This window comes from Colwellia sp. C2M11, assembly GCF_018860915.1.
In the GTDB taxonomy this organism is placed as follows: domain Bacteria; phylum Pseudomonadota; class Gammaproteobacteria; order Enterobacterales; family Alteromonadaceae; genus Colwellia.
Window position 1 is genome coordinate 1 of sequence record NZ_JAHKQD010000010.1, and the last position, 57,671, is coordinate 57,671.

46 protein-coding genes (1 of these 46 running past the window's edge) are annotated in these 57,671 nt (G+C 35.3%); 20 read left to right on the top strand and 26 right to left on the bottom strand.

What is annotated here, in order from left to right; translation table 11 throughout:
- Positions 1-163: 163 nt before the first annotated feature.
- Entirely contained in the window at positions 164-1,324 is a 1,161-nt protein-coding gene (locus KO509_RS03500; RefSeq protein WP_215971906.1) for a sulfatase-like hydrolase/transferase, read from the bottom strand.
- Between the two features lie 91 nt (positions 1,325-1,415).
- Positions 1,416-3,701 carry a TonB-dependent receptor gene (locus KO509_RS03505; RefSeq protein WP_215971907.1) on the bottom strand — a complete coding sequence of 762 codons (2,286 nt, stop codon included), beginning with the start codon at positions 3,699-3,701 and terminating at the stop codon, positions 1,416-1,418.
- A gap of 479 nt (positions 3,702-4,180) precedes the next feature.
- Between KO509_RS03505 and KO509_RS03510 the strand changes: the two genes are divergently transcribed.
- Positions 4,181-5,407, top strand: a complete 1,227-nt coding sequence (locus KO509_RS03510; RefSeq protein ID WP_215971908.1) for a DEAD/DEAH box helicase — start codon at positions 4,181-4,183, stop codon at positions 5,405-5,407.
- An 81-nt stretch (positions 5,408-5,488) separates the two neighbouring features.
- Here KO509_RS03510 and KO509_RS03515 read toward each other — a convergent pair whose 3' ends face one another.
- The 5 genes from KO509_RS03515 to fldB form a co-directional block, all read right to left on the bottom strand.
- Positions 5,489-8,308, bottom strand: coding sequence for a TonB-dependent receptor (locus KO509_RS03515; protein WP_215971960.1), 2,820 nt, complete (start codon positions 8,306-8,308; stop codon positions 5,489-5,491).
- A gap of 281 nt (positions 8,309-8,589) precedes the next feature.
- Positions 8,590-9,660 (bottom strand): FecR domain-containing protein, encoded by a 1,071-nt coding sequence (locus KO509_RS03520; protein ID WP_215971909.1) that lies wholly within the window; start codon positions 9,658-9,660, stop codon positions 8,590-8,592.
- A gap of 53 nt (positions 9,661-9,713) precedes the next feature.
- On the bottom strand, positions 9,714-10,283 hold the full coding sequence (locus tag KO509_RS03525; protein WP_215971910.1) for an RNA polymerase sigma factor: 570 nt from the start codon (positions 10,281-10,283) through the stop codon (positions 9,714-9,716).
- Between the two features lie 139 nt (positions 10,284-10,422).
- On the bottom strand, positions 10,423-11,676 hold the full coding sequence (gene srmB / locus KO509_RS03530) for an ATP-dependent RNA helicase SrmB (protein WP_215971911.1): 1,254 nt from the start codon (positions 11,674-11,676) through the stop codon (positions 10,423-10,425).
- 109 nt (positions 11,677-11,785) lie between these two features.
- Complete coding sequence (gene fldB / locus KO509_RS03535; RefSeq protein ID WP_215971912.1) at positions 11,786-12,301, bottom strand: flavodoxin FldB; 516 nt, start codon at positions 12,299-12,301, stop codon at positions 11,786-11,788.
- A 252-nt stretch (positions 12,302-12,553) separates the two neighbouring features.
- On the opposite strand from fldB, the gene dsbC reads away from it, so the two are divergent.
- The 4 genes from dsbC (at position 12,554) to lysS (ending at position 18,078) form a co-directional block, all read left to right on the top strand.
- Positions 12,554-13,357, top strand: a complete 804-nt coding sequence (dsbC, locus tag KO509_RS03540; protein ID WP_215971913.1) for a bifunctional protein-disulfide isomerase/oxidoreductase DsbC — start codon at positions 12,554-12,556, stop codon at positions 13,355-13,357.
- A gap of 36 nt (positions 13,358-13,393) precedes the next feature.
- Positions 13,394-15,163: a single-stranded-DNA-specific exonuclease RecJ gene (gene recJ, locus KO509_RS03545; protein ID WP_215971914.1), complete on the top strand. Its 1,770-nt coding sequence runs from the start codon at positions 13,394-13,396 to the stop codon at positions 15,161-15,163.
- 161 nt (positions 15,164-15,324) lie between these two features.
- Positions 15,325-16,423 (top strand): peptide chain release factor 2 gene (gene prfB, locus KO509_RS03550; protein ID WP_215971915.1). Its coding sequence is split into 2 segments (ribosomal slippage): positions 15,325-15,399 and positions 15,401-16,423, totalling 1,098 coding nucleotides; the frame shifts between segments, so codons are not numbered across the junction.
- 62 nt (positions 16,424-16,485) lie between these two features.
- Complete coding sequence (gene lysS, locus KO509_RS03555) at positions 16,486-18,078, top strand: lysine--tRNA ligase (protein ID WP_215971916.1); 1,593 nt, start codon at positions 16,486-16,488, stop codon at positions 18,076-18,078.
- Positions 18,079-18,137: 59 nt separating this feature from the next.
- On the opposite strand, the gene KO509_RS03560 is transcribed toward lysS, so the two are convergent.
- Complete coding sequence (locus tag KO509_RS03560) at positions 18,138-21,125, bottom strand: ligand-binding sensor domain-containing diguanylate cyclase (protein WP_215971917.1); 2,988 nt, start codon at positions 21,123-21,125, stop codon at positions 18,138-18,140.
- A gap of 307 nt (positions 21,126-21,432) precedes the next feature.
- Between KO509_RS03560 and KO509_RS03565 the strand changes: the two genes are divergently transcribed.
- Positions 21,433-22,779 (top strand): sodium-dependent transporter, encoded by a 1,347-nt coding sequence (locus tag KO509_RS03565; protein WP_215971918.1) that lies wholly within the window; start codon positions 21,433-21,435, stop codon positions 22,777-22,779.
- Positions 22,780-22,869: 90 nt separating this feature from the next.
- Here the strand turns inward: KO509_RS03565 and KO509_RS03570 are convergent, their stop codons facing one another.
- Positions 22,870-23,580: a TIGR01621 family pseudouridine synthase gene (locus tag KO509_RS03570; protein WP_215971919.1), complete on the bottom strand. Its 711-nt coding sequence runs from the start codon at positions 23,578-23,580 to the stop codon at positions 22,870-22,872.
- Between the two features lie 78 nt (positions 23,581-23,658).
- Here KO509_RS03570 and KO509_RS03575 point away from each other — a divergent pair, with 78 nt between their 5' ends.
- The 4 genes from KO509_RS03575 to KO509_RS03590 all read left to right on the top strand — a co-directional run bounded on the left by KO509_RS03575 (position 23,659) and on the right by KO509_RS03590 (position 31,322).
- Complete coding sequence (locus KO509_RS03575) at positions 23,659-26,547, top strand: pitrilysin family protein (protein WP_252727363.1); 2,889 nt, start codon at positions 23,659-23,661, stop codon at positions 26,545-26,547.
- A gap of 121 nt (positions 26,548-26,668) precedes the next feature.
- The gene (gene gshA, locus KO509_RS03580; RefSeq protein ID WP_215971920.1) at positions 26,669-28,258 is read left to right on the top strand and encodes a glutamate--cysteine ligase; all 1,590 of its coding nucleotides are present in this window, start codon (positions 26,669-26,671) and stop codon (positions 28,256-28,258) included.
- A 1,160-nt stretch (positions 28,259-29,418) separates the two neighbouring features.
- Positions 29,419-30,432: a 3',5'-cyclic-nucleotide phosphodiesterase gene (locus KO509_RS03585; protein ID WP_215971921.1), complete on the top strand. Its 1,014-nt coding sequence runs from the start codon at positions 29,419-29,421 to the stop codon at positions 30,430-30,432.
- A gap of 560 nt (positions 30,433-30,992) precedes the next feature.
- The gene (locus KO509_RS03590; protein ID WP_215971962.1) at positions 30,993-31,322 is read left to right on the top strand and encodes a multidrug efflux SMR transporter; all 330 of its coding nucleotides are present in this window, start codon (positions 30,993-30,995) and stop codon (positions 31,320-31,322) included.
- 81 nt (positions 31,323-31,403) lie between these two features.
- Here the strand turns inward: KO509_RS03590 and KO509_RS03595 are convergent, their stop codons facing one another.
- On the bottom strand, positions 31,404-32,147 hold the full coding sequence (locus tag KO509_RS03595; RefSeq protein WP_215971922.1) for a DNA/RNA non-specific endonuclease: 744 nt from the start codon (positions 32,145-32,147) through the stop codon (positions 31,404-31,406).
- A gap of 172 nt (positions 32,148-32,319) precedes the next feature.
- A complete protein-coding gene (locus tag KO509_RS03600) occupies positions 32,320-33,222 on the bottom strand; it encodes a LysR family transcriptional regulator (RefSeq protein ID WP_215971923.1) in 903 nt (300 codons plus the stop codon).
- A gap of 160 nt (positions 33,223-33,382) precedes the next feature.
- On the opposite strand from KO509_RS03600, the gene KO509_RS03605 reads away from it, so the two are divergent.
- Complete coding sequence (locus KO509_RS03605) at positions 33,383-33,904, top strand: NAD(P)H-dependent oxidoreductase (RefSeq protein WP_215971924.1); 522 nt, start codon at positions 33,383-33,385, stop codon at positions 33,902-33,904.
- Between the two features lie 602 nt (positions 33,905-34,506).
- On the top strand, positions 34,507-35,127 hold the full coding sequence (locus tag KO509_RS03610; RefSeq protein ID WP_215971925.1) for a hypothetical protein: 621 nt from the start codon (positions 34,507-34,509) through the stop codon (positions 35,125-35,127).
- Between the two features lie 372 nt (positions 35,128-35,499).
- Here the strand turns inward: KO509_RS03610 and KO509_RS03615 are convergent, their stop codons facing one another.
- The 3 genes from KO509_RS03615 to KO509_RS03625 form a co-directional block, all read right to left on the bottom strand.
- The gene (locus tag KO509_RS03615; RefSeq protein ID WP_215971926.1) at positions 35,500-36,804 is read right to left on the bottom strand and encodes a CNNM domain-containing protein; all 1,305 of its coding nucleotides are present in this window, start codon (positions 36,802-36,804) and stop codon (positions 35,500-35,502) included.
- 44 nt (positions 36,805-36,848) lie between these two features.
- On the bottom strand, positions 36,849-37,649 hold the full coding sequence (gene ccsA, locus KO509_RS03620; protein WP_215971927.1) for a cytochrome c biogenesis protein CcsA: 801 nt from the start codon (positions 37,647-37,649) through the stop codon (positions 36,849-36,851).
- Between the two features lie 101 nt (positions 37,650-37,750).
- Complete coding sequence (locus KO509_RS03625) at positions 37,751-38,929, bottom strand: SO_0444 family Cu/Zn efflux transporter (protein WP_215971928.1); 1,179 nt, start codon at positions 38,927-38,929, stop codon at positions 37,751-37,753.
- A 197-nt stretch (positions 38,930-39,126) separates the two neighbouring features.
- Between KO509_RS03625 and ffh the strand changes: the two genes are divergently transcribed.
- Complete coding sequence (gene ffh / locus KO509_RS03630) at positions 39,127-40,512, top strand: signal recognition particle protein (RefSeq protein WP_215971929.1); 1,386 nt, start codon at positions 39,127-39,129, stop codon at positions 40,510-40,512.
- Positions 40,513-40,962: 450 nt separating this feature from the next.
- Positions 40,963-41,727, top strand: coding sequence for a mechanosensitive ion channel family protein (locus tag KO509_RS03635; RefSeq protein WP_252727364.1), 765 nt, complete (start codon positions 40,963-40,965; stop codon positions 41,725-41,727).
- A gap of 67 nt (positions 41,728-41,794) precedes the next feature.
- On the opposite strand, the gene KO509_RS03640 is transcribed toward KO509_RS03635, so the two are convergent.
- From KO509_RS03640 to rimK, 4 genes are read right to left on the bottom strand one after another with little or no spacing between them, the layout of a single operon-like run.
- Complete coding sequence (locus KO509_RS03640; RefSeq protein WP_215971931.1) at positions 41,795-42,676, bottom strand: mechanosensitive ion channel domain-containing protein; 882 nt, start codon at positions 42,674-42,676, stop codon at positions 41,795-41,797.
- Between the two features lie 49 nt (positions 42,677-42,725).
- Positions 42,726-43,154 (bottom strand): ATP-dependent zinc protease, encoded by a 429-nt coding sequence (locus KO509_RS03645; protein ID WP_215971932.1) that lies wholly within the window; start codon positions 43,152-43,154, stop codon positions 42,726-42,728.
- Between the two features lie 8 nt (positions 43,155-43,162).
- Positions 43,163-44,188 (bottom strand): succinylglutamate desuccinylase/aspartoacylase family protein, encoded by a 1,026-nt coding sequence (locus KO509_RS03650; protein ID WP_215971933.1) that lies wholly within the window; start codon positions 44,186-44,188, stop codon positions 43,163-43,165.
- An 11-nt stretch (positions 44,189-44,199) separates the two neighbouring features.
- Entirely contained in the window at positions 44,200-45,105 is a 906-nt protein-coding gene (gene rimK, locus KO509_RS03655) for a 30S ribosomal protein S6--L-glutamate ligase (RefSeq protein WP_215971934.1), read from the bottom strand.
- Between the two features lie 147 nt (positions 45,106-45,252).
- On the opposite strand from rimK, the gene KO509_RS03660 reads away from it, so the two are divergent.
- Positions 45,253-46,101: a LysR family transcriptional regulator gene (locus KO509_RS03660; protein WP_215971935.1), complete on the top strand. Its 849-nt coding sequence runs from the start codon at positions 45,253-45,255 to the stop codon at positions 46,099-46,101.
- Positions 46,102-46,178: 77 nt separating this feature from the next.
- Here the strand turns inward: KO509_RS03660 and KO509_RS03665 are convergent, their stop codons facing one another.
- The 3 genes from KO509_RS03665 to KO509_RS03675 all read right to left on the bottom strand — a co-directional run bounded on the left by KO509_RS03665 (position 46,179) and on the right by KO509_RS03675 (position 48,106).
- Complete coding sequence (locus KO509_RS03665) at positions 46,179-46,427, bottom strand: hypothetical protein (RefSeq protein ID WP_215971936.1); 249 nt, start codon at positions 46,425-46,427, stop codon at positions 46,179-46,181.
- A 25-nt stretch (positions 46,428-46,452) separates the two neighbouring features.
- Positions 46,453-46,731: a hypothetical protein gene (locus tag KO509_RS03670; RefSeq protein WP_215971937.1), complete on the bottom strand. Its 279-nt coding sequence runs from the start codon at positions 46,729-46,731 to the stop codon at positions 46,453-46,455.
- Positions 46,732-47,308: 577 nt separating this feature from the next.
- Complete coding sequence (locus KO509_RS03675) at positions 47,309-48,106, bottom strand: AraC family transcriptional regulator (RefSeq protein ID WP_215971938.1); 798 nt, start codon at positions 48,104-48,106, stop codon at positions 47,309-47,311.
- Between the two features lie 16 nt (positions 48,107-48,122).
- On the opposite strand from KO509_RS03675, the gene KO509_RS03680 reads away from it, so the two are divergent.
- On the top strand, positions 48,123-48,581 hold the full coding sequence (locus KO509_RS03680; protein ID WP_215971939.1) for a DUF3224 domain-containing protein: 459 nt from the start codon (positions 48,123-48,125) through the stop codon (positions 48,579-48,581).
- A gap of 193 nt (positions 48,582-48,774) precedes the next feature.
- Here KO509_RS03680 and KO509_RS03685 read toward each other — a convergent pair whose 3' ends face one another.
- Positions 48,775-49,743, bottom strand: a complete 969-nt coding sequence (locus tag KO509_RS03685; protein WP_215971940.1) for an integron integrase — start codon at positions 49,741-49,743, stop codon at positions 48,775-48,777.
- Between the two features lie 352 nt (positions 49,744-50,095).
- Here KO509_RS03685 and KO509_RS03690 point away from each other — a divergent pair, with 352 nt between their 5' ends.
- From KO509_RS03690 to KO509_RS03700, 3 genes are all read left to right on the top strand, one after another.
- Entirely contained in the window at positions 50,096-50,884 is a 789-nt protein-coding gene (locus KO509_RS03690) for a hypothetical protein (RefSeq protein WP_215971941.1), read from the top strand.
- 232 nt (positions 50,885-51,116) lie between these two features.
- The gene (locus KO509_RS03695; RefSeq protein WP_215971942.1) at positions 51,117-51,278 is read left to right on the top strand and encodes a hypothetical protein; all 162 of its coding nucleotides are present in this window, start codon (positions 51,117-51,119) and stop codon (positions 51,276-51,278) included.
- A gap of 459 nt (positions 51,279-51,737) precedes the next feature.
- A complete protein-coding gene (locus KO509_RS03700) occupies positions 51,738-52,652 on the top strand; it encodes a hypothetical protein (protein WP_215971943.1) in 915 nt (304 codons plus the stop codon).
- 709 nt (positions 52,653-53,361) lie between these two features.
- On the opposite strand, the gene KO509_RS03705 is transcribed toward KO509_RS03700, so the two are convergent.
- Positions 53,362-54,324, bottom strand: a complete 963-nt coding sequence (locus KO509_RS03705) for a zinc transporter ZntB (protein ID WP_215971944.1) — start codon at positions 54,322-54,324, stop codon at positions 53,362-53,364.
- Positions 54,325-54,376: 52 nt separating this feature from the next.
- Entirely contained in the window at positions 54,377-55,723 is a 1,347-nt protein-coding gene (locus KO509_RS03710) for a magnesium transporter (RefSeq protein WP_215971945.1), read from the bottom strand.
- A gap of 127 nt (positions 55,724-55,850) precedes the next feature.
- Here KO509_RS03710 and KO509_RS03715 point away from each other — a divergent pair, with 127 nt between their 5' ends.
- Complete coding sequence (locus KO509_RS03715) at positions 55,851-56,345, top strand: DUF1353 domain-containing protein (protein WP_215971946.1); 495 nt, start codon at positions 55,851-55,853, stop codon at positions 56,343-56,345.
- Positions 56,346-56,473: 128 nt separating this feature from the next.
- Here the strand turns inward: KO509_RS03715 and KO509_RS03720 are convergent, their stop codons facing one another.
- Together KO509_RS03720 and KO509_RS03725 are read right to left on the bottom strand one after the other, a co-directional pair.
- Entirely contained in the window at positions 56,474-56,773 is a 300-nt protein-coding gene (locus KO509_RS03720) for a hypothetical protein (RefSeq protein WP_215971947.1), read from the bottom strand.
- Between the two features lie 166 nt (positions 56,774-56,939).
- Positions 56,940-57,671, bottom strand: the 3' end of a protein-coding gene (locus KO509_RS03725) for a TonB-dependent receptor (RefSeq protein ID WP_215971948.1). It continues 2,010 nt past the right edge of the window; the window shows 732 of its 2,742 coding nt (coding positions 2,011-2,742); the start codon falls outside the window, past its right edge; it ends in the stop codon at positions 56,940-56,942.

Consider the following 57,671-nt stretch of genomic DNA (forward strand, 5'->3'; position numbering starts at 1 on the left):
CTTCAGTATTTCCATTGGTATCACTCCCAAGGTAGTGTGACCCATGCTTGTTAAGCCCATGTGAGCGAAGGCTATTGCTAAACTTCGATACCTATTATATAAACGGAAGCCCGTTACTAAAGTGACGGGCTTTTTGCTGTCTGGCAGTAAATTAAATTTATCATTAGAATATTTCTTTAATTATAGGGCCAATTTTAGGATTGAATTTTTGAGGATCTTCACCTAATAATGTTAAGGCAGTTGCGGCTATTTGATTTTGCTTAATTTCGTTTTGTGTCACGAGCTGTCCTTTGGCTTTTATACCGGAACCTATTGCCGCAAACCAAATGTTTTCAGAGCCTATAATTCCTTCTGGGAAAGCAGCTAAATTTTTCATATAGCTTTTAATAGCATCTTTTGATGCATGATGTTGCCAGTTATTGGCATTACTTCCTCGACCATGGTCTGTGGTAATTAACAACACAGTATTATTTTTATATTCAGGTGTTGTTTGAATGGTGTGCCATAAGTCTTCAATAAATTTATCTGTTTGGTGAGCTGAACTTAAATAACTGTCGTAATGGCCATCATGAGCGAAGTCATCTGTTTCACCGAATGAAATAGCCATAACTCTCGGTTTTTGAGTTAATAAGTAATCTTTAGCAATACGGTAGGTAAAACTGTCTAATCTTACGTTGTGCCAAGGGCTAGGGATTTCTTTTTGCATGGCATTGATTAGCGTCATTTCAGCAGATAGCGGCTTCCCTTGTGCAGACATAAAACCTGCATTGACGTACATTTTACTACGTTCAACATTGAAAATAGCAGGGAATACGTCCCAGCTGCCAAATACAGCAAGTTTATTACCAAAGGATGGTTGGTTATTGAGCCATTCAATAAATGATATATGCGGGTTGGGTACTTTCTTGTTGCTGTTAATCTTGGGGTCGGCAATGCCTGTAAATATTTCACTGTAGCCAGGATAAGAAAAATGCCAGTTATTTGAAACCGACATTTTTGAATCGAGTTTTCTATTACCTATAACAGCGCCTTTTTTGGCAATTGTATTCCAAAAAAAGGGCATAAGCAGTTGACGACGTTGCTCTTCATTATCATGCCAAAACGTCTGTTTTGTGTGACTCGACTCGCGCACAAACTTATCATTATGTAATAAGTTATTGTCAGCACCACCGAATACTTCTTGCCAACGTAAGCCATCTATAGTCACTAGTATTAAGTTTTTTGGGGTAGTGACTTTTGAATTAGCTGTATGAGCTGAAGTCTTTTCATTAGCTATGGAAGCTATGTGTACAAAAAGTAATATGATAAATAGATATTTAGACATTAGTGTCGCCAATTTAAGTAGATTGAAAAAAGAGAACCAAACAAATATGATTTGTTTGGTTCTTATTAGATATGACTTCTATTCGTTACAATTAGAAACTGACGGTAAATGTCATTGATGCAGTACGTGGCGCACCAATAAAGAAAGTCGTACCATTGCCTGTACCGGTAGATAAATAGCTTTCATCGGTTAAGTTGTTTACAACAAAAGCTAAATCAAATGATTTAAAAACATTACTATCAATACTTGCTGTGTAGCCAGCATTGAAGTCGACAACGGTGTAGGCGTCGGCATCACCGCGTTCACCGGTATATTTAGCTGAAAGACCTGCGCGAAAGCTTTCTAGAGTGTAGTTAGTCGAGAAAACGAACATATCATCGACAGAATCAATCACCTTGGTGCCTGATTCAAATCCTGGAGCATTACCTACGTAAGTTGAGTCATTGTTAGTGTATGATGAATATATATCCCAATTTTCGTTAAAACGATAACTAGCACTTAATTCAAAACCAGTAGAGTCTATGCCACCTACATTCAAATAAGTGCCATTAGTTCCTATGCTGTAATCAATACCAGACGTATCACTTCCAGGTGCAATAAACGTTATGCGGTTATCGAAGGATATTGAATAGTAAGTTGCAGAAAAATCTAAGTTGTCATTATTATATCGAATACCCACATCAATATTTTCTGCTGTTTCTGGCTCTATTTCATCAAGTGTTGAAGCATCGCGCTCTAAAACACCATCTTTAATTGCAGAGAAGTTTTCGCTAAATCCGGCAAAGACTTCCATGTTATTATTGATTTGATAAACAACACCAGTACTAAATAAAACATCTGAATCACTGTTTACTTTTCCGGTGATACCATTAGCAAAATTGTCGTATTTTTCAACGTCTACAAAGTATTTTTGAACGCCTAAGTTAACTGTTAGATCGCCAAAGTTTAAGGTATCTTGAAGGTACAGTTTTAAGGTGTCTGTTTGGAAGTTATTACTATATTGTGTCCAATAAGGCGTTTCATCAAAATGATGATAAATACGAGCATCGATGACTTTATGCCAATCACGAGATTCATCACGGTCAGCTGATTCAGTCCACAACCCCATTGAAATATCGTTAATGCCAATAGACCAATCAAAGTTTGCGGTCATACCGATACGAGTTTTTTCATAGTGTGTATGGCGATATGACATAACAGGAATGGCGTTTGTATCGTAACAAGATGGTGCTAAGCCAGCACCTGAGTCCCAAGGCCATGATAAATTATCAGTGCAGCCATCTGCCGGTGCTAGTGGATTACCTAACTGATCAGTAAACCCATATTGCCCAGCAATGGTACCACCTTCTGAAGTAGGGTTACCATCAACATCAACTGCAGCCACTAAGTAAGGAGGAATCCAGTCTCCGCGCCCTTCATTTTTGTGTAAATAAGGTGTTATTTTAAAATGCATACTGGGTGATATGCTATATTCAAACTTGACATAACCTAATGTATTTTCTCTTAGGGTTGACCATCCTTCAGCAAACATTTGGTCAAAGTGAGGGACGCCTGTCCAGTTCCAGGTTAATTGATCCCAATCAGGTGTTTGTTCAAATTGCGCTTTACTGACTGAGTTATAGTTATCTTCATTTGCATCATCATAAGATAAACGGCCAGTAATACTTAATTTATTTAATTCAGTAATAAATTTGAATTCAGCATGCTCTCTTGTCATTCCGCCGTTTGAGCCTTCACCTACCCAACGACTAGTGGATGTTGATGAATAGCTTGCGTAGGCATACGTATTATCAAATAATAACCCTGTATCGTGGCGAGCAAAGTACCTTTTAGCATCATGATCACCCGTGGTAAATGCAAATTTACTGGTTTTTTCAAATGCAGGCATAGCACTAATAAAATTAAATGTTCCACCTAATGCATCTAATGATGCTGAAGAAATATCTGAAGTACCTTGTGAAACTTGAATGGTTTCCATATTCTCTGAATCAAGATAACGGTTTGCTTTTGCACCACCACCATAATTAGATCCACCATTAGGTATACCGTCAATAGTCATACCTAATTGTTGTTGATTACCATCAATACTAAAACCTCGCATAGTAATAGAAGTAGACCAATCGTCACCACCAAAAGCATCACCTTCATTGATACTGATACCAGGCAAGTTGTCCATTAGTGCTAATACGCTTGTTATGCTCGATTGTTGTTGTGTCATTTTTACATCGACTTCATGGTTAGCATGCGATAATTTTTTAGCAACGACAGTGACTTCTTCTATTGTTGTGTCATTTTCTGCTTCCTCAGCAACTACATTGAGTGTCAACGCTGATGATATAGCTAAAGCAATAAGACTTTTTTTATTTGAGTTGAACATAGCTTTCCCTTAATAACATTTTTAGTATTTATAATGCGGGTAAGCATGCGGTTGAAGTGTGACAAAATAGGTGCATAATAATGATCTTTATATTAAATAAATATGTCAATTTTATTAATGTGTTACACAGGTAAATTAAATACTACAAAAAATTTTAATTCGAATGAGCATGCATAAAGGTTACGAGCTTAACTTTGTAGTTGTATGTAATGTGTTGTTATTGCTTACGGTTTAATGATTTGTTATGCGAACTAATATCGAGGAAACCATCGCATCAGGTTAAGGAGATTAAAGTTTTATATGAACATTAATAAACTTATTTTTTTATGCTGTACCTTGATAGATGTAAGCTATAAAAAAGGTAGCTATCTATAAAGTGGGTAATAATTTTAAAAGCCGCAATTTTCTTTTTTGAGTTTTACCTATATCAGGAGAAAAATCTGATAAACTGACCTTCTTATTTTGTTATGTAAATTGATATGAAATTCTCTAGTATTCCACTCATAAATTCCTTACAAGAAAACCTTAAAGCACTTGAGTATACACAGGCAACTGATATTCAAGTAAAAGCAATACCTCTTATTTTAGCGGGTAATGATGTTATGGCTAGGGCAAAAACAGGTACAGGTAAAACTGCTGCTTTTGCGTTACCAATACTCAATAATCTTCTTGTTACTCCCAACAGAACTAGAGCATTATCTGTTCTGGTGCTTGCGCCAACTCGGGAACTAGTTCAACAGATTTATACGAACTTTAATCAGTATAGTGTTAATACTGATATTAAAGTGGTAGCGGTCTTTGGTGGGGTAAGTATCAAGCCGCAAGTGAGTAAGCTTGCTGAAGGTGTTGATGTTTTGGTTGCAACACCTGGACGATTACTGGATTTATTATTTAATAAGCATATAAGCTTGGAAGCGTTGTCTGTTTTAGTTTTTGATGAAGCTGATAGAATATTAGATCTTGGTTTTAAAGCCGAAATTGATCGCATCATGCAGCAAGTACCAGAAAAAAGACAGACGTTGTTATTTTCTGCCACGTTTGATGATTCTTTATATAAATTTAGTAAATTATTATTAAAAGATCCTCAAGTGATCACTATTGATGAAAAAACGGAAGTGGCCGATAGTGTTGAGCAGTTAGTCTATACTGTTGATGCAGATCGAAAGCGTGAATTACTTTCTTATTTAATTGGCTCTAGGAATTGGAAACAAGTTCTTATTTTTACACGAACTAAGCAAACAGCAGATGAGCTTGCAAAAGAGCTTTGTAAAGATGGTATTAAAGCTAAATCACTCCATGGTGATAAATCACAAGGTGCGCGAGATAAAGCACTATTAGAGTTTAAAGAAGGAAAAACACGCGCTCTGGTTGCTACTGATGTTGCTGCTCGTGGTATTGATATAGCTGATTTGGGCTATGTAGTAAATTATGAGTTACCTTATGTTGCTGAAGATTACGTACATCGTATTGGTCGTACAGGTAGAGCTGGTAAAAGTGGTTTAGCACTTTCGTTAGTTTCACCAAGTGAAGAATGGTTATTAACCGCGATTGAAAAAGTAATTGATGATAGATTATTACAGCAATGGTTACCAGGATATGAGCCTGATTTAACTAAGGTTAGTACTCCTAAAAGACCTGAAAGCAAGAAAAAAGCGCGAGATAAAGCATTAAGAGGTCGCAATAGTAATAATAGACGTAGAAAATAATTATAACTACTATTAATGTTATAAATAAAAAAACCTGAATTAATTCAGGTTTTTTTTATTTTTATACTTTAGCATACTGTCTTAAAATTTATATTCAACACCAGCATAATAGAATGCGCCATTAAATCCAAATGGTGCAGAACGTCTAGAATATGTAAATACGCCAGGGCTATTAACGATCACATTACCACTTGCATCAACAATAGTACCTGTACGTGAGTTACCAATTTCATTTTTATCAGGGTAAACATCAAATAAATTATTGCCGCCAATATTGAAAGAAATATTCTCATTCATTTGGTAACTTACACGTAAATCAGTTAACACTTCAGCACCATAAGTTTGTTGGCCACCATCCGTTACTGTGTATTCACCATAACGATTAAAAGCTAAGTTTACAGTAAAGTCTCCCACTCTATATAAACCACTTAAACTGATACGATCTTGTGGCTGCCACTCTTCGATAATTGATATATCTTGCTCTGAAAATATTTTATCAGGTGAAACATCGCCTAAACCACTATTGGCAGGTGCAAATATTTTAACAACATCAGTTTCTGTAAAGTTAGCTGCGAAAGTTAAATCTAAATCACCGCCTAACATTTCACCATTCCAAGTGGCTATTATATCAATACCTGATGTTTCGGTATCAGCACCATTAAGAAAGAATTGACCTCCACCAGCACCAGCAGCTAATAAGGCTGAATCTAATGCTGAAGATAAACCTTGGCCTAGTGAGTTGCTTAGGACAATACGATCATCAATATCAATTGAATACCAATCGATAGTTAAATTAATGCTATCAGCAAGTCGAATAACAGTACCAAGACTTAGGTTTGTTGATTCTTCTTCTTTTAACTCAGGAATGCCAATTGCTTGTGCTAACGTTGAATCATTACGGAATGTACCAACCTGGACGGCAATTTGATCACCCGTAGGATCATCTGGATTAGTTTTAAATTGTGTACTGATGTTATTAAAATATAACTGTTGCATTGATGGGGCACGGAAGCCTGTGCTCATAGCACCACGGATGGCAACATCTTCAGTTAAAGACCAATTAGCAGCAAGTTTGAAGTTGCTGCTATCTCCAAAACCATCGTAGTCATCGTAACGTACAGCACCACTTACGATTAAATTTTCAGTGACTTCCATTTCAGTATCTACATAAAATGAAACAACATTACGTGTTTCATCCACTGCAGATATTGCTCCAATACCTCCAAACCCTTGAATACCTGCGCCAGTATCTGTTGCAAATAAACTTTGGCCTAATACCGTATCGTAGTCTCGATATGAATATTCATCACCAGGTGTTATTTTATAAGTATCAGTACGAATCTCAGCGCCCATTGCTAATGAAAACAAATCGAAGTCTTGAGTATAATCAATATTTATTGTTGATAACGCAAGCTCTAAACCATAAGCAAATGCTTCTCTAGGTACTGAATTACGTATTTCATCAGGTGTGATATCAGCGTATGAACCGTCAGCATTATATTGTAAAGCATTAGCAAAAGATGAATTGATAGAATCACTTGTTGTATAGTCAATATTGTTTTGGCCATAGGTATAAGACAAATCTAATGAAGCACCATTATCAAATTCAGTTTGGTAGCCAAAGTTATAAGAAATATCTTTAATATCTGAATTTATTTTAGGTAAAAAGCCCATTGGTACAGTGGCATCGCCATCTAGCAATGGTGCATTACCATCAGTATTTGCATTATGGCGAAAGAAAGCGGCTGATTCATTGTCACGTTTTGAGTAAGTAATAAAACCATATAATTCGCCATTACCTAGCTCATAACCAGTGTTAACGGTTAAACCAAATTGATTTGAGTCTGCATCGCCAATTCTAAAAGTATTACGTGTCGCTGTTGCCTCACGAGGATCTCCTAGTAGCATGGTGCCATCGCCTATGTCAGTACAGCCAGTAAATTGGCATGAACCATGTAAACCAGCTCTGTTCGTATAGCCGCGATCTCGAAAATTCAAGGTAGTATTTAAATACCCATTATCTCCCAAAGCAAATCCCTTTGAAATATCCACATTTGTGGTTTCACCATCACCTTCTGAATATTCACCATAAGAAACAGCTGCTTTACCACCATCACTCGCATCATTTAGAACAATATTAATAACACCTGCTATTGCATCAGAGCCATATTGTGCAGCAGCACCATCTCTAAGTACTTCTATCCGTTTAATTGATGAAGCTGGAATCGCATTCATATCTGTACCGGCTGTGCCACGACCAACAGAAGTATTTATATGTATTAAACTTGCTTGATGGCGTCGTTTTCCGTTGACAAGAACTAGGGTTTGATCAGGTCCTAAGCCACGTAAAGTTGCCGGACGAAGTGCATCTGTGCCATCACTGATAGCAGAGCTTGAAAAGTTAAAAGAAGGTGCAATCGCTTGTAGCATTCTACCTACTTCTGTTTGTCCTGTATTAGCAAGAGCTTCTGCTGAAAGAATGTCAACAGGTACAGGTAAATCATCAGCTGATCGTCCTGCAACACGACTACCAATAATAGATATTTTCTCTACACTAGTCTCATCTATTTGAGCTGTTTCTTGGGCTAGAGCAGTTTGGCTAGCAGCACCCAATATCATAGGGATTAGTGCTAATTTTACTTTGTTATTTTTCATTGTTGTAATTCCTCTATAGTGTTTATCAACTTGAATGCTAAGTTGACCAGAGTTATTAACAACAGCAATTAAGCCAGAGTCTTGTAATAATTTTTTGAGACCAGAGCTTACTGAGAAATAGCCTTTTAACTCATTTGCTTGATACTGCTTGGCTAAATCAAACGAGAATATAATGGTTTGATTTGATTTTTGGGCAAATGCAATTAGGGCTTTATCAGCTCGTTGTTTGTTAATATCATAGCGCATCAAACTAGCAGCATTTGCACTGAGCGTTACTAGAACTATATTCACGCTAATGAAATATTTTAATAACGGTTTTAGCTTAGCTGAAAGTTGGAACAGACGAAATTTATCTCGCCAACAGTGCAGTATTAATAAACAAGTGAGCAGAAGAAATCCTCTATGGTTTTATAAATTAATTTTAATTATTTAAATTAAGCTAAATGGTGAGAAATAGCTAGTAAACAATGAAAGCATATTTTTATAAAATGGCAGGGAGATTAGAATCTATATTTTACGTAGGTAGATCATTCATTAAGCGCAAGTAAAATTGTACTATTAGCAGCCTTTGAATAACTAATATTAAAATTACTTTTCAGTGATGCTAATAAGCCTTCTACATCATTAGCTTTAAAATACCCAGAGACTTTAATATCAGCAATTGTCGGATCAGATATTTTAAAATGAGTTTCTGTGTATCGGCTTACTTCAGCGAGTGCATTAGATAATGATTCACCATTAAAAATGAGCATACCTTGCTGCCAAGCTAAATCACGTTGTATCTGATCAAGTGATACTTGTTCAATAGGCATATCAGGCTGTTTGGTTATTGTGGCTTTTTCGCCTGAACTTACCAATATCCCAGGGAGTTCTGTTTGGTTTGTGTTTTCATCTGTTGTCAACAGAGTATGCCTTATTACTTCAAGTGTTTCTGTTGCTTTAGTAATTAAAACTCTACCTTCAGTTACCATCAATTCAATATCACTATGACTATTTTTTTGTACATTAAATATAGTCCCTAATGCGGTGAATGATTTATCCCCCGAGGTTACAGTGAAGGGACGTGATTTATCTTTAGCTATATCAAACCTTGCTTCCCCTTGCATTAATGTTAACTGGCGTGATGATGGGGTGTAAGATACATGAACAATCGTATTGGTATTTAATTGAATGTGAGTACCATCATTCATAGTGAAGCTGTTCTGTTCACCTATATTGGTTTTTAATATTTGTATTTGTGTTAATGATTGCTCGTTTAGTGAAGGAATGAAAGGTATAAATGATTTATCAACAAAGGCATTAACTGAAAGTATAGAAACAATAGCAACACTGGCAGCTAACACGATAGCAGAGAAATGATGACGAATTTTTTTAAGCTTATCTAGTGGAAATAAATCACTTAATTCATTAAGAACAGAAACATCATCCCAATAAGAAGCCATTTCCAATAACGCATTGAGATGTGCAGTATTTTGCTCGCACCAAAAAACTAATTCTTTTTGTTCAGATAGTGATAAGCCACGATCCATACGACTAATCCAAAGGCACGCCTGTGCCTGGATGTCTTCTTTAGTGTGAAACTGGCTTACATTACTCATTGCGTTACTCGATTATTCTTCGATATTTTTAGTTTATTGGCTAGTATTAGTTGCTACATTTGTACTTTTGCTTTTTTAATATTTTTAATTACTGAAGTTTGACCTTCTTTATGATGCCTTTGTTCCATATATTGAAAACTTTTTAATAAACCTTTAGCGACGTGCTTTTCAACGGTACTTTCACTTAACTGTAAGTACTGGGCTATTTCTTTTTGGCTAAGCCCATACACTTTCTTTAAAATAAAGCATTTACGTACAGTGCCTGATAATTGCTCTGTAGCTCGACAAAAAGATAAAAATCGTTCTTTAGATTCGTAGTCGTCTTCAAAGTGATTACTACTCAACTCTAGAGGAAGTTCAACAAAGCTCTCTATTGAATCATTATATTTATTGTCCCATTTCGCATTATGGTTATAGGCAATGTTTTTAGCTGTTTTAAGCATATAACTACGAGCATACTTTATTTCTTGCTTCATATTTGCTTCGTAGCTACGTACAAAGGTTTCTTGTACTATGTCATCAATATCATCAGGTTTAACAATACGACTAATAAGGGCTTTGATCGTCCTACGATAACTGATAAAAGTGTCGGTAAGCTTATTTTTATTATCTTTTTGGGTCATTTTCAATCCCGATAAAGGCAACTACTTTTAGTCTGCTCGCAATGTGTGTTGTGTGATTCATTTAGGTCATTATTCATCGTTAAAGAAATCACACATGCGTTACGTTACAAAAGGCTAAACAATTATTAACGCATAATTTTTAATTTTTAGATTTGCTTTTTTTGGCTTTTTTCTTGCTCTGTTTTTTAGCTTTAGCTTTTTTCTGTGAAGTTGTACGTTTTACTTTAGCTTTTTTGCTAGCAACTTTAGCCTCTTTATTTTTTGGACGAAGCTCATTAATAATTCTTCGTTGAAGACGTTCATTTTGATAACGCTCAATTTTGCCGACAACTCCCATATCATGAGCTTCTATTAATGAAATAGCCGTACCTTTTGAGCCGGCTCTTCCTGTACGGCCAATACGATGGACATAAATATCGACTTGGCGTGGCATATCAAAGTTAATAACATGGGTGATATCATCAATATCTAACCCTCGAGCGGCAACGTCTGTTGCTACCAGTACTTTTACCTCACCATTTTTAAAACGTTCAATTGCTTGATTGCGCTTGTCTTGTGGCATTTTTCCTTCAAGCCATACACAAGGTAATTCTTCCGCATATAATTTGCCTGATAAATACTGAACTGTTTCTCTTTTATTAGCAAAAACAACCGTTCGGTTAACACCTTCCTGTTTTAATGTATTTACTAACAAATCTAGTTTATGCGATGCATTGTCTGCAAGATGTATCCATTGATGTATTTTAGCTTTTTCTTTACGCGAAGGCGTTGCTTCTAAAAACTCAGGCTCTGTTAATACTTCTTTTGCAAAACGAATAACACCTGTACTTTCTAATGTTGCTGAAAAAAGCATGGTTTGTTTACGCCAACGAGCTTCACCTACTATGCGATTTATGGCTTCGCTAAAACCTAAATCTAACATGCGATCGGCTTCATCAAGGACTAATATTTCAATTTCTCGCGCATCAAACTGCTCATTCTCTATGTATTCTAACAATCGTCCAGGTGTTGCAACTAAAATATCGGTTGTGCTGTTTAAAATATCATTATGGCTACCATAATTTACTCCACCAGTGATAACGCCTGTTTTTATTTTAGATAATTTAGTCAGGTTTTCACTATCTTCACCTATTTGAATGGCTAATTCGCGTGTAGGCGTTAAAATTAATACTCGAGGAAAACCAGGTTTAGTACGAGGGTAATCAAGTAGGTGCTGAGCAATAGGAAGCAAAAATGCAGCTGTTTTACCTGTTCCTGTCGGTGCAGAAGCAAGTATATCTTTACCTGTCATTGCTTGTGGTATGACTAAGTCTTGAATAGAGGTAGGTTTTTTGTAACCTAATGCTTTCACATTGGCTAATAATTCTGAGTCGAGATCAAATTGCTCAAACATAAATGATTTTTCACTAATTTTAGATGGATATTACTATTGCGTTATTATAGAGGTTTTCATGATGTCTGTAACTACTTTATCTCATAAGCAATAACCATCTATATTAAAACTAGCTTTCACTATATTCTTCTAAAATTTGCTCACACCATTGTTGAATTCGATGTTCACTGAGATCGTACTGATTATCTTCATCAAGTGCTAAACCAACAAAATGTTGACTATCTTCAGTGAGTGCTTTTGATGCTGAAAATTCGTAGCCTTGGTTAGGCCAATAACCGATTAATGTTGCTCCTTGAGCAATTACTTGTTCATGTAACATGCCTAACGCATCTTGAAACCACTCGGTATAACCTATTTGGTCTCCCATGCCATATAACGCAACAACTTTGCCACTCAAATCAATAGCATTAATATCTAGCCAAATAGATTCCCAATCTTCTTGAAGTTCGCCATAATCCCATGTGGAAATGCCCAATATAATAAAGTTGTAATCAAGACAATGTGCTAACGGTACATCTTTAATATTATGTAATTCAACTAAATCAGCGCCTATGGTTTCTTGAATTTTTTCAGCTGCTATTTCGGTATAACATGTACTTGAGCCATAGAATAAGCCAATTTTCATATTAGTTTGCCTAAAGTGTAAGAATAGATGTAATACTAAATGAAGTAGTTTATTAATTATTTCATTTGGTATAAATTGCCATGATCTTAACAAAAGCATTTAGTACAATTCAATTTATTGTTTGCAAAGTTACACTATCGGCTGTAATTTCATTGGCAACAAAGCGGTCTGCTTATCTGCGTAGTATTAAGTGAGTAAAAAATTACTGCACTTAGTTTCATTATTAATCGAAATAAATTTAGGAAATAAAGTATGTTTAACAAGTTGTTTATTATTGGTGGTGTAGTTACTGCAGTCGCAGTTGGCTTTTTCTCAGTGAATCAAATGGCCGAAGCACATGACGCATCTGAATCAAATCATGTTGTAAAAAATGTTGAACCAGCGTCAGCAAAATTAAATGTTAATGTGCTAAAGGCAAAAATCAAAGCAAAGTTAGGTTTAACTATTAATAAAGTTGAAAAAACACCTGTACCAGGTATCGCTTTGCTTATGAGTGATCAAGGTGTCTTTTATTCTAGTTACGATGGTGATTACTTTATTCAAGGTAAAGTTTACAGTTTAGTTTCTAAAGTAACAGACTTATCTGAAGCGAGTTTAGCTAAAGTTCGCCTTGATGGCGTTGACAAATTTAAAGATGATATGATTGTTTTTAAAGCAAAAGATGAAAAATATGTTGTATCAGCTTTTACTGATATTAGCTGTGGTTATTGCCGTAAAATGCACAAACAGATGGCTGAATATAACGATCTTGGTATTACTTTTCGTTATTTAGCTTTTCCTCGTGCAGGTATTAAAGATCAAGCAGGAAACTATTCTCAAGGATTTAAAGATTTACGTTCGGTTTGGTGTAATGAAGATCCAAAAGCAGCCATGACTCGTGGAAAAAATACCGGTAGTGTTGCTTATCGTGTTTGTGATAAACCTATTGAAGAACAGTTAAATTTTGGTCGTCAAATTGGCGTTAATGGTACACCAGCATTAGTTTTATCAAATGGCATGTTAGTACCAGGTTACCAAGAGCCAAAACAATTATTAAAATTATTAGAAAGCATATAATTTAAATTTTAAATAAACAATTAAGACCTATAAAGTATGAAAAAAATAATTCGCCGCGAGCATTTTAGTGACGATCACCTCCCTAATAGCTTGCCGCCTATTATTAAACAAATTTATGCTTGTCGAGGTGTTCAAACAGCAAAACAATTAGACTTAAAAGTAGCAAATTTAGAAGGATTGAGTGCTGTTGAAGGGACTAGCTATGCCTTAAAGGGGTTAGACGATGCTAGTGCATTGCTCTATCAGGCTCTACTCGATAACACTAATATTATTATTGTTGGTGATTTTGATGCTGATGGAGCAACGAGTACGGCCTTAATGATGGTTGCTTTATCTTCTATGGGGAGCAGCAATCATTCATTTTTAGTGCCTAATCGATTTGAATATGGTTATGGGTTAACGCCTGAAATAGTCGATATTGCGGCAAGCCAGGGGGCAGAAATGCTAGTGACCGTTGATAATGGCATTAGCTGTGTTGCCGGTGTTAATCGTGCAAAAGAGCTTGGCTTACAAGTGATTGTTACGGATCATCATTTACCTGGCCATGAGTTACCAAAAGCCGATGCCATTGTTAATCCTAATCAACCTAATTGCCCATTTCCAAGTAAATCGCTCGCTGGCGTAGGGGTCGCTTTCTATGTAATGCTAGCTTTACGCAGTTATCTTCGCGAAAAAAACTATTTTGCAAAGCAAAATATTAATGAACCCAATATTGCTCAATTACTTGATTTAGTTGCTTTGGGTACAGTCGCTGACGTTGTTTCACTTGATGGCAATAATCGAATCTTAGTCGAGCAAGGCCTAAAACGCATACGTGCAGGACAAACTCGCCCTGGTATTCAAGCATTAATTGAAATAGCCAATAAAAACCAACAGCGTTTAGTTGCGTCAGATTTTGGTTTTGCGCTAGGGCCAAGAATAAATGCAGCCGGTCGCTTAGATGATATGTCTTATGGGATTAATTGCTTACTTGCTCCTGATTTAATTAGTGCTAGAGCGATGGCCGTAGAGTTAGATGACTTGAATAAAGCACGAAGAGAAATAGAACAAGGCATGCAGATAGAAGCTGAAAGCGTTTTTAAATCATTAAGCTTTGATGAACATAACTTACCCAGTGCGATAGCACTGTATCAACAAGACTGGCATCAAGGTGTTATTGGTATTGTTGCTGGGCGTTTAAAGGAAAAATACCATCGTCCTTGTATCGTCTTTGCAAAAGGCAAAGACGATGAACAACGTCAATCAGAAGGCCAAGAAATTAAGGGATCGGCTCGTTCTATCCCTGGCTTACATATACGCGATTTGTTAGAACATATCGATAGTCAAAATCCAGGCTTAATTTTGAAATTTGGTGGTCATGCTATGGCTGCCGGCTTATCAATTAACTTGAAAAACTTTGAAAAATTTCAAAAGGTGTTTAACGAGTTAGCAAGCCAATGGCTCAAAGCAGAAGACTTACAAAGTATCATTTTATCTGATGGCGAATTAGACACTAATCACATCACCTTAAGCTTTGCTGAGCAATTAAGAGACGCAGGACCATGGGGCCAAAACTTTCCAGAGCCATTATTCGATGGCGTATTTTCCTTAATACAACAGCGTATTGTTGGGGAAAAACACCTTAAACTAGTGCTTGAAAAAGCAGGTGTGGTGATTGATGGAATCGCCTTTAATGTTGATCTTAAAGCTTGGCCAAATCCTAAGGCAAAACAAGTACATTTAGCTTATCGATTAGATGTTAATGAGTTTCGTGGTAAACGAACAGTACAGTTGATGGTTGAACACCTTACCGTTGCTGAATCCTAGACATTAATTACTTTAACGCGAAGTCAAAAATCACTGATTCTTAGTCGTTTATTTACTCATATTTTTGCGCTATAATGCGCCACTATTTTTTGCTGTTTAGCTCGTTATTATCAGCTGTATATTAATGCTTATTTAGCTTGAAGGATTCTATTCGAAGACTTATGTTTGAAGTTAACCCAATAATAAATAAATTAAAAGAAATCCGTGAACGTGCTGACTTACTTCGGGGGTACCTTTGACTACGATGTTAAAGCTGAGCGCCTAGTTGAAGTTTCACGAGAATTAGAATTACCTGATGTTTGGAATGAGCCTGAACGGGCACAAGCATTAGGTAAAGAGCGCAGCTCACTAGAAGAAGTGGTTAATACCATTGTTGAATTAGAAACGGGTTGTGATGATATAGAAGGTTTACTTGAGCTTGCGATTGAAGAAGAAGATCAAGAAACCTTTGATGATGCTCAAGCCGAAGCTAATACGCTAGATACTATTTTACAAAAGCTAGAATTTCGCCGCATGTTTTGTGGTGAACAAGACGCTAACAATTGTTATTTAGATATTCAATCGGGATCTGGCGGTACAGAAGCGCAAGATTGGGCTGAAATGCTAATGCGCATGTATTTACGTTGGGGTGAAGCGCATGGTTATAAAACCGAAGTTATTGAAGTGACTGGCGGTGATGTTGCGGGTATTAAAGGTTGCACTATTAAATACACGGGTGAATATGCTTTTGGCTGGTTACGAACTGAAACTGGTGTACATCGCTTAGTGCGAAAATCACCATTTGATTCATCAGGTCGACGTCATACTTCATTTGCTTCAGCGTTTATTTATCCTGAAATAGATGACAATATTGAAATTGATATTAACCCTGCAGACCTGCGTATTGATACTTTTCGTGCTTCTGGCGCAGGTGGTCAGCATGTAAACAAAACTGATTCAGCTATTCGTATTACTCATGAACCGACGGGGGCTGTAGTTGCGTGTCAGGCAGACCGTTCTCAGCATAAAAACCGTGCCACGGCGATGAAGCTTCTTAAAGCAAAATTGTATGAAATGGAAATGCAAAAGCAAAATGAAGGTAAACAAGAGTTAGAAGATGGTAAGTCAGATATAGGTTGGGGTAGTCAAATTCGCTCTTACGTACTAGATGATAGCCGGATTAAAGATTTAAGAACGGGTGTTGAGAATAGAAACACCCAGGCCGTATTAGATGGTGATTTAGACAGATTCTTAGAAGCCAGTTTGAAGTCTGGTTTGTAGGATTAATCTTTAAATAATCCATTCAACACATTGAAAAACTAAAGATAACTTTGAGAAACATAATGACAGATAAAGCCACTAAAGCCAGTCAAGCAAATAATGCACCTGCAGCACAAGATGAAAACAAGTTGATTGCTGAACGTCGTGTAAAGCTTGAAAAAATTCGCTCTAATTGTTCAGCAAATGGTTTTCCTAACGATTTTAATCGTGAACATTTAGCTGCAGATATTCAAGCTGAACACGGTGAAAAAACAAAAGAAGAACTTGAAGCGCTACAAGTTACCTATGCTATTGCTGGTAGAGTAATGGCAAAACGCGGACCATTTTTAGTAATCCAAGACTCGTCAGGTCGTATTCAAGGTTATGCTGAAAAAACGGTACAAAAAGAAATTAGAGAAAAATGGGGTTCATTAGATATTGGCGATATCGTTGGTATCAAAGGTATTTTACATAAATCAGGTAAGGGTGACCTTTACGTGAATATGGATGAATACTCATTATTAACTAAGTCTTTACGTCCATTACCAGAGAAATTTCATGGTTTATCTGATCAAGAGACTAAATATCGTCAACGTTACATTGATTTAATTATTAATGAAGATACACGTAATACGTTTAAAGTTCGTTCAAAAATTGTGGCTGGTATTCGCAACTTTTTAACACAACGTGATTTTATGGAAGTTGAAACGCCAATGCTACAAATTATCCCTGGCGGTGCAACAGCTAAACCATTTATGACTCATCATAATACCTTTGATCTGGATATGTACTTACGTATAGCACCAGAGCTTAACTTAAAACGTTTAGTTGTTGGTGGCTTTGATCGTGTATTTGAAATTAACCGTAGTTTCCGTAATGAAGGTATTTCAACGCGTCATAACCCAGAATTTACCATGATTGAATTCTACCAAGCCTACGCTGATTACCATGATCTAATGAATATTACCGAAGAAATGTTACGTACCATTGCACAGGACGTTTTAGGTACTACTACAATTCGTAATACGGTTAAAAATAGTGATGGCGAAGTAGTTGAAGAAAAATTCTATGACTTTGGTAAACCTTTTGCTCGTTTATCTATGGTTGATGCAATTTTAACTTATGGTAAAAATCATCATGGCGCTGATCAATTAGATGAAGCGGCATTACGTGATCCAGAAAACAACTTCGACGCAATAAAAGCAATGGCAAAAGCGGTTGGTGTTAAAGAAAGTAGTGCTTCTAAAGTATGGGGGCCAGGTAAATATATTTGTGAAATCTTTGAAGAAGTAGCAGAGCATTTATTAGACCAACCAACGTTTATCACAGAATACCCATGGGAAGTGTCACCACTTGCACGCCGTAATGATAAAAACCCATTCATTACTGACCGTTTTGAGTTTTTTGTTGGTGGTCGTGAGTTAGCGAATGGTTTCTCAGAGCTTAATGATGCGGAAGACCAAGCTGAACGTTTCCAAAAGCAAGTAGCTGAAAAAGATGCTGGCGATGATGAAGCGATGCATTACGATGCCGATTATATCAATGCGTTAGAGTACGGTTTACCGCCAACAGCAGGTGAAGGTATCGGTATTGATCGATTGGTTATGTTATTTACTGATTCACCAACAATTAAAGATGTTATTTTGTTCCCGCATATGCGCCCAGAAACAGACTAATAATAGCCTCTATCTAAACGACGATATTAATATGTTTAATATCGTCGTCTTATCGCTAACTAGCTATCATCTCCCCTTGATTTTGTCCGTATCACTTGAGTGATACGTTTATCTACTCTTTTGTTATTATCACTGTCTTGGCTTTGGTAAATTCTGGCTTGATTACGCCCATTATGTTTAGCAAAATATAGTGCCTGATCCGCTTGATTAAGCATTTTATCGTACTCACTGACTTCACTATTATCAGTTAATCCTATACTTATTGTAATATTAAGGTTTTCTGCGATACTTGAAAAATCATAATTCTTTATTGATACTCTGAGTAAATCACATAAATCATAAGATTTTTTAACATTGTTGTTAATTAATAATGTGAACTCTTCGCCACCCCAACGTGCTAATTTTATTTGTGCTGAACTAGTTTGAATAACCGTTTGTAGAATGTCAGCAACCTTTTTAATTACTTGGTCACCAATAAAATGTGAGTACTTATCGTTAACATCTTTGAAGTGATCAATATCTATTATCGCTACTGTTAATGGTTGCTGTGCTAATTTTGCTTTCTCAAAATCATTATTACACCATTCATCAAATGCACGACGATTAAACAATCCCGTGAGCTGATCATGATTAGCTTGATAAGAAAATAATTCTGCCTGTTTTTTTATCTCAAGTGTTTGCTGCTCAATAAGTTGTTTTAATTGTTCTTGACTACGTTTGATGGTGATAATTCGGTAGCGATAAAGCATAAATAAGGTGAAGCAAACAATGATGACAATAAATAATCTAAAAGAGGTTGTTTGCCAATAAAGCGGGGTAATGGTGAAATTAATAGTCGCTAAATGCTCTTGCCATTGACCACTAGGATACTTTGCTCGCATTTTAAAAGTATAGTCACCGGGCTCTAAATTTGTAAATTCGGTGAATGTTTTATTATTTTTATTTTGCCATGTTTTATCAAAACCAATCAGCTGGGTTTGATATTCAATATGTTTAGACATTAAATAACCTAAACCTGCATAATGAATTGTGATGCGAGATGCGCCTTTAGGTAATATTATTGTGGGCTGTATAGGGTAAGATTTTCCATCGACTTCGAATTGCTCAATAACTACAGGAATGACTTTTTCTGCCATTCGTTGTAATCTTTCATTATTAATATGGCTAACGCCTTTTGAGGTAGCAACCCAAACACTGCCATCTTTATGAAGCGTGGCGGCAGGTGTTGATCCCCCATTAGCTTGTGAGCTAAGTAGGCCAACACCCTCCGCAAATAATTTAAAATCGACGGACTTACTCTTGCCGTGAATAATACTATCAATTTCTTCTCTGGTAACACTAATAATGCCTCGGTTACTCGTTAACCAAAACGTATTGCTTTCATCGATAACTATTTGAAATATTTTATCTACGGGCAAACCGTTTTCTTTATTGACGGCCTTCATTTCATTGGTTGTTAAATTAATATAAATAAGGCCTCGATCGGTTGCCATCCATAGAGTGTTTTGTTCAACATAAAAACCAAAAGCATATTCCGCATCAAATTTATCATTCAATCTATAAGTTTGTATTGCACCTTTATCGTAAGAAGCTATACCATCACCGGTGCCAATCCATACTTTACCAAACTCATCTTCAGCAAGGGTCATTATAAAGCTGGCCGGTAGGCCACTTTGTTTGTTAAATATCTCTAACGTATTGTCAGGTGATATTTTTGCTAAGCCAGAAGCTGTTCCGACCCAAAGGTTATTAGCTGAATCAACTAAGATACTTCTGATCTCATTGCTTGGTAGGCCTGTTTTGACGGTTAATAATTCTTCAAGTTGATTATTTGAAGTGGTAAATAGCCCTTGATTGTATGTGCCTACTAAAACTTCTTGCTGTGGTGTTTCTGCTAAACTTAAAACGGAAAGGCTTCTGTTTTGGTTGACGTTAATAGAGGTAACTTGCTCGTTAACAATTTTATTTAAGCCTTTGCTGTTACCAACCCATATACTGCCATCTGAATGAGATAAAACGCTGCGTACGTAATTCCCTGATAAGCCTTGCTTCGTCGTTAAGGTAATAAATGGTGCTTCTCGTAAGCGAAACAAACCACTACTTGTACCAATCCATATACTCTGCTCTCTATCTTGGTAAAGTGCGGATATTCTATTATTGGGTAAACCACTTTGATCATTTAATTGTTCCAAGTTATTGTTATGGAGTCTAAATATTCCGTGGTTATCAGTTCCTAACCAAATATTGTGAGCTTTATCTTGCAGTAAGCTGCTAATTCTTTCATTAGCCAGTTGAGGGTGTAATAGTTCAAAAATACCGTTAACTTGTTTATAAGCTCCTTGCTTGGTCGCTACGATAAGTTTGTTGTCATGGGTTAAAAGAATATCGTCGGTGGGAGAGTTAGGTAAACCATATTGTTCATCAAAATGGCGAACAATGCTTTGATTGTTAACTGAAAATATACCTTTATTGGTTGCTACCCAAATAGTACCTTTATTATCTTCAACTATTTTATAGGCGCGTATATTATCAATAATAACTGTATCTTGTTGAGAGCTTATATTACGGTAAATAACGCCTTTTCCTTCTAGGGCTAACCAGATATTGCCATTGTGATCGTAAATGGCGTGGTTAATCATAGTAGTTGCTAAAGAGGCTGCTGCCCATTGGTTATTATAGCGCTCTGATAAGCCACCACGAGCACCTGCAACTAATAATTTACCCTCGGGCGTAGAGGTTAGGCTTTTTATTGATGAATCGGGTAACCCAATGGCAGAGCCACGCGTAAATACTTTGAATTCTCTGCCATTGAATCGAGCTAATCCTTCCCAGGTGGCCACCCAAAGGTAGCCATCAGTCGTTTGAGATATAGCGTTAATTCCATTGTGTGGGAGCCCATCATGGGTACTCCATGTTTGGCTAAAGTAATCGGTTAAAGGAAGTGTTTTTTCAATGGAATGTGTTTCAGCTGCTGATACATGGATGTAAGTGGTTGAGATACAAAATATAAAAAAGGAAAAGTTAATCGCGATTGATAAATATTTCAAAGCAGAATTCCCGTAACAGTAAATAACTTGTTTAATTAATATTCTAGCAATGTTCTACAGTTTTTGGCGATTTATTTAATGATGAGGAAAATAAGTCTACTGTTGAACTATAGATATAACTTCATAGTTACATTGATGAAAAAAACTATATATTATAAGACTACTTTTCTTGATCGCTTTTAAGTAGATTATGTTGTTGCGTGAAATAAGCATCAAACTATAAAGTGAATGACTTTGTAGAAAAATGAATTGTAGAAGAAAATAACCGTGAGTTAATAAATGAAAATAATAAAAATGAGAGTTAGTAATGGATAAATTAAGAGGTGGTTTTAGCTCACGCTTAGGTTTTATTTTAGCTGCAGCTGGGTCAGCTGTCGGACTAGGTAACATCTGGGGGTTCCCAACACAAACAGCAAGTAATGGTGGCGCAGCTTTTGTTTTAGTGTACTTGGTTCTTGCATTTAGTTTAGCATATCCAGCATTTATGGCTGAATTATTAATTGGCCGTTATGGGCAAGCCAATGCGGTTACGTCCATGCAGAAAATGTCTCGCGCACTGTGGCAAAAACGTTTTGCGTTTGTTGTTGGTTTTGGCGGTATTGTTTGTGCTGCACTTATTTTGAGTTTTTATGGCATTCTTGCCGGTTGGATGATGTCGTATGCAATTGAGCCAATCACATCAATGTTAGGGCTTAACGAAACATCAAGTTGGTTAACATCACAATCAATTATGCGTAATTTAGTCTTTACTGGTTTGTTTATGTTACTTACGGTGGCCATTATCAGCCGTGGTGTTGAAGAAGGTATCGAGAAATGGTCAAAAAGATTAATGCCAATGCTTATTGGATTACTAGTTTTATTGATTATCTATGTCTTTACTTTAGAAGGCGCAGAAGAGGGCTTCGCTGCTTATTTACAGCCTGATATTTCGCGAGTTTTCGAGCCTGATTTGTTAATTAGCGCACTTGGCCAAGCTTTCTTTTCTTTATCGCTAGGAACGAGTGTCATGATTATATATGGCTCTTATATTTCTAAAACAGAAAACCTAGTTTCACTTGGAGCGCAAGTAACGTTAATTGATGTTTCTATCGCCTTCCTTGCAGGCTTGTTAATTATCCCTTCTATGTATGTCGCACAATATCAAGGTGTTGCTATTTTTAGTGACGATGGAAGCTTAATTTCGGGTCCTAATTTAGTGTTCGATGTGCTGCCAACATTGTTCAATAGTATGGGCAGTATTGGTTTATTTGTTGCTCTTGGTTTCTTTGTTTTAATGTCTATTGCAGCGTTAACGTCTTCTATTTCAATGTTAGAAGGGCCAGTATCTTTTGCTGTTGAACGTCATAATGTAGAACGCAAGAAAGCAACGGCATTAGTAGGATTAGGGATATTTATACTAAGTACAATTATCATATTAAATTTTGATGAGCTTTTTGGTTTAGTTATTTCTATTTCAACAGTATACGGACAACCATTAATTGCTATGTTGTGTTGTGTTTTTGTTGGTTGGATTTGGCAACGTAATCAAATACTGAAAGAACTAAAGCAAGGGAATGACATGGTTGAACATAGCTTCTTTTGGAAAATTTGGCCGTGGTACACTAAATTTGTTTGCCCAAGTGCTATTGCTATTGTATTTTTTCATTCTTTATAAATGGCTTTATTATAGAGAGTTAGCGCCATACCCGATTACTGCATATTGTTGTTAGATTAGGTATGGCGTAAATGATGGCTTTTTTTTAGGTTACAGCTTAGGCCAATTTAACAACCAAGGTTTATTTAGCTGCTCTAGCATATCAGTTAAACAACCTGCTTGAAAAAAATCGCCTTCATCAGGTGGAAAAATAAACTCATAAGGTTCACCTAAAAACTCAAACCGTAAAGCATAGGCGTGTAGATAACCTCTATCAGCAGGTACTTTTGAGTGAGTTTTCGAATTTGTACTATATAACGGGTCGCCAATAATTGGAGCGCCAATACTACTTAATGCTACCCGTAGTTGGTGTGTTTTACCTGAGTGAGGTTTTAGTAAATATAGACGCTGTTTGTTTTCCATACTATAAGAAAAAAACTGTGTAATCGCAGGGTTTTTCTGCGTTCTCATAAGCTTAAACATGCCTCTACGACTTTTTGCCATATCTCCTTTGATCAGCCCCTGTTTTTTAGTTGGTTTAGTATCGCTAATAGCAAGGTAATACTTTTCTACTTGGTGTTTTTCAAACAACTCACCAAAGATTTTTGCACTGATATTATTCTTTGCAAACACCAGTAAACCCGAAGTCATCTTATCTAACCGATGAATAGGGTAGAGCTCTTGGCTGCTATCTTCGCCAAGTATATATTCTTTTACTTTTGAGAATAGCCCTGAACCTGGTATGCCTTCATCATGAAAATTCACGTCTGCATTTTTTGCTATGACAACAAAATCATTGGTTTGTGAAATAACTTTAAACATTTTATCAGTCTACTTGTTGGTATTATTTGCTATGATAATTCAATCAATCTATTTTTACTCTCAATATCGGATGTTATTTTGAAAAATACGTTTTATTTTATCTCTAAAATTAGTGCTGTTGCCGTTGCTAGTGCTTTACTATTTGCCTGTACGAATCAAGGAAATTCTCAGCAAAATTCCGCTAACATTGGTGCACAAGTCAGCTTGCCTGCAGGTGTTGAACTAGTTGAGAATGTCGTTGCTACCGACGAACGTTTAGTTATACCGTTTAAAAAATATAAATTAGACAATGGTTTAACCGTTATTTTACACCAAGACGACTCTGATCCTTTGGTTCACGTTGATGTTACATATCATGTCGGTTCAGCAAGAGAACAGCTTGGAAAATCAGGTTTTGCTCACTTTTTTGAACATATGATGTTTCAAGGTTCAAAAAATGTAGCTGATGAACAGCATTTTAAAATTGTTACGCAAAGTGGTGGTAGTTTAAATGGAACAACTAATGCGGATAGAACGAATTATTACGAAACAGTACCTAAAAACCAATTAGAGAAAATGCTTTGGCTTGAGTCAGACCGCATGGGTTTTTTATTAGAAACTATCACTGAAGAGAAGTTTGAAATACAACGTGCTACCGTCAAAAATGAACGTGGACAAAATGTTGATAACCGCCCTTATGGTCGGCTGAACGAAACGATTAATCAAATGATGTACCCAAGAGAGCATCCATATTCTTGGCCGGTAATTGGTTATTTACCTGATCTTGATCGAGGCACGGTTACCGATTTGAAAGAGTTTTTTAGCCGCTGGTATGGTCCAAATAATGCCGTGTTAACTATCGGCGGTGATATAGATGAAGTGCAAACATTGGCTTGGATTAAAAAATATTTTGGTGACTTAAAAGCTGGTCCTCAAGTAGATAATATGCCAAAACAACTAACAACATTAGCTGAAGATCGTTATTACTCATTCAGTGATAATGTGTCTTTGCCTTTACTTTATATTAGTTTTCCAACGGTTTATGGCATGCATGAAGATGAAGCTGCTTTAGATGTTTTTGCAAATATTATAGGTAATGGACCCACATCGTTACTTTATAAGAACTTAGTCAAATCTGGTATTGCAGTACAAGCGGGGGCAAATCACCCTTGTAAGGAGTTATCTTGTCAAATGAGCTTTTACGCTTTGCCAAATCCACAGCAAGGCATGGCGTTAGCTAAAATTGAACAGGTTATCAACGACACTCTACTTGAGTTTGAAGAACGTGGTGTTAATGATGAAGATTTACTCAAAACGAAAGTAAGTATTGAAACCGGTACTATTTATGCCTTACAAAGTGTTTCAGGTAAAGTGTCAACGTTAGCGCATTATCAAACAGTTTTAGGAAATGCTGACTATTCTGAACAGCAAGTTGCTCGTTACAATAAAGTGACTAAAGCCGATGTTATGCGTGTTTATCAAACTTATATTAAGGATAAAGGCGCGGCTATATTATCCATTTACCCTAATGAACAAAAAGAGTTAATCGCTAAAGCAGATAATTTTGTTTTACCTGACATTAATACTCCTCCAGCACTTACTCCAATTGATACGCCTATCATGAGCAATAGCAGCACCTTTGATCGTAGTGTTATGCCAAAGTCTGGTACTAACCCGCAAATTGAAGTACCGACATTGTGGCGTGATAGTTTTGATAATGGCATACAAATTATTGCAACAGAAAATAATGAAACGCCAACGGTAAGTTTATTATTAAGTATCGAAGGAGGACCTTTACTCGATCCTATAGAAAAAGCAGGTCTTGCCTCGCTTACTGCAAGTTTAATGAATGAAGGTACTACTAATTATACTAAAGAAGAACTCTCTAATGAACTCGCCAAACTAGGTAGTGATATTTCAGTGAGCGCATCAGGAAGAAATACAACGATTAGAGTTAATTCTTTGGTCAAGAATCTTGATGCAACTTTGCTGTTAATGGTTGATATGATGAGAAACCCTGCTTTTGCAGAAAGTGATTTTGACCGAGTTAAAAATCAGCTAATTCAGGGGTTAGAGCAAGGTAATAAAGATGCTCGCAACTTAGCAAATAAAGCATCTAAGTTGGTAACTTATGGCGAAAATAACCGTATAGGCTTATCAAATGAAGGTACTATAAGCACAGTTTCTGGTATTACTTTGGCTGATGTTAAAGGCTTCTATCAACAGTATTTTTCACCTAAGCAAGCGAGCTTGGTTATTGTTGGTGATATCAGTAAAAAAGAAATTCTACCTAAACTGGATTATTTAAAATCATGGAAAGGGGCTGACTATACAATCCCTTCATATGAGTCATTCCCTGAAATAACGCCGAATAAGATCTACTTTGTTGACTTACCAGGCGCCAGCCAGTCAGTTATCAGCTATAGTCGTAGAGCAATGACTTATGATGCGACAGGAGATCACTTTAAAGCGACATTAATGAACTATCCATTAGGTAGCGCATTTAATAGTCGCATTAACTTGAACTTACGTGAAGATAAAGGTTACACCTATGGTGCATCAAGTTATTTTACGGCAGGAAAAACGTTAGGGTTATTTAGTGCAGGCGCTAGCGTTAAAAAAGAGCATACTTTTGATGCTATGGTTGAAATTGAGAAAGAATTAGCTGATTATCAAGAGAATGGTTTAACAGGTGAAGAAGTTGACTTCATGCGCCAAGCGATTTCACAAAATGAAGCGTTAAGTTACGAAACACCAGGAAAGAAAAGTGGTTTTTTAAGACAGTTACTACAATTTAATTTACCTGAAAACTATAGCGAACAGCAAAATAAAATTATCAACACCATTACACTTAAACAGTTGAACGAGATTGCTGCAAAAGAATTGAGCCAACCGATGCAATGGATTGTTGTTGGCGACGGTCAAGTTATTAGATCGCAGTTAGAAAAAATGAATTTAGACATTGTAGAACTACAATTGGCTAACTAAAGACCCTTTAAAATGGTCAATAGATTAGCTTAAATCTAATATTAACTTGAAAAATAATAAAAACACCTTATTTATAGAGGATTAAATAAGGTGAATTTATTTACCATCGTTAGGAATTATTTTGACATTATCTTTGAACGACTATATTAACGTTTTCAATCAAAACGAAAACTTTAAAACACTCGCCGACATTGGTCGTGGTATTGAACGTGAAGCATTAAGAGTATTGCCTGAAGGAAAATTGTCTGAACATGGTCACTATCATGAATTAGGCTCAGCATTAACACATGGTGAAATAACCACTGATTACTCAGAAACCTTACTAGAGTTCATTACACCAGTAAGTCACTCGCCTGAGATGGCTATCGCCCAATTACAAGATATTCAAAAGTATACCTTTGATAATATTGATGGTGAATTACTGTGGCCAATGAGTATGCCTTGTTTTGTTGACGACGCTAATAAAGTGCCTTTGGCACAATATGGTCATTCTAATATCGGCAAAATGAAAACAGTTTACCGTCAAGGGTTAAAAAACCGTTACGGCTCTATGATGCAAGTGATTGCCGGTATTCATTTTAATGTTTCATTTTCAGAGGGGTTCTGGGAAGTAATACGTACCGCTCAAAATAGAAATGAACATATGCCAATGAAAGATTTCATTTCCGAGCAATACTTTTCAATTTTAAGAAACTATAAACGTTATTGTTGGTTAATTCCTTACTTGTACGGTTCTTCACCCGCTATTTGTGAATCTTTTTTACAAGGAAAAACGCCACAGTTACCCTTTAAAAAAACGTCAAGTGGTGCTTTGTATTTAGAACATGCAACATCGCTACGTATGAGTGATCTAGGATACACAAGTAGTGAACAGTCTAGTTTGCAAATTTGTTATAATAACCTGCATGATTATGTTGATGGCGTACAAAATGCTATTGGATTAAAGTCAGAAGAGTTTGCCAAAATTGGCGTAAAAGTGGATGGCGAATATCAGCAGTTGAACAGTAATATTTTACAAATTGAAAACGAATTATATGCCCCTATTCGCCCTAAACAAATAATAGCACCGGGAGAAAAACCTTCCGAAGCACTTCGTGAACGCGGAGTTGAGTATATTGAAGTTAGAGCGCTTGATGTAAACCCGTTTGTTGATACTGGTATTAGTCTGGAGCAAATACACTTTTTAGATATTTTTATCACTTATTGTGCTTTTATTGAAAATAATAAATTTGATTGTGACTCTCAAAAACATTATGAAAATAATATGAATGATGTGGTCTTGAAAGGTCGTGATCCAACATTAATGCTGTCAGATCAAGATTGTGCTGGAGAAGTGCACTTAAAATCTATTTCAACATGGGGAAATGAGCTTTTTGATGATATGGCTAAGGTGGCATTGTTGTTAGACAGCGCTTATCAAACAACGCAGTATTCAGAGTCTATTATCAGAGAAAGGGCAAAAATTAATGATGCAACATTAACGCCTTCAGCCAAAATTTTATCTCTTATGGTAGAGGGGGAGCAATGTCTTACTGAGTATTCATTAACTCTGGCAGCTAAATACCGTGAGGAAACAATTGCTCGTGATTATCAATTTTATTCACAACAATATTTTATTGATGGCGCAACTCAATCACATAAAAAACAACGTGCTATTGAAGAAAGTGATACTTTAAGTTTTGATGATTTCCTCGTTAATTACTTTAAATAAATGTTTTAAATAAGTAATGTTATTTAATACTCTTAAGTCAATTACCTAACAAAAGCGTACTAGCAATAGTACGCTTTTTTCTTATCTAAATCCTCATTAGTAAAACGCTAATAAACTGTTTCTATTAAAATAAATTTATAAAAACATGAAGCTTATCTAATAGAAAACTAGAAATAACATTCACTGTTGTTGTTACCTGAATAGAGTCATCGATTTCCAGGCAAAAAAATGCATCTATAAGAATAGATGCATAAAAAACATGAAACACTAACTAAGGGAAATAACATTACTGTTAAATAAGAGTCACTTCTTACGATAAAGTTCAATTTATTTGTAGAAGAATAAATTTATTTAAAAAGTTAGAAATCACTTTTAGTGTTATTTTTACCAGAATAGAATCATTGATTCTCAGGCAAAAAAAATGCATCTATAAGAATAGATGCATAAAAAACATGAAACACTAACTAAGGGAAATAACATTACTGTTAAATAAGAGTCACTTCTTACGATAAAGTTCAATTTATTTGTAGAAGAATAAATTTATTTAAAAAGTTAGAAATCACTTTTAGTATTATTTTTACCAGAATAGAATCATTGATTTTCAGGCAAAAAAAATGCATCTATAAGAATAGATGCATAAAAAACATGAAACACTAATAAAACATTAAGGAAATAACATTACTGTTAAATAAGAGTCGCTTCTTACGATAAAGTTCAATTTATTTGTAGAAGAATAAATTTATTTAAAAAGTTAGAAATCACTTTTAGTATTATTTTTACCAGAATGGAATCATTGATTTTCAGGCAAAAAAAATGCATCTATAAGAATAGATGCATAAAAAACATGAAACACTAATAAAACATTAAGGAAATAACATTACTGTTAAATAAGAGTCACTTCTTACGATAAAGTTCAATTTATTTGTAGAAAGAATAAGTTTATTTAAAAGCAAGAACTCCCCTTTCATCTATTAACTATATACTTGTATGGATTAGCTTAATTATTTTTCAGAAAAATTGCTCGTAAAGTTAATTTGTTGTTGCTCTGTTGTGTGGCTTAATGATGATGGAATATTACAAAGAGTAATAGAATAACTTGCATAATATTAGATGTTTGAAATAATAAAATTCTTGTAAAGTCATTCGATTCAAAAACCTTTATGTATAATCTTATAAAATCATTCGCTTTACTCTTTATCACTTGTTGTTCTTTTTATTTATTTGCTAGCGAGCTTGATACTGGAAGTGCACCCGTTTTTGAACTTGTTGTACTGGGAGATTCAGGTGGTGGACGAGATGGTAATTTAAGTGCTTTTTTACTTCGAGATTTAACCGACGATAAATATGTTGCGCTTGATACAGGGACTTTATTAAATGGCATTGAACAGTCGCTACAACAAAATGCTTTTAGCGGTATTAAAATTGATACTGAACAAAACTTAGCACCGAGTATTAATATTTTACGAAACCATATTGCAGGATATTTGATAAGTCATGGACATTTAGATCATATTGCAGGCTTATTGGTAGTATCACCTGATGATAATGCTAAGCCTATATACGCATTACCTTCGGTTAATAAAGCGATTATTAGCTCTTATTTTAATTGGCAAGCGTGGCCTAATTTTTCTAATCGAGGTAAGCCACCTAGCTTAAATAAATATCAAATGGTCGACTTACCTTTAACAACAAATGTTAAGATAGCAGATACATCATTAAAAGTTACCGCCTTTAGCTTAAGTCATCCCGTTGAGTCTACTGCATTCATTATCGAAAATAACAAAGATATTATGGTGTATTTTGGCGATACGGGACCAGACGAACTAGAAAAAGAAAATAAAATAGAAAAAGTTTGGCAGTATCTTGCAGAGCAAGTTAAGTCTAAAAATTTACGTGGCATCATAATAGAAGCATCTTTTCCTGATAACCACCCAGACAAATACCTTTATGGACATTTAACCCCTAAATGGTTAATGAAAGAATTAATGAACTTGTCTACTTTACTTGATGAACCGGCAATATTAAAAAGTACAAAAGTGATTGTTAGTCATGTAAAGAGTAGTACATTAAAAGGTGTCGATGCGAGTGCAGTGGTTCAAAGCCAATTACAGCAACATAATAAATTAGGTTTGAATTTTATAATGGCAAAGCAAGGGCATAAGGTTTTGCTGTAAGCAAAGTGTATTCTAATAAGGCTAAACCTAAACCTAAACCTAAACCTAAACTTAACGGCAGGCACTAACCGCTAGCGTTGCTTGAATTTCTTCACACAGTTTTAGCTTCGACTGTAATCATAAATACTCAAAACATAATAATTTAAGAGTACATAACTCACACATTATCCTGCGTAAATTTTATGCACTGTACTATTGATGTCATTTGTAACAAATAACCAAATACTTTGCCACTGAAAGATTTTGTTAAATTTATTATTGTTTTTTATATCATGAAAGAGAGCGATTTACGGATTTTTTAAATAGAAGAGAGGCGTCAGGGGGGCTAGGTAGCTTAAATAGTAGAATTTAATCTTAAAAATCGGATTAAGCTTATTTCTAAGCCAAAGCCATAACTTTAAACTCTTTGTCTTTTATTGATAAGTCTATATGATACTTGAAAAAGATATGGCGTTTAATGCTGGTACTTTGCTAATTTTTTTTGATAACTTTATTTTGACAATTGTAGTTTAATAGCTTGCTACTGAAGTAGGCTTAATATGTTTATAGAAGGATTGAGTATGGGATATTGGTATTTGGCAATAGCGATTTGTGCCGAAGTTGTCGCAACATTAGCACTTAAAGCGTCAGATAATTTTACTCATGCAACGTTCAGTACTCTATGTGTTATTGGATATGTCGTTGCTTTCTATTTTTTATCTTTAGTGCTTAAAACTGTGCCTGTTGGTATCGCTTATGCTATTTGGGCTGGCATGGGAATTGTTTTAATTACAGCAATAAGTGCAGTTGTATATAAACAAGTGCCCGATTTACCGGCTATTATCGGTATGTGTTTTATTTTAGCCGGCGTTGTTATCATTAATGTACTTTCAAAAACGGTAAGTCATTAACGTATGTTAAGCGGGAGAATGATAGCTTGCTTTTTCTCCCGTTAATATTCGAAACTTATTAACTTATCAATTCGTATACCCCTAGCAGCCGAGTCTTTTCAATATTTCTATTGAGTCAGTAAAGCTTGGAATGGCAAACGGCACTTCAGCTTGTAGCGCTTTATTATTCGTTTTTTGCTGGCAATAATCTGCTTTTCTTGGCAAGTTTTGATCAAAGATGAAACTCGCGGCATTACCTTTTAAGTCGTAGATTATTTTAAAGTAGGAAGATGGAATAATGTGTGATTCATCTGCGCCGGGTAATGGCTGCTCTTCTTTTGAATATAAAGTGCCTGTGATCACATAAAGCGAGTTTCTAAAACTTACGGCATTACGAACGGCAATTTCTAACGCGACCCAAGCACCTTGGTTTAAAGCCGATTTTTGAGGAGTGATATTGGATAGATAGTTTAGCTCAGTCCAGTTTTTATGTCCTGCAAAGCTTGCTAGTGGTGCTTGATGGCCTCGGTCGGTTTTTAATAACTTAAATGCACCTTTATAGTCTAGCTCTTCTAACGATTCATCATCGTCAATTAACTTATCATTGCCCCAGTTTCGACCAGGGCTATCACCAAAGTTAGCCACATCGACTTCATAAGCAACCCAATCGGCAAACTTTGTTTTTGGATTATTGCTTAACGCGTAAGTATGATTAAAGACAACATCGTTATTTACTATATCTAAACTAGGGCAGCCTAAAGGGCAATGAACACTTCTGATTTCAGCATTAACAATCGCGCTAAAAGCGATAAGTAGTAACAAGATAAATTTATCAATTTTTAACATTAATTTTACTCTAAGTATGTTTATTGTTGAAATTTAATATAGCGCTTAACTTATAGCAACCCTTTGTTTTTATTTTGTTTGACGAAAAAACTAAACATTTTTCATCTGTTATAGTTTATAGGTAAAATAACAGGGGAGCTGGCTCTAACTTGGTCGAGCATTAGCTTTATTACTAATCACCTAATGTTTCTAAAATAAAATTAATAAAACTTCGTACTTTTGCTGACATATGCTTTCTACTTGGGTAAACCATGTAAACGCCGATTGAAGGTTTAGGCCAATCAGAGAAAACTTCAACTAATGTGCCGGTTTCCATTTCATCTTTCAATGCAAAACGTGGTACGCGAATTATGCCTTGGCCAGCAACACCTAAGGCTATTTCTAATGAGGCATTATTGGTTAGTACATGACTTTCAACATTTACTTGAATTGCTGCGCCATTATTATCGTGAAATAACCAAATATTGGGCTGCTTTGAATTGCTGTAGGTGATTATTTTATGTCGTGTTAAATCATAAGGGTGCTCAGGTATACCGTGTTTAGCTAGGTAATTTGGGGATGCTAATACTAAAGCTTCTGACTGAGTAATTCTGCGGCTAATTAAGCTAGAGTCTTCAAGTTGTACTGTGGCTCTTATGACTAAATCAAAGCCATCAGAAATAAGGTCAACTTTTCTGTCATTAAGTTCCAATTCTAGCTGCACTTTTTGATATTTTTCAGTAAATTGGCTCAATACTGGACTAAGGTTAGATAAACCATAAGAAATTGGGCAGCTGATTCTAAGTTTACCGCTAGGCTCTGATTGATTACCGACAATGGCATTTTCTGCTTGCTCTGCATCTTCAATAATTTGTTGGCAGAGTTGAAAGTATAATTCACCTTCTTGCGTTAAGCTCAATGATCGCGTTGTTCTATGTAACAAACGAATACCTAGACGAGCTTCTAGTTTATTAACTTCTTTACTAATGTAAGAAGTGGAGTGACCGGTAATATCTGCGGCTAAGGTAAAGCTGCCCGACTTTACTACATGAAAAAAAACAACCATGCCGTCGAATAATTTATTTTTAATTGCCATGATATGTTCCTGTTAAACTAAAAATTATTTTTAATGTGAGTCAATCGTGAATCAATTAAACGCCATTTGGAAATAATATGTCCACAAAAACAATATTAATCATCAAATGATAATAATATAAAGTGTAACCATCCAATAAAAGAAAAGATAGGAAATAACAATGAAAGTACTCGCCTTTGCAGCAACAACCAGTAAAAACTCTATTAATAAGCAGTTAGCCAATTACGCCGCTAAACAAATTGAAGGAGCACAAGTAGAACTACTTGATCTAAATGATTATGAAATTCCTCTGTTTAGTGAGGATAGAGAAAAAGAATTAGGGCAACCAATGCTTGCCAAAGCTTTTTATCAAAAGCTTGGAGAGGCAGATATTATTGTTATCTCTTTTGCTGAACATAATGGCTCTTATGCAGCCGCATATAAGAACCTTTTTGATTGGACGTCTCGCATTAATAGGCAATTATTTCAAAATAAGCCGGTTATTATGTTGGCAACATCACCAGGACCGGGTGGCGCTGCAACTGTATTGTCGGCAGCTCAGGGCTCAGCGCCTCACTTTGCCGCCGATTTAAAAGGAGCTATTTCAGTACCAAACTTTTATGATAATTTTGATGTAGAAAGCGGACAATTAACAAATAAAGCGCTCGTCGATAATATAAAAGCGGTAATTGCGAAACTTTAATTAATTAACGTTAATAACTTCATTTTAGTCAATTAATTGTAGCTATTCAGTAAAGCAAACTATTTAGGCTTATTTTAACACAACTTAATACTTAGTTTTTCTTATTAGAATGCGCGTGAATATAGCAATAATAATCTAGCTAAGGTTAGTAAACATTCACTTTTATACTTTGCTAATACCAGTCTTATTAATTAAGAGAACCGTTTTATACGTAGATAAAATTGCCAAACACAAGGTATTTATTTAATGACTAGTTGTTCTAATAATTAAATAAATAATGATGTAGTTGGTGGTTTTAGCAAGTAGAAATGATCACATAGCTAGTGAGATTGGTATTAAGGTGGTACTCCGAGCATAGTTATTTAGATAAGATAGGTAATCGACAGGCAAAAAAAATGCATCTATAAAAATAGATGCATAAAAACATGAAACACTATAAAACATTAAGGGAATAACATTACTATTAAGTAAGAGTGACTTATTACGATATAGTTCAATTTATTTGTTAATATTGAAAAGGGTGGGTTAATAATGCTAAACAGTTAAAAATCTGGCACTATTGTATTCATTATTTTTTACGTTTAAGTGCCACTTTATATTTTATGCTTACTGCTAAACTCTCTTGCATTACTTTGGCTAGTATATTGTTGTTGTCAAGTTGTGCGACACCTCCTCCCCAAAACCCTGAAAATATTTGCGAGATCTTTCGAGAGCATCGTGATTGGTATTTTGCCGCTAAAGACGCGAGAGAACGTTGGGGCGTGCCCATTCATGTGCCTATGAGTATGATGTACCAAGAAAGCTCTTTTAAACATAATGCCTTACCTCCTAGAGACTATTTACTTGGCTTCATCCCTTGGGGTAGAGTGAGTACTGCTTATGGTTACTCACAAGCTAAAACAATGACATGGAATGATTATACTAGAGAAACGAATAACTCAGGAGCTGATCGTGATGATTTTGAAGACGCGATTGATTTTATGGGGTGGTTTATTTTTAAAACACAAAAAATTAATGGTGTTTCAAAGTGGGATGCCTATAACCAATACTTGAATTATCATGAAGGCTGGGGTGGTTTTAAGCGTAAGAGTTATAAAAAGAAGTCGTGGTTAGTGGGCGTTGCTCGTAAAGTAGACAATCGTTCTCGCCGTTATTCTTCTCAATTAAAAAGTTGTGAAGAAGAATTAAATCATGGCTGGCTATGGCGATTATTCTTTGGCTAAATAACAATAATTGATGTATTTCACTTGCTGGATATTTACGTTGAGAAGTTATTCTCTAGAAGATAAAAATAATAAAATCCTTGTTTAAAAGCCTTGCCATTTTATTATTTTTATGAATTTTTTTAGCTAAACCACGACTTATATGGCTTAAAGCTAGACGTTTTTATTTTTATTAAAAAAGTGTGTTTTTTTCTTAAAAATTTGTTGAAATAGTTAAAAGCTGTAATTAATAGGCTTTGACCTTGTTATCCACAGAAATTGTGGAAAGCTATTTTCATTAAGTTGCTTGTGGATAACATTGTGATTAACTTTTTTAACTGTTGATAGATTCAATCTACTTTAAGATAAACTTAAAGTAGATTGCTTGATTGGCTATTCTTCATCTATTTCTTCATCAACGAAATATTCAGGCATTACTCTTACGGTATTAATTCTATTTTCTGAAGCGTCAACTATTTCTATTGGATAGCCAGCAATACGAACGCTAATGTTATTTTGTGGAATATCTTCTAAATGCTCAATTATCATACCATTAAGTGTTTTTGGGCCATCTGTTGGTAATTGCCATGACATTTCTTTATTTACGTCTCGTATACTGGCATTACCTTTTACCAAGTAACTACCGTCAGGTTGTAAAGTAACTACATCACTTGGCGTTGGCGTTTGAGTTGTGGTGAAGTCACCGACAATTTCTTCCAGAATATCTTCTAAAGTCACTAAGCCCTGAATATCACCATATTCATCAACAACCAAGCCTAAACGTTCTTTAGCATGTTGAAATTTTAATAGTTGGATATTTAGCGGTGTACCCTCAGGAATAAAATAAAGCTCACGTACAGCACGTAATAAGGTTGCTTTAGTGTATTGGCTTTTTGACAATAGTTTTAATGCATCACGGGCGTGGATATAGCCAACTACATCATCTATATTGTCACGATATAATAATACCCGTGTGTGATTTGCCTGCGTTAGTTGCTTTTGAATTCTTTTCCAGTCTTCATTAACATCTATGCCAACTAATTCACTTCGTGGGATCATTATGTCGTCAACACTTACTTTTTCAAGATCGAGTATGCTCATTAGCATGCTTTGATCTCGTTCGTGTAATAATGCGCCAGATTCATTTACTACAGTACGTAGCTCTTCACTGCTTAAACTGTGTTGTTCTCGTTGCTCTGAACTGATACCTAATAACATTAATATGCCATTAGTAATCCAATTAACGCTGACAACCAGCGGTAGCAATAACTTTAATAGTAAGGTTAAAAATATTGAGCTAGGAAAAGCAATTTGTTCTGGGTATAAAGCTGCGAGTGTTTTAGGGGTTACTTCGGCAAAAATTAAGACCACTAAAGTCAAGATAACCGTGGCTATTAAAACACTGATATCTTCTGATATCCCCAGTTCATGCGATAACCTTAACGCTATAATTGTTGCTATAGCTGATGCAGCTATATTGACTAAGTTATTGCCAATTAAAATTAAGCCAATCAGTCTGTCAGGGCGTTTTAGAAGATCGCTGACCCGTTTAGCACCTTTGTGTTTTTCTTTTTCAAGATGCCTTAGTCTATAGCGGTTGAGCGACATCATACCTGTTTCTGAACTAGAAAAATAAGCAGATATAAGGATCAGTATGCCAAGAATAATAAATAGCATCTGAGTTGATATGTTATCCAAAAAGGAAGTCCTTCAATAATATAATAAGAATATTTAGTAAAAAATTAAGATAGCAGAAACTCTTTAACGAATCGACTACCGAAGTATGACAAAGTTAATAACGTACTAGCCGTAACCATAAGTACTAATATACGATGACCTCGCCAGCCTTGTATATGGTGGCCAACTAAAATCACTGAGTACAATAGTAATGCTAGAAGAGATAGAACTGTTTTATGTATATTTGCTTTCGCGAAAAAGCCCTCTAAAAAAATGAAACCAATAAGCTCACTGGTGAATAAACAGATTGCGCCAACAACTAAAATAGTAAATAGTTGTTTTTCGACTTGCATTAATGGAGGAAGATGCGCCACTGCCGTTAGGTTTTTTCTTTTTAATTTAAAGTTAATATAAGTTACTTGGAAGGCATATAAAGTGGCAATAATTAAAATACAATAAGCAATTAAAGCGATACTTATATGGCTAATTAAAATAACTTTATTCGCCACTAATGGGATTGATTCAGTGGTAGGAATAAAAGTTCTCACAAGCTGCCAAATACCTGCAAAACCGTAGATAACAGGAAGTAATAGATTTACCTTTACTCGTAATGCGACAATTGAAATGGTGATAGTAATAATTAGGCTTACTAAAGAAATAACATTAGGGAGACTGAAGTTAATACCATTTTGGGTAAAAAATAATTGACTATCGTTAAACAAGTGAATAGTGATAGCTGTTGTTGCTAAGATTAACACTTGTCCAATGTTAGGTCCGTTAGGGTGAAATAAGCGAGATATAATTGCCATAGTGGCTAGCAAGTAGGCGATAAACGCCAAGCCTGAACCAATAACCTGAAAATCCACTAATTTAAACTCCTAAAGACACTAAATATAACTTCATTAATTCTATCAGATAAAACGTTAACTACCATGACAATTATTACTTTGCTTGATTTAGATTAAAATTAAAATATTAACTTTCGTAGTGGTTTAATTGCTAATAAGGCGATTAATGCCGCACAAGTTAAACCAAACCATTGTGGGAGCATTTCATGTGAATGCGCCATTTGATCAGTAATACTAATCGCAAAAAAACTCAAACTATAATCGAGTATCAGGGCAAAACCAATAGCCGATAAAGCTACACCTAATAAATATCGTATTAAAACAGCGCTACCCATTTCACTTTTAATAACACCTAAAGTGGATATATTAGTAGCGGGTCCTGCCATCATAAATACTAATGCGGTACCGGGCGATAATCCTGCCATGATAAATCCTGCAGCAATAGGGGTGGAAGCTGTTGCACAAATATACATAGGAATTGATATCGCAATCATCAATAACATTGCGGGTAAACCGCTGCCATAACTAAGTAAAAATTCGTTGGGTAAAAAAGTACGAATAATAGTGGCAAAAACAAGTCCTACAACTAACCAAATAATAATGTCGTCAATTAATTGTGTTGATGCATAATAAACACCAGTTTTGGTTTTCTCAACAAAGCGCTTCGATATAAGAGGCTTTGCTGGTTCAGTAATCGTATCTATTGCTACAGTGGAAGAAGAGGGAGGTGTTGAACAGCAAGAGCTTGGTGTTGGTGTGAGACTTGCCTCCATTTTTTTACTACTACAGCAACTGCTTGTGATTGGTTTGGTTACAGGCTCTGGTTGCGCAAGGCTGGTACAGCAGCTTGTGTTCTTTTTATTTTCAGTGGTTGGTTTTTTTATTTTTTCATCTTTAATTGTTGCGACCAGTAAGCCGGTAATAATAGCAGACATGATTGCGGCCAACGGGCGATAAATGGCAAAAACAGGCCCGAGTAGCGCATAAGATACTGATACCGAGTCAATACCCGTTTCAGGTGTTGCTACTAAAAAAGACGCTGTTGCTGGCGCTGAAGCACCACTGCGCCTTAATTCAGCCGCTACAGGAATAACGCCACAAGAGCATAAAGGTAATGGCGCACCGATTAAGGCGGCTTTGACTACGGCTGATTTTCCTCTACCGAGATGTTTACTTAATATTTCACTTGGTACCCAAGCCTTCATTAAACCTGCTATTAATAAGCCCAGTAATAACCAAGGGCTTGCTTCGGCACTGAGGTCAATAAAATTATTAATAAAATACGATAGGTGTTCCATAATTATAGCCATGAAAATTAAGATGAAATCGACAAGTTAGATTATATCACGCTTTTATCAATGGAGAAGTTTTCAATGGCTAGGTAGGCTTATATTAGAGGCAAATGATGCTGATCTCGACAATGATTTAATCACGGGTATAATAGCAGTATTAATTTTCACATTTTTCGCTATAAAGAGCGCTACTAGAGTTATTCATGTTTGAAAATCTTTCTGATCGATTGGGTAAAACCCTTAAAAATATTAGTGGCCGTGGTCGCTTAACCGAAGATAATATAAAAGATACATTACGCGAAGTTCGCATGGCTTTACTTGAAGCCGATGTCGCGTTACCTGTTATCAGAGAATTTGTTGCTAAAGTTAAAGAACAAGCTGTAGGTGTTGATGTTTCTAAAAGCCTTACGCCTGGGCAAGTATTCGTTAAAATTGTTCAAAAAGAACTTGAACTTGCCATGGGTGGCATTAATGAAAACCTAAATTTAAAAGCGGCGCCACCTGCTATTGTTTTAATGGCTGGTTTACAAGGTGCGGGTAAAACAACCTCTGTTGCTAAATTAGCAAAATTTTTAACAGAACGTGAAAAGAAAAAAGTACTGGTAGTAAGTGCCGATGTATATCGCCCAGCAGCTATTAAACAGCTTGAAACATTAGCGACAGAAATAAATGTTGGCTTCTTTCCAAGTGATATTACACAAAAACCTATTAGTATCGCTAATGCGGCGATAGATCACGCTAAGAAAAACTTTTTTGATGTTGTTATTGTCGATACGGCAGGTCGTTTACATGTAGATGAAAGCATGATGGACGAAATCAAAGCACTTCATGCGGCGATTAATCCAATTGAAACATTATTTACTGTTGATGCAATGACCGGGCAAGATGCAGCGAATACGGCTAAAGCGTTTAATGATGCCTTACCATTAACAGGTGTTATTTTAACCAAAACGGATGGTGATGCTCGCGGAGGTGCAGCGTTATCTATTCGTCATATTACTGGCAAACCTATTAAATTTATGGGTGTTGGTGAGAAAATTGAAGCGTTAGAGCCATTTCATCCAGATAGAATAGCTTCTCGCATATTAGGAATGGGCGATGTTCTATCACTAATAGAAGAAGTTGAACAAAAGGTTGATAAAAAGAAAGCAGAACAATTAGCGAAAAAAGTTAAAAGTGGTAAAGGCTTTAGTTTAGAAGATTTCCGTGACCAACTTGTGCAAATGAAAAGCATGGGTGGCATGATGGGAATGATGGATAAATTACCTGGTATGGGTAATATGTCTGATAAGATCAAAGATCAAATGGATGATAAGCTAACCATTCGTATGGAAGCTATTATTAATTCAATGACACCAGGCGAGCGTGAACGTCCTGATATTATTAAAGGTTCTCGTAAGCGTCGTATTGCAGCAGGTTCAGGTACACAAATTCAAGATGTAAATAAGTTGCTTAAACAGTTTACGCAAATGCAAAAAATGATGAAAAAAGTATCAGGTAAAGGCGGCATGAAGAAAATGATGCGGTCAATGCAAGGTATGATGCCACCAGGCGGTATGGGCGGTGGCGGCGGTATGTTTGGCCGTTAATTACACAGTTTTATTTACCGTAAACCTTCCTCGTATACTCGTTAAAGAGCAGCATAAAATTATAAATGATTTTATGCTGTTTTATAAAAAAAATTGATTATAACCAATAAATTATTGTGTTTGATTCTTATCTATAACTGATTACAATGCGCCTCATCGTAAACTTTATTTCTGCAAAAAATGAAACAAAAAAAAAGAAGTGTTGATGGAATTGTTATTTTATTTTTACTACTATGCTTGTTTATTTCATCCCTCGCAATGATGTAGAATAAAGCAGCTGAGTATCCAGCGACTATTAGATAATATATCTAATATTCCATGACCCGTTAAGGCATCTTATATATCACTATGAATGAGTTTTTTTCTACATTTAATTTATCTACATTGCATGCGTTAATTTTTGACAATAAATTTGTTTTCACAGTGGTTTTATTTTTGATGTTTTTTCTTTTGAAAAAATTATTAATTAAAACGATTAAGCATAAATCTAAAAGTGATAAAAGCGATAAGAAAATAAAAATTAATATGGTAAATAATATATTTACTTTATTAATTATAGTGGCCCTTTTTAATACTTGGTCACATGAAATTCAAAAGTTCGCTTTTTCTATTGCGGCTTTCGTTGTCGCCATTGTGCTAGCAACAAGAGAATTCATTCAATGTTTTATCGGTTTTCTTTATCTTATTTCTAGTCGGCCTTTTCGAATTGGTGATTGGATACAAATAGGTAATTATTTTGGTGAAGTCCATTCTACTGATTGGGCGAAGTTAACATTATTGGAAGTTAACAAAGATGATTACCAATATACGGGTAAAACCTTGTATTTACCTAATAGTTTAATGGTAACGTCAGTAATAAAGAATCTGAACTTTTTAAAGCGTTATGCTATGCATCATTTTACGATTGTAAGAGATGATAGTGTTAATCCTTTTGAGTTTATTGAGCAGTTAAATGAGAAAGCTAATTTATATTGTGATGATTTTAAAGATGTCGCTATTCGTTATAACCAGCTAATAGAAAACCGTCTTGAAATTAATATTGCGGGACCTGAGCCTCATATTCAAATTGCAACATCAGAAATTGGTGATACTGAAGTCCTTTTCACTATCTTCTGTCCCACTGAGCAAGCCTTAGAGATAGAGCAGAAACTAACACAAGATTTTATGTACTTGTGGTTTGAACAAAAAAGTCTAGCCTTAGTCTCTAAAGATTAAACTTAATCCGTATCATTATGTTGGTTCCATGCAGAACTAACACAATGATACGCAGATAGTAAGTTAACTATAGTTTTAGCTTACTTTCTTCAGGTGGGAGTATGGTTATTGAACCGTCTAAGTGGACATCTCTTTGTGGGTAAGCCACGACAATATTATGTTCTTCAAATAATTCTGCTAAACGAAACCTAACATTACTTCTTGCTCTTCTTAAGCCGCCTTCAACATTAGAATTAATCCAAAAGTTAATATCAAAAATTAGCGCATTATCACCAAAGTCTTCAAAGGTTACTGAAGGGTTGGGAGTTGATAATATTTCTTCTTGTTCAACTGTGGCTTGTAATATTAAGTCAGCTACTTGTTTAACTGGTGAGCCATATGCCACGCCCACTCTGACCGTTGTTCGTACTAATCGATCGACAAGGGTCCAGTTGATAACCGTATTTTCTATTAATTTACTGTTCGGGATTAGCATATGAACCCCATCGACACGTTTAATGCGAGTTGAACGAGTGTTAATTTCTTCAACAATCCCTTTTGCATCTTCAATTTCTAAAAAATCACCAATACGAATTGGGCGTTCCCACATGAGGATCCAACCACTAATAAAATTATTAATAATATTTTGTGCGCCAAAACCAAAACCTATCGCAATAGCTCCGGATAAGAAAGCAAATGCAGTGATAGGCACATTAATAAGATCCAAAATAGTAATAATTATTATCGTTATTGCAATAATATAAAATATTCGTCTCAATAAATGAATGATATTAGGATCAGTGTGTTGTGTTGTTAATTGTTTGGTTATTCTTTTTACAAACCATTTTGTTAAATAAACGCCTATTATCAGTAATAATGGGATTAATAAAATATCTCCCATAGTAATTGGCTGATTTTCAATTGAAATAATGGATGTATTGAGAAAAGCTACAATTTTTTCAAATGTCATTATTTGTTACTCTTTGTTGTATAACCTACATAGCGCATTAATGATGTTGTTATGAGTGAATAAAAACTTTAGACGGATCAACCAAAAAGCGTTTACCAATGGCTTCTCTGCCAAAAAGCATTAAATAACTCATATCTGAACGATCAGTTAAGGTGATTTCTATTGGCCATGTTTCTGTGCCAAGCGTTACTGTTGTTTCTATTACATATCGTTGTTCAGCCGTACCATTCGACGATTTTATCTTTCTAATATCGCTTATTGGTGCGGTACAGTTCACAATACTATTAACATTATGTGCATCAGGGTGAATGTCAAAGGTGACGCATTTTTTGCCGTTTTTAACTATCTTCGTTATATTATCTACATGTAGTGATGATGTTTTAGCACCAGTGTCGACCCTAACTTGTAAATCATTAATTGCAAGTTCGGGTAATGCAATTGACTCTAAGCGGCCAATAATTGTTTTGTTGTTACTCATCTTAACCCTCAATTCGTTCCATTGTTTTCTGGTAATAATAATTCTTGAACATTTTCAATTTGTTCAGCTATATCTTCATCATCTTCACTGAAGTAAGCAATATGGAACATGGCTTCACCTTCTTGTACAAGAGGAATGTTTTGTTTTCCAATTAGGATCCCTGAACGTGTTGCTTTAACAGCATCAATAACTTCACCGTAAGGGCTACCAATTTCAGCTAATATTTGACCTTTAGTGATTTGGTCACCTAAATTCACTATGTTGTGCACAATACCACTGGCATTGGCTCTAACCCATTGACTACCGTTAGCAATAAAAGGGGCTAATCTTTTCTTTTTAGAAAGAGACTTTCTTGTCATTCCTAAGTGTTGTAGAACATTTAAAATGCCTTTCATACCTGCTCTTATTGAAAACTCATCAAAACGCAGCGCTTCACCGGCTTCGTATAATAAAATTTTAGTTTTATTTTTAACGGCGGATTCACGTAGTGAGCCATCCACTAAATTAGAGTTAAGTATTACTGGTACGCCAAACACTTCTGCTAATTCTTTGGTTTCAATATCAGACATATCTGCTCTGATTTGTGGTAAATTTGAACGATGAATAGCGCCTGTATGCAAATCAATACCATAATCACAATGTTTAACAATTTCATTCAGAAAAATATAGGCAACTCTGCCGGCTAAGGAGCCTTTCGCTGAGCCAGGAAAGCAGCGATTAAGATCGCGGCGATCTGGCATATAGCGACTTTGATTCACCACGCCATAAACATTTACCATTGGTACAGCGATAACCGTACCTTTGATTATTTTAAATTTTTTCTGCTTAATTAAGCGTCGAATAATTTCAATGCCGTTAAGTTCATCTCCATGCACTGCTGCACTTACAAAAATAGTAGGGCCTGGTTTTTTCGAACGTATAATATGTACCGGCAAAGATACGTTGGCATCGGTGTATAACTTAGCAACGGGTAATTCAATTTTTCTTTGTTCGCCTGGTAATATATCAAATTCACCTATTCGTAGTTTTTCCATAGTCGCCTCTATTAACCTTTGCCACGTGTTTGTGTTCTATTTGGCTTCGCATTTTTTTCTAAAAATTCAAAGACCATACCTGCAACATTTTTACCTGTTGCAGTTTCAATGCCTTCTAGGCCTGGAGATGAGTTAACTTCCATTACCATTGGGCCACTTTGTGAGCGAAGTAAATCAACGCCACATAAATTTAATCCCATTGCTTTAGCGGCATTAACGGCTGTTTCACGTTCTGCTCTTGATAATTTAACCACTTCAGCGCTACCACCACGATGTAAGTTAGAGCGAAATTCACCTTCAGCACCTTGTCGTTTCATTGCTGCTACAACTTTACCGCCAATAACTAAGCAACGAATGTCAGCACCACCAGCTTCTTTGACAAATTCTTGCACTAAAATATTGGCTTTTAAGCCCATAAAAGCTTCGATAATAGCTTCAGCTGCTTTAGCGGTATCAGCAAGAACAACGCCAATGCCTTGCGTACCTTCTAATAATTTAATAACAACAGGTGCACCACCTACATTTTTAATTAAATCTTTAATGTTATCAGGTTTACTTGCAAAGCCTGTACGTGGTAAGCCAATACCTTTGCGAGATAACAACTGTAATGAGCGTAATTTATCGCGTGAACGGCTAATAGCAACTGATTCATTAATATTAAATGTGCCCATCATTTCAAATTGTCGTGCAACAGCGGTACCATAGAAGGTTACTGAAGCGCCAATGCGTGGAATAATTGCATCGTACATAGGCAATTCTTTACCATGGTAACGCACTGTTGAGCGGCTACTAGTAATATCCATATAACAGTGTAGAGTATCAATAATATCAACTTCATGACCCATAGCTTCACCAGCTTCTTTTAAGCGTCGAGTAGAATATAATTTTGGGTTTCTGGATAAAATGGCAATTTTCATAATTTAAACCTTTGTTTATCACTCTTTCTTATTAAAAAGTGATGTAATAATTGTAGTGCAGTGTATAGTCAGACTGTTAAATAATAAAATGCTATATTTTGATGTGTTCAATCAAAAAAAGTGATTACAGGCGGTTTTGGAAATATAATGAAAATTGAATTATTAAGAACGTTCCTTGAAGTGAGTCGAACGCTACATTTTAGAATTGCGTCTGAAAACTTATTTATTACGCAATCAGCAGTAAGTGCGCGTATAAAATTATTGGAAGACGACTTAGGGGTTTTGTTGTTTGATCGCAGTCAAAAACATTTAAAAATAACGTCAGAAGGTCATCGATTAATTAAACATGCTAATGAACTTTTGTTTATGTGGCAGAAAGCTAAACAAGATGTTGGTATGTCTGAATATGATTCTCATCAGCTTGTTGTTGGTTCTATGATGTCAATATGGGATATAGTGTTACAAGATTGGCTAAAAAAAATTCATCGTAATATGGATGATGTTAGCTTGTTGACAAATACTTATTCACCCATTGAATTGCGCAAAAGTGTGCTTAGTCGCGTTATTGATATTGCTTTTCTGTTTGAACCTCCTTTTGTTGAAGATCTTATTACTGAAAAGGTAGCAAGTGTTCCTTTACATTTAGTGACAACTGAGCCACATGATTTGGATAACCTGACCTCATTAGAAAATTTTATTATGGTGGATTATGGTGATGCGCTTAATGCACAATATAGACGAGATTTTCAAGATATGACCCCAGCAAAACATTATATGAGTCAGCCGAGAATAGCGTTGAATTTTTTACTTGATGCGGGGGGAAGTGCATATTTACCAAGGCAAATGGCATTTGAATATATTGAAAAAAATCAGTTGTTTGTTGTTGAAAAGGCGCCAGTGTATTCACGAGAAGTTTTTGCGGCTTATTTAGCTAAAAGCCAGAAAAAAGATATTATTGAGCAAACGATTCAATTATTTCCTTATCTAAAAATTTAAAAAAGACTCAAATTAAATAGATCACTTTTGTAAATGAGCTAAGTAATTTGAGTCAATAAATCTTCTCATTGCATAATCTATTCTTCAGTAGGAAGAGAGCTTATACGTTTATAAAAGCTAGTTTCTAACTCTTCATTAATACAATGTAATAAATATGTATTTAAGTTTTCTGACGCTACTTCTTCTAGCTCAGCATATTCCTTACATTCACTAAACAAGTTTTGTATGTAACTTTTTGGTGCGTCTTCTAATTCATTGTCGTTATCTTGGCTGCAAGCTATGTTGGTGAACAAAGTTAACAATGTAAAAGCTACTATTTTTTTCATGTTGTTCTCTCTTAGGTGGTATTTGTTAGCTATCCCAATAATCGCTAAACGAGTTGTTTTCTTTTTCGAATGTTCTTTTTTCACGTATAGAATCTAATTTTTGTCTAGTTTGATATTGTTGTCTTGCTGATCTTTTAAGATTTTTCTTAATCATCTCTTTATTTTTTGAACCATAGGCAATTTCGAAACCTGCGATGCCAGTATCAAAAATTAAATCCGCATCTGCATCTATATCTTCTTCAAGATCAAGATCTATATCCATATCTAAATCAGTGCTAGCATCTTCATATGTATTAATGTTCATTGATTTACCCTATAAAAATCAAAGTTGAATTTTCATAAAATAATGTACCTATATTTATTAATTGAAAAGCGAAATATTTTTGTGTTTTCAATCAAAATATTTGATTGAATAAGGGAGATAAATAAATTTTAAAATGATAAGTGCAGATGAATTAAGGACAATTTAGAAGATAGGAGCATTTATAAAAGGGGAAGGGCGCTATTAACTTAATGATTTATATTTAATGTTATATGGGTGGGCTGTTATATAAATTTAATCAGCTAATTACATTGAAGATGTCAGTTATTATAGTCTAAAGTTACCATTTGAGAACATTTAGTATAAGCACTTAATTACATCTGGTTTATCATGAATAAAATTAAGTTCATTTTGTGCTTGGGTGATATTATTTTTTGTTTGACTAGCTAGAGCATAACCGACAAAACGGTCATTAGCATCAATAGCTTTTGAGTTGTATTTGTATTCAGAAGACTTTTAGCTATCTTCACGATGATAGGCAGCAATGCCAGCAAAGCGGTCGTTCACGGAATTGTATTTGTATAACTACTAGAGTGCATAAAGCACAAATTTCAGCTTATCAGTACGATTGGTTAATGTAATTTATTGGTGTCACACCAATAATTTCTTTAAAGTCTCGAATTAGATGAGATTGGTCTGTATAACCTAACCATTCCACTATATCTAAAAAATTCACATCTTCTTTTTCAATAAGTTCTAATGCTTGGTGAAGACGATATTTACGAATTAACCATTTAGGACTTAGCCCTAAATAGTATTTAAAACAACGTTGAATTGTGCGAATTGAAAGGTTTGATTTTTTAGACAAATGCTCAACTCTGGTGATATCTGAGTCATTTTTTATTCGATTAACCAGCTCCCTGACTCTTATCAGTTCTGATGAAGATGTTATTACAAAGGGAGTCATATAAGTTTGCAATAAATCAACTATTTGTTCATCGTCCTGTAGCCCATCCAGCTCTGAAATAAACGTGTCCGCATCAAAGTCTACTAATTGCTGAAAATCTAATTCTTTGTCTACATACTTAGATAGGGGCGATTCTAAAAAATCTGTCAACGCTCCCAACGCAAACTTTATTCCAATAATTTTCCCAACACCTTCCATTTTATAAGAATAGGTTTTACTAATAGGGCCAATTAATTTTAGTTTTCGATTATCTAATATTAAATGAAAGTTTGGATCGGGTAAGTTTTTCTGCGTATGGTTTTTTTCATCTCTAAGATCCCAATTCACAAGCCAAAATTGTTCGATTAATTCTATCAAAGGTTCATCAGGAAAGTACCTGCGTAAGTGATATCGCTCTGCACTAAGCTTGTGATGTTGCACTCCTGTTGGATTTTTAACGTTACTCTTCAAAACAGTTCTCAATTCAATGTCGTGTTTTTACAATACCATGATTAACGCCCATGGTATTCTTACGCTAAGTTTTCTATTGAATATACAAGAGGTCATTATGCAACTGAAGGGAATATTTCAAATCATTGATTGGAAAGAGTCTATTGAAAAATCGTTTGATGAAGGGGGAAAGCTGACTACTGCGATTGTTTGCCAAGATTACAGTGGTGATATTATAGGTAAAAGTGAAATTAAGTTTCAAATGAATTATGAGCCTAACGGAAACGCTACTTTTATCGGGTTTGAGTTCCTTGTGGGAAATATAGCAGGAAAACCTTGTAAATTGACGATAAAGCATGATGGAAAGTTTGAGGAAGGATCAGCCAAAAGCCAGTTTGTCATCCTTAATAGCAGTACCCATCAAGAGCTGGTAGGTTTGAAAGGATATTTCAAATCAGCAGAGGGCGGGCAAGCGAACTTCGTTATAGGTTCATAGTTGACGTTAAAAATAGAATATAAACGGCAGCAATGAGCTTGCAGGAGCCATAGCTGTCGTAACACACCAAATTCGATTGAGCAACGCAATGACTGGCTCCTGAGCGACCAAAGCTGTCATTCACGTTTGAAATATTAACGATCACTTAGTGCGTATTGTTGACGTTAACCTTAATTTTTTTATCCTATATTTTCTAATGCTTATTTCTATCAATAGGGCTTAAAATTCCAGAAGAATGTTGACCTATAACATGAGTATAAATTTGAGTCGTTTTAACATCTTCGTGTCCTAGTAGCTCCTGTACTGTTCTTATGTCGGCACCATTTAATAGTAATTGCGTGGCAAAGCTGTGCCTAAAAGTATGAGCGGTAACGCGTTTATGAATATTTGTTTTTATTAATGCTTTTCTAAGGACTTTGCTTAGTGCTGTCCAATGTAGATGATGACGACAAAAATAGCCGTCTGTTGGGTGTTGACACTTAACAGTAGAAGGAAATATGTATTGCCATTTTAACTCGGTAATAGCATATGGGTATTTTCGGGCTAATCCAGCAGGTAGACTCGTTTTTCCTTGACCTTCAGCTAAATCTTTCTGGTGAATGTGTTCAACTTTTGCAATTTGGTCTTTTAATGGGTCTATCAGAGTGCTGGGTAACAGTGTTATCCTATCTTTAGCTCCTTTACCACGAAATACATAAATTGAGTTACCTGAAAAATCTATATCCTTTATTCGTAATCTCAGAAGCTCTGCTTTTCTTAGCCCACATCCATAAAGTATGCTAAACATGAGGTGATAGGGCGGCTTTAATTCGTTAATAATAGCCATGGCCTCATCGTTTGATAATACAGTAGGCACTCTTGTTGGTGTCTTAGCTCTAATTGTACCCGCCAATAATGTTAATTCTCTTTGAAATACATGTCTGTACATAAAAACAATGGAGCATAAGGCTAAGTTTTGTGTTGATGAGGTTACATTCCGATCAACGGCAAGATGAGTTAAAAAGTTACTAACTTCCTCTTCTCCCATATCCTTAGGGTGACGCTTTTGATTAAATAGAATAAAGCGCTTTATCCATACTAAATAGGTTTTTTCAGTTTGTATGCTGTAGTGCATCGTACGAATAATATGACGTATGCTTTCTAAAAAAGGAGATGGAGACATAATTAAACCCTGTTATCTGTATGTATATACAGTTATAGTTTTTAATTAAATAAATATCAAACATACTTATAAAAATATATTACTGAGCCGGCTCAGTAATATATTACAAATGGCAAACATCACTCAATATAACTGCCTATCTAACTGAATTTACGTTGATTTGTAGTTTTTATAAAGTATAGACGTTACTGAGCCGGCTTAGTAATATCTGTACTTCGGTTTATATTATATTTTTATTGTTTCTAATCCGTTGAAGTTATGAGATATTATTACGAATTAAATAATAATTATGAAACGGACATTACTGAGCCGTATACATAATAAGCTGTTAGATGAAGTCAAGGATAGAGTAGTGGCATCTGAAATTAAAAAACTAGAAAGACGAAATAAAGCTCGTAAAAAAATAAATGAGTTATCTTCAAAAGAAGAGCATGTACTAGTCATTCACTACTCCTGTGAAAGTTTTTATGATCGGCCAGAGGGACAAACACCAAGAGTTACATCTATTGCTGTTAGAAACTATGAAAGCGGACAAACAACATCTTTCTCTATACATAAAATTGCAGAGTTAAAGCATGTTGAGTTCGCTGAAATCGAACAGAATTACGATATGCTTGAAAAAGAAATGCTTCAAGAGTTTTATGAGTTCATGAAGTATCATTCTTCACATTACTGGATCCATTGGAATATGCGTGACATAAATTATGGTTTTCCAGCTCTTGAGCATAGATTTAAGATTCTAGGTGGTGAACCACATATTTTAGATGACTCAAAAAAAGTAGATCTTTCAAGAGTCTTAATTGCACTTTATACCAATGGTTATGCTCCTCACCCTCGTATTGTTAAATTAATGGAAATGAACTTTATTACCGCTAAGGATCTACTTGACGGGCCAGGTGAAGCGGCGGCTTTTGAAAATAAAGACTTTGTAAAACTTCATCAATCTACATTACGTAAAGTCGATGTTTTCTGTAATTTCCTAGGTCGCACGCTTGATGGTAGCCTAATAACCAAATCTACTTGGTGGGAATTAAATGGCGGCTCTATAAAAGCCCTTGGTGAGTGGTTTTCAAATCATTGGGTGTTTACATTTATTGCTGGTGTTATCGGTATTGCAGCCAGTATTTATTCATTCATCTAACAAGTTGCTTAAACGGACAAAAAACAGTTGGCTTTTGCTCATTCCTCGCTATTTTAGCCAACAATTTTATTGCCGCTTAGCAAAGCGTTATATTTACAAGGAGGTTCAGTGTTTTATTTCAAACTATATGATGATAAAAGGTTAAAAGATCTCAAGCATACTAAGAAAATAGAGATCGTAAATAAGGCCGTTAAATTATATCGAAAAGACAAACCATTGAATATTACTAACCATGTTAATTTGGTGTGGTGTTCCCGCTATAGCTTTATTCTTAGCCTTCAACTTTAGTTTTGCTATTAGTTGGTTGGCGTTATCTACTTTCATTCTAAATATCAAATTTGCTAGAGATGAAAGTGCAGATATAGAAACTTACCTAAACCAAGTGTTAGCGTAATGTAAATATAACAAGCTGTTTAATCAGGACAAAATACAGTTGGCTGTTTTCGTTCCTCAATATTATAGCCAACAATTTTTGTCCGCTTAAGTGGGCGTTATATCTCACCACACTGTTGAGTGTAAGGATGCAAAAATGAACATAAATGCAACTTTTGCAGGTCAAGTCATATTTATTAATTTCTTAGTTATGCTGTATTTAACTTTGAAATTTGCCAAAGGAAAATCTGATAACCTACCACTTGTAGGGTTTTATACTTTCCTATTAAGTTTCCTTTTCTTTCCTGCTAGTTGGTTATATTGCTGGTACTGGTCAAAAAAGAAGCCTAAAGTAGCAAGTGAGTTATAACAAGCTAATAAGGACAAAAAACAGTTAGCTGTTTTCGTTTCACAACATTTCAGCCAACAATTTTTTGCTCATTATTAGGGCGTTATATTTTTCTGATAGTTAGGAGTAAACGTGGAAATAGAAACATCAGACTTGATTGCTATCTGTAGTTTAATTGTTGCGTTTTTGGCATATAGGTACTCAGTTAAATCATCGCAATCGACATCTGCGCAAATGCAGAAAATATCTGAAGAACATTTGAGGCTGTCATCAAATGTCGCGCTGACTGAAGCAAGTCAGAAGTACGTATTGCTACTCAGTGATGTTAATCGCCAGTTTGAAATGATCACAAAGGAACTGGCATATCCTGCATTAGTTGCAAGCAGAAGTATCGGCGAGTGTTTTGATAAATATGATAATGGAAGTAGTGGTCATCCTTACTTGCGGCATAGTTTTCACAAGGCCATAACTCTTGTGAGGGAAGCATACGACCATGAGCTAACTTATCAGACTGGCCTGAATCTCACAGATAGAATTAGATCTCTTAAATACATAAAAGATGACGTTCGTCGTTATGAGAAAAAAGAAGCAGAAAAATCGATATTTTCATTTCTCAAAAAAGAACGTCCACCCCAATCACCTGAAGAGAAAATTAATTCTTCGACTGTCTTTTGGGATAGTGTAAAGGAAATTCACACCAGAATTTCAAGCAGTGAGGAGCCGAGTCTTTTCAATGAAACCTTGGCTTACCTTGATGAATATCGGAAATTACATGAAAGTAAACGAGAACAATTGCAGAAGCTAGAAGAGAAACTAGAGGAAGCGATCAAAGAGAACGCGCTAGAAATGTTTGACATCGGAGATATTCCCAATCTTGGCCAGAAGTTTTATAGAGTCAAGGGTGACATCGGACGATATCGTGAATTGTACTTTCCTGACTTTCACGGGATTGAGTCAGCGCAAATTTCGGATGGCATAGCATATTCCATTTATGCTGGGAGCATAGCATTTATAGCCTCACAGCATTTCATGTGGGGAAAAATATAACAAACGCGTCAATTAGGACGCTTGCAAGCTCGTAAAAATTTGGGACACCCATCAATTAGCAATTTAAATAACAAGTTGTGTTATTGATACAAAAACTAATCTAAATCTGTTGTAACTCCGTTATTACTAATAACTACATTGTGGCAAAAGTTAGCGGCCTTAGATAGATACCCAACGACTGTTATGAGCTTGCAGGAGTCATTGGCCTCAATTCTACATTCGTATTTATAATGGCTGGCAACAAAGTCACTACAGCGGTCACTCGAAACAACTGAATTTATAAATACATGTTAGGTTTTAAAGCGTGATAATAGCTAGATGTTTTTTTTATTGGGGTATTCAAGAGGTTTGTGAATACAAACCCCCGAAAAATTTGGGACACCCATCAATTAGCAATTTAAATAACAAGTTGTGTTATTGATACAAAAACTAATCTAAATCTGTTGTAACTCCGTTATTACTAATAACTACATTGTGGCAAAAGTTAGCGGCCTTAGATAGATACCCAACGACTGTTATGAGCTTGCAGGAGTCATTGGCCTCAATTCTACGTTCGTATTTATAATGACTGGCAACAAAGTCACTACAGCGGTCACTTGAAACAACTGAATCTATAAATACATGTTAGGTTTTAAAGCGTGATAATAGCTACATGTTTTTTTATTGGAGTATTCAAGAGGTTTGTGAATACAAACCTTCGGTAAATAAACTAAAACCATTTTTTCTTTTTGAAGATCCAAACTTGTAATACCACTACAGCAATAAGTATTAAGATAAAAATACTGAATGCACTGGTGTTATCCGAACCTGGGATACCGCCAACGTTAATCCCTAATAAGCCGGTTAAGAATCCTAAAGGAAGAAATATTGCGGCAACAACCGATAGCACAAACATTCTGTTATTCATTTGTTCGGCTAATTTATTGTTTAGCTCCTCTTGGCAGACAATTGCTCGGTCTTTAATAGAATCTAAATCTTCAATGTAGCGTGTTAAATGATCAGAGGTTTCTCGTAATTGTATTTTTTCTTCGTTAGAAAAAAGTGTGATTTTATCACTTACTAATTGAGTCATCGCTTCTCGCTGAGGTGATAAATAACGTCGAAGAGATATAATTTGTCTTCGTAAGTCAGAAAGCTCATTTCGTAGATCATAACTATTTGCTGCTAGGGTGTTCTCTTCTATTTCTGATACATTATCTTCTATTTCATAAAGCGTTTGACTCATTCTTACGATTAAATTTTCGGTCATTAAAGTGATAAATTCAGACGCACTTTTAGGGCCACAATTGTTATCAAAATTAGTCGCTATATCTTTGGTTGATAATAACGTACGAGCACGTGTACTGATAATATTATTTTTAGTGAACCATATACGGATAGATACCATATCTTGAGGATCACTATTAGGTGCTAGATTTACCCCCCTTAATGATAATAATACTCCGTCATTAAGCATGGTTGCTCTAGGGCGAGTTTCATCATTTAGTAACGCGCTAATAACAACAGGGTTTAAGTGTTCTTGCTGTTCTAGCCATTGTTTTGTTTCGTCTTTCGTATAATCAAAATGCAACCAGTAAGGGCGATTACTTTCTAACGTATCGAGTGATGAAATAGTGTCGTTTGGGCTACTTTGATCAAAATAATAACCATAAATGAACGCTGCTTGACTCATAATTACCTCTAAATTGTTATCTCTAACAAAAGTATAGTTTGTTATAAAATGTTTATAACAATAACAATGTACCGCAGCCTAAGAATGCGATAAAACCAAATATATCTGTGACGGTAGTTAAGATTACAGCTCCTGACAAAGCAGGATCGATTTTAAACTTAGTTAGTATCCAAGGGATCCAAACTCCAGATAATGAAGCAACTAGAATATTACCTAAGATCGCGAGACAAATGGTGACTGATAACATAGGATTTGAAAACCAATAAAAAGTAATTATACCGATGACTGTTGCCCAGAGTATGCCATTTATTGCTCCAACTTTTAGTTCTTTATTGATGATAGCTTGTCTATTCGAGTCACTTATTTGTCCTAATGCTAACCCTCTAATAATTAGCGTTAATGTTTGACTACCGGATATTCCTCCCATTGAAGCAACAACAGGCATTAGTACCGCTAAAGCGACTACTTGTTGTAATGTAGCTTCAAATAATCCGATAAACCAAGAAGCTAAAAAAGCGGTTACTAAATTAACACCTAACCAAATCGCACGGTTTTTACTACTTAGCCATACACTAGAGAATAAATCTTCTTCTTCACTTAAACCGGCTGATTGAATTAACTGATTATCTTTTTGTTGTTCTTTGTATTTGTATGCTGTATGTAAGTCTAAGCGCCCAGTTAAGCAACCATTTTCGTCGATGATGGGTAATGCCAATTTACCTGAAAGAATTACTGCTTCAGCGGCTTCATCTATATTTTTAGTACTGTCTAATGCTATAAACTCTTCATCGACTAACTCGCTTAATGGTTGTTCATCATTTAAAAGTAATAATTTATTAATCGCTATTTCACCGAGTAAAACAGATTTATTATCAATAATATAAATAACTTCACTACAAGCAGCTTGTTTTTTTGAGCAAATTTTCTTTGCTGACGATACTTTTAACTTAGCAAGGATTTTGTGCTCATCAAAACTTTGCCAATGGCCAACTTCGTCTTCTGAATAATCTTGTGCTTTTTTGAAATGTTCGCGCTGCTTTGCTGTCATTTGAGAAATCGCATACTCAATAAAGCGAACACTTAGATCTTCGGTAAGTTCAAGTAAGCTATTAGCATCTAATTTATCAAACAGCGGTAAACATGCATCATCATCCATAGCATTTAATAGCATTTGCCTAGATTCATTTTTCATCTCTAGGAAAATATTTTGCTGGTACTCACTACTGAATTCTTTCCAAAGCATTAAACGAGGTTTTATTGGAAACGCTTCGAGTAGAATGGCAGTATTTTCGGGTAACAATTCACGTTCAATTTCTACGGTAAGTGCATTGAGTGGTAATTCATGAGTAAAAAGCTCATCTACTTTTTCAATATATTCAGGTAATAACTCTAAAGACATTACTTTTCCTAATAGGCCGTTGTTCAACAAATTTTTTTAATTAAACTAAGTGAAATTTTACGTTTTAATCTATTACACATTTAACTATAGAATTACATTATTAACTATTAATAATGTGATAAATTTTATGGAAATGCCAAAATTACAGCCCTTTGCCATTAAGACACAACGTTTTTCGTTTTATTCTAAGCTATGGCGTTTACTTTTTAGAAAAAGGCAATGGCAACTTGTTGAAGATTGGCATTATGTATTACCAAATAAAAGGGTCATTATTATCCCTAAGGGATTTGTATTTGACGGTAGCTCCTATCCATCAATCGTATGGATCTTTTTTTCACCGACAGGGCTGCTGTTAATTCCAGTGATATTGCATGACTTTTGTTTTAAATATAATTATTTATGGGCAAAGCAGGGGGAGCGAGTATATAAATTTAAGGCTGGTAATGGTTTCTTTAAATGGTCAGCATTAATACGTAATGTCGGTATTGAAAGGAATGAATTATTGTTGATTGACTATTTTATGTGGCTTGTTTGTATTAGTTTTGGTTGGATAAATTGGTTTACTTTTCAAAGAAAAAAATCAGTGGAGTTATTTCCTGTTAATGCGAATAAAAGCATGTAGTTGTATAGTTACTGTGAGGTAGTTTCTAGAATGACGATAATTATTCATTTATTAGTTATGACTGAAGATGAGTAATTTAAGTGAGTACTTTATCGATCACGCTCTATTTAGGTATTCTCTGATCGTTATTACCCTGTAGGTAATGAAAATAATGGGGAGCTATGTAATTTAGGGGCTTGTGTATCAAATGTTATGTCATCGATTGACATTTTGTCACAATATTGTTCAATAGCAGCGATGTCTTTAGTGCTTATTTGTAATAAATTTTTTTGCATCATGCCGTCAATGTATGCGTTATTACCATTTAAATTAATATTAGCGACTGCACTATAGGGCTCTCCATAGTTTTCAACACGTATAGCTTTCACCATTTTTACTTCGAAAATCCAATCATTTATTTTAATATGACGAGTTATTTTTTCATTCATCTTATATGCCTCTTGTTGATATATAACAATTATGATTTTTCTTAATTGTTCGATCCAAAAAGCTGACAGCATAAACTATCAGCTAAGTATATTAAACTAACAATAACTGGACTATATTTAAAAAATGCTATGACATCATTGCTATTTTATTAGTAAACATTATTTGTTAGAACGTATAGGTAGCACCTAAGTAGAAAGTACGGCCGTTTTCAGTTACATTGTATAGTCTGTCTGCTGAGTCACTGTACTGTTCCTCTTTCACATCAGTTAAGTTGGTACCTTCAATGGTTACTTTTAATTGTTCCGATATATTGTAAAAAGCTGAAAAATCAACATAGGTGGTTGCATGGTAACCACGTTCATCTTCATCACTATTTGATGAGACATCTGAAATATAATCACTACGGTAAGCTGCGGAGATACGTGTTCCCCAATTTTCTTGCTCAAAATAAATGGTAAAGTTGCCTGAATGCTCAGATAATCCAGGGAACGATTTAAACTCATCAACTCCAGTGTTACCCACATTGCGATATAAGGCTTCGCCATCGGCATAAGTATAATTAATAATTAGCCCCATATTATTTAGTGGCTCTGGTAAAAAGTCTAAATCTCGCTGAAATGCCATTTCATAACCGCTAATATTGCTTTTGTCGGTATTAATTGGCTGAATAACCGTATATATGGTATCTGATGTTTGTGGATTACCATTGCCATCAACGTCACCTAAAAATGATAATGAATAGCCAGTATTTCCATACGCTAATGAGGTTGTATTGGTAACAATGAAATTGTCAATTGATTTAGTAAAGTAGGCGGCAGATACATAACCGACTTCATCGAAGTAATATTCTATTGCTGTTTCAAAATTAGTTGATTCAAATGGTTGTAGTCCTGGATT

What these genes read in the sequence shown, in the direction of transcription:
- KO509_RS03500 (WP_215971906.1), bottom strand. Translation starts at nt 1,324, where the DNA reads ATGTCTAAATATCTATTTATCATATTACTTTTTGTACACATAGCTTCC.
- KO509_RS03505 (WP_215971907.1), bottom strand. Translation starts at nt 3,701, where the DNA reads ATGTTCAACTCAAATAAAAAAAGTCTTATTGCTTTAGCTATATCATCA.
- KO509_RS03510 (WP_215971908.1), top strand. Translation starts at nt 4,181, where the DNA reads ATGAAATTCTCTAGTATTCCACTCATAAATTCCTTACAAGAAAACCTT.
- KO509_RS03515 (WP_215971960.1), bottom strand. Translation starts at nt 8,308, where the DNA reads ATGCGCTATGATATTAACAAACAACGAGCTGATAAAGCCCTAATTGCA.
- KO509_RS03520 (WP_215971909.1), bottom strand. Translation starts at nt 9,660, where the DNA reads ATGAGTAATGTAAGCCAGTTTCACACTAAAGAAGACATCCAGGCACAG.
- KO509_RS03525 (WP_215971910.1), bottom strand. Translation starts at nt 10,283, where the DNA reads ATGACCCAAAAAGATAATAAAAATAAGCTTACCGACACTTTTATCAGT.
- srmB (WP_215971911.1), bottom strand. Translation starts at nt 11,676, where the DNA reads ATGTTTGAGCAATTTGATCTCGACTCAGAATTATTAGCCAATGTGAAA.
- fldB (WP_215971912.1), bottom strand. Translation starts at nt 12,301, where the DNA reads ATGAAAATTGGCTTATTCTATGGCTCAAGTACATGTTATACCGAAATA.
- dsbC (WP_215971913.1), top strand. Translation starts at nt 12,554, where the DNA reads ATGTTTAACAAGTTGTTTATTATTGGTGGTGTAGTTACTGCAGTCGCA.
- recJ (WP_215971914.1), top strand. Translation starts at nt 13,394, where the DNA reads ATGAAAAAAATAATTCGCCGCGAGCATTTTAGTGACGATCACCTCCCT.
- lysS (WP_215971916.1), top strand. Translation starts at nt 16,486, where the DNA reads ATGACAGATAAAGCCACTAAAGCCAGTCAAGCAAATAATGCACCTGCA.
- KO509_RS03565 (WP_215971918.1), top strand. Translation starts at nt 21,433, where the DNA reads ATGGATAAATTAAGAGGTGGTTTTAGCTCACGCTTAGGTTTTATTTTA.
- KO509_RS03570 (WP_215971919.1), bottom strand. Translation starts at nt 23,580, where the DNA reads ATGTTTAAAGTTATTTCACAAACCAATGATTTTGTTGTCATAGCAAAA.
- KO509_RS03585 (WP_215971921.1), top strand. Translation starts at nt 29,419, where the DNA reads ATGTATAATCTTATAAAATCATTCGCTTTACTCTTTATCACTTGTTGT.
- KO509_RS03590 (WP_215971962.1), top strand. Translation starts at nt 30,993, where the DNA reads ATGGGATATTGGTATTTGGCAATAGCGATTTGTGCCGAAGTTGTCGCA.
- KO509_RS03595 (WP_215971922.1), bottom strand. Translation starts at nt 32,147, where the DNA reads ATGTTAAAAATTGATAAATTTATCTTGTTACTACTTATCGCTTTTAGC.
- KO509_RS03600 (WP_215971923.1), bottom strand. Translation starts at nt 33,222, where the DNA reads ATGGCAATTAAAAATAAATTATTCGACGGCATGGTTGTTTTTTTTCAT.
- KO509_RS03605 (WP_215971924.1), top strand. Translation starts at nt 33,383, where the DNA reads ATGAAAGTACTCGCCTTTGCAGCAACAACCAGTAAAAACTCTATTAAT.
- KO509_RS03610 (WP_215971925.1), top strand. Translation starts at nt 34,507, where the DNA reads ATGCTTACTGCTAAACTCTCTTGCATTACTTTGGCTAGTATATTGTTG.
- KO509_RS03625 (WP_215971928.1), bottom strand. Translation starts at nt 38,929, where the DNA reads ATGGAACACCTATCGTATTTTATTAATAATTTTATTGACCTCAGTGCC.
- ffh (WP_215971929.1), top strand. Translation starts at nt 39,127, where the DNA reads ATGTTTGAAAATCTTTCTGATCGATTGGGTAAAACCCTTAAAAATATT.
- KO509_RS03640 (WP_215971931.1), bottom strand. Translation starts at nt 42,676, where the DNA reads ATGACATTTGAAAAAATTGTAGCTTTTCTCAATACATCCATTATTTCA.
- KO509_RS03645 (WP_215971932.1), bottom strand. Translation starts at nt 43,154, where the DNA reads ATGAGTAACAACAAAACAATTATTGGCCGCTTAGAGTCAATTGCATTA.
- KO509_RS03650 (WP_215971933.1), bottom strand. Translation starts at nt 44,188, where the DNA reads ATGGAAAAACTACGAATAGGTGAATTTGATATATTACCAGGCGAACAA.
- rimK (WP_215971934.1), bottom strand. Translation starts at nt 45,105, where the DNA reads ATGAAAATTGCCATTTTATCCAGAAACCCAAAATTATATTCTACTCGA.
- KO509_RS03660 (WP_215971935.1), top strand. Translation starts at nt 45,253, where the DNA reads ATGAAAATTGAATTATTAAGAACGTTCCTTGAAGTGAGTCGAACGCTA.
- KO509_RS03665 (WP_215971936.1), bottom strand. Translation starts at nt 46,427, where the DNA reads ATGAAAAAAATAGTAGCTTTTACATTGTTAACTTTGTTCACCAACATA.
- KO509_RS03670 (WP_215971937.1), bottom strand. Translation starts at nt 46,731, where the DNA reads ATGAACATTAATACATATGAAGATGCTAGCACTGATTTAGATATGGAT.
- KO509_RS03680 (WP_215971939.1), top strand. Translation starts at nt 48,123, where the DNA reads ATGTCGTGTTTTTACAATACCATGATTAACGCCCATGGTATTCTTACG.
- KO509_RS03685 (WP_215971940.1), bottom strand. Translation starts at nt 49,743, where the DNA reads ATGTCTCCATCTCCTTTTTTAGAAAGCATACGTCATATTATTCGTACG.
- KO509_RS03695 (WP_215971942.1), top strand. Translation starts at nt 51,117, where the DNA reads ATGTTAATTTGGTGTGGTGTTCCCGCTATAGCTTTATTCTTAGCCTTC.
- KO509_RS03705 (WP_215971944.1), bottom strand. Translation starts at nt 54,324, where the DNA reads ATGAGTCAAGCAGCGTTCATTTATGGTTATTATTTTGATCAAAGTAGC.
- KO509_RS03710 (WP_215971945.1), bottom strand. Translation starts at nt 55,723, where the DNA reads ATGTCTTTAGAGTTATTACCTGAATATATTGAAAAAGTAGATGAGCTT.
- KO509_RS03715 (WP_215971946.1), top strand. Translation starts at nt 55,851, where the DNA reads ATGGAAATGCCAAAATTACAGCCCTTTGCCATTAAGACACAACGTTTT.
- KO509_RS03720 (WP_215971947.1), bottom strand. Translation starts at nt 56,773, where the DNA reads ATGAATGAAAAAATAACTCGTCATATTAAAATAAATGATTGGATTTTC.